The organism is Bacteroidota bacterium (assembly GCA_013696965.1).
In the GTDB taxonomy this organism is placed as follows: Bacteria; Bacteroidota; Bacteroidia; order JACCXN01; family JACCXN01; genus JACCXN01.
On sequence record JACCXN010000091.1, the window covers coordinates 1 to 57671 of the forward strand.

58 protein-coding genes (1 of these 58 running past the window's edge) are annotated in these 57671 nt (G+C 32.7%); 16 read left to right on the plus strand and 42 right to left on the minus strand.

What is annotated here, in order from left to right:
* Positions 1–337 (minus strand): ferritin-like domain-containing protein (locus H0V01_12880; protein MBA2584269.1); only part of this gene is annotated, 337 nt, incomplete at its 3' end.
* Positions 338–505: 168 nt separating this feature from the next.
* Positions 506–760 carry a T9SS type A sorting domain-containing protein gene (locus H0V01_12885; protein MBA2584270.1) on the minus strand — a complete coding sequence of 85 codons (255 nt, stop codon included), beginning with the start codon at positions 758–760 and terminating at the stop codon, positions 506–508.
* 424 nt (positions 761–1184) lie between these two features.
* Here H0V01_12885 and H0V01_12890 point away from each other — a divergent pair, with 424 nt between their 5' ends.
* The 3 genes from H0V01_12890 (at position 1185) to H0V01_12900 (ending at position 3594) form a co-directional block, all read left to right on the plus strand.
* Positions 1185–2489, plus strand: coding sequence for a serine hydrolase (locus H0V01_12890; GenBank protein ID MBA2584271.1), 1305 nt, complete (start codon positions 1185–1187; stop codon positions 2487–2489).
* Between the two features lie 380 nt (positions 2490–2869).
* Positions 2870–3379 carry a hypothetical protein gene (locus H0V01_12895; GenBank protein ID MBA2584272.1) on the plus strand — a complete coding sequence of 170 codons (510 nt, stop codon included), beginning with the start codon at positions 2870–2872 and terminating at the stop codon, positions 3377–3379.
* Positions 3380–3426: 47 nt separating this feature from the next.
* Positions 3427–3594 carry a hypothetical protein gene (locus H0V01_12900; GenBank protein ID MBA2584273.1) on the plus strand — a complete coding sequence of 56 codons (168 nt, stop codon included), beginning with the start codon at positions 3427–3429 and terminating at the stop codon, positions 3592–3594.
* Between the two features lie 104 nt (positions 3595–3698).
* On the opposite strand, the gene H0V01_12905 is transcribed toward H0V01_12900, so the two are convergent.
* Positions 3699–4442, minus strand: a complete 744-nt coding sequence (locus tag H0V01_12905) for a response regulator transcription factor (protein MBA2584274.1) — start codon at positions 4440–4442, stop codon at positions 3699–3701.
* Positions 4442–7345, minus strand: coding sequence for a histidine kinase (locus H0V01_12910; protein ID MBA2584275.1), 2904 nt, complete (start codon positions 7343–7345; stop codon positions 4442–4444). Before H0V01_12910 ends, H0V01_12905 begins: the two co-directional genes overlap by 1 nt.
* A gap of 572 nt (positions 7346–7917) precedes the next feature.
* Here H0V01_12910 and H0V01_12915 point away from each other — a divergent pair.
* Positions 7918–8088: a hypothetical protein gene (locus H0V01_12915; GenBank protein MBA2584276.1), complete on the plus strand. Its 171-nt coding sequence runs from the start codon at positions 7918–7920 to the stop codon at positions 8086–8088.
* A 125-nt stretch (positions 8089–8213) separates the two neighbouring features.
* Here the strand turns inward: H0V01_12915 and H0V01_12920 are convergent, their stop codons facing one another.
* The 18 genes from H0V01_12920 to H0V01_13005 all read right to left on the minus strand — a co-directional run bounded on the left by H0V01_12920 (position 8214) and on the right by H0V01_13005 (position 26677).
* Complete coding sequence (locus tag H0V01_12920) at positions 8214–8804, minus strand: sugar transferase (protein MBA2584277.1); 591 nt, start codon at positions 8802–8804, stop codon at positions 8214–8216.
* Positions 8805–8807: 3 nt separating this feature from the next.
* Positions 8808–10034, minus strand: a complete 1227-nt coding sequence (locus tag H0V01_12925; protein ID MBA2584278.1) for a DegT/DnrJ/EryC1/StrS aminotransferase family protein — start codon at positions 10032–10034, stop codon at positions 8808–8810.
* The gene (locus H0V01_12930; GenBank protein ID MBA2584279.1) at positions 10006–11301 is read right to left on the minus strand and encodes an O-antigen ligase family protein; all 1296 of its coding nucleotides are present in this window, start codon (positions 11299–11301) and stop codon (positions 10006–10008) included. Before H0V01_12930 ends, H0V01_12925 begins: the two co-directional genes overlap by 29 nt.
* Positions 11302–11303: 2 nt before the next feature.
* Positions 11304–11849, minus strand: a complete 546-nt coding sequence (locus tag H0V01_12935) for an acyltransferase (protein MBA2584280.1) — start codon at positions 11847–11849, stop codon at positions 11304–11306.
* Between the two features lie 76 nt (positions 11850–11925).
* Positions 11926–13098, minus strand: coding sequence for a glycosyltransferase family 4 protein (locus H0V01_12940; GenBank protein ID MBA2584281.1), 1173 nt, complete (start codon positions 13096–13098; stop codon positions 11926–11928).
* A gap of 24 nt (positions 13099–13122) precedes the next feature.
* Positions 13123–14130, minus strand: a complete 1008-nt coding sequence (locus H0V01_12945) for a glycosyl transferase (protein ID MBA2584282.1) — start codon at positions 14128–14130, stop codon at positions 13123–13125.
* Positions 14131–14232: 102 nt separating this feature from the next.
* Complete coding sequence (locus H0V01_12950) at positions 14233–14982, minus strand: glycosyltransferase family 2 protein (GenBank protein MBA2584283.1); 750 nt, start codon at positions 14980–14982, stop codon at positions 14233–14235.
* Between the two features lie 22 nt (positions 14983–15004).
* Positions 15005–16501, minus strand: coding sequence for a DUF190 domain-containing protein (locus tag H0V01_12955; protein ID MBA2584284.1), 1497 nt, complete (start codon positions 16499–16501; stop codon positions 15005–15007).
* Between the two features lie 161 nt (positions 16502–16662).
* A complete protein-coding gene (locus tag H0V01_12960) occupies positions 16663–18540 on the minus strand; it encodes a DUF190 domain-containing protein (protein MBA2584285.1) in 1878 nt (625 codons plus the stop codon).
* 100 nt (positions 18541–18640) lie between these two features.
* Entirely contained in the window at positions 18641–19396 is a 756-nt protein-coding gene (locus tag H0V01_12965; GenBank protein MBA2584286.1) for an FkbM family methyltransferase, read from the minus strand.
* An 8-nt stretch (positions 19397–19404) separates the two neighbouring features.
* A complete protein-coding gene (locus H0V01_12970; GenBank protein ID MBA2584287.1) occupies positions 19405–20469 on the minus strand; it encodes an NAD-dependent epimerase/dehydratase family protein in 1065 nt (354 codons plus the stop codon).
* A 2-nt stretch (positions 20470–20471) separates the two neighbouring features.
* Positions 20472–21536, minus strand: coding sequence for an NAD-dependent epimerase/dehydratase family protein (locus tag H0V01_12975; GenBank protein MBA2584288.1), 1065 nt, complete (start codon positions 21534–21536; stop codon positions 20472–20474).
* A 42-nt stretch (positions 21537–21578) separates the two neighbouring features.
* Positions 21579–22664: a DegT/DnrJ/EryC1/StrS family aminotransferase gene (locus H0V01_12980; GenBank protein MBA2584289.1), complete on the minus strand. Its 1086-nt coding sequence runs from the start codon at positions 22662–22664 to the stop codon at positions 21579–21581.
* The gene (locus H0V01_12985; protein ID MBA2584290.1) at positions 22657–23025 is read right to left on the minus strand and encodes an FdtA/QdtA family cupin domain-containing protein; all 369 of its coding nucleotides are present in this window, start codon (positions 23023–23025) and stop codon (positions 22657–22659) included. The genes H0V01_12980 and H0V01_12985 overlap by 8 nt, the downstream gene beginning before the upstream one ends.
* Positions 23026–23065: 40 nt before the next feature.
* Positions 23066–23863 (minus strand): methyltransferase, TIGR04325 family, encoded by a 798-nt coding sequence (locus H0V01_12990; protein MBA2584291.1) that lies wholly within the window; start codon positions 23861–23863, stop codon positions 23066–23068.
* Positions 23864–23899: 36 nt separating this feature from the next.
* Complete coding sequence (locus tag H0V01_12995; GenBank protein MBA2584292.1) at positions 23900–24460, minus strand: hypothetical protein; 561 nt, start codon at positions 24458–24460, stop codon at positions 23900–23902.
* Between the two features lie 51 nt (positions 24461–24511).
* A complete protein-coding gene (locus tag H0V01_13000; protein ID MBA2584293.1) occupies positions 24512–25732 on the minus strand; it encodes a glycosyltransferase in 1221 nt (406 codons plus the stop codon).
* Positions 25733–25747: 15 nt separating this feature from the next.
* On the minus strand, positions 25748–26677 hold the full coding sequence (locus H0V01_13005; protein ID MBA2584294.1) for an oligosaccharide repeat unit polymerase: 930 nt from the start codon (positions 26675–26677) through the stop codon (positions 25748–25750).
* A 10-nt stretch (positions 26678–26687) separates the two neighbouring features.
* On the opposite strand from H0V01_13005, the gene H0V01_13010 reads away from it, so the two are divergent.
* Positions 26688–26906, plus strand: coding sequence for a hypothetical protein (locus H0V01_13010; GenBank protein MBA2584295.1), 219 nt, complete (start codon positions 26688–26690; stop codon positions 26904–26906).
* Positions 26907–27022: 116 nt separating this feature from the next.
* On the opposite strand, the gene H0V01_13015 is transcribed toward H0V01_13010, so the two are convergent.
* The 5 genes from H0V01_13015 to H0V01_13035 form a co-directional block, all read right to left on the minus strand.
* Entirely contained in the window at positions 27023–28300 is a 1278-nt protein-coding gene (locus H0V01_13015) for a lipopolysaccharide biosynthesis protein (GenBank protein MBA2584296.1), read from the minus strand.
* Between the two features lie 73 nt (positions 28301–28373).
* Complete coding sequence (locus H0V01_13020; protein ID MBA2584297.1) at positions 28374–29204, minus strand: hypothetical protein; 831 nt, start codon at positions 29202–29204, stop codon at positions 28374–28376.
* 47 nt (positions 29205–29251) lie between these two features.
* Positions 29252–30793: a ribonuclease Y gene (gene rny, locus H0V01_13025; GenBank protein MBA2584298.1), complete on the minus strand. Its 1542-nt coding sequence runs from the start codon at positions 30791–30793 to the stop codon at positions 29252–29254.
* Positions 30794–31012: 219 nt separating this feature from the next.
* Positions 31013–31300, minus strand: a complete 288-nt coding sequence (locus H0V01_13030; protein MBA2584299.1) for a cell division protein ZapA — start codon at positions 31298–31300, stop codon at positions 31013–31015.
* Between the two features lie 43 nt (positions 31301–31343).
* Entirely contained in the window at positions 31344–31634 is a 291-nt protein-coding gene (locus H0V01_13035; protein MBA2584300.1) for a hypothetical protein, read from the minus strand.
* A gap of 155 nt (positions 31635–31789) precedes the next feature.
* Between H0V01_13035 and H0V01_13040 the strand changes: the two genes are divergently transcribed.
* The 3 genes from H0V01_13040 (at position 31790) to H0V01_13050 (ending at position 36926) form a co-directional block, all read left to right on the plus strand.
* The gene (locus H0V01_13040) at positions 31790–33514 is read left to right on the plus strand and encodes a M23 family metallopeptidase (protein ID MBA2584301.1); all 1725 of its coding nucleotides are present in this window, start codon (positions 31790–31792) and stop codon (positions 33512–33514) included.
* Between the two features lie 56 nt (positions 33515–33570).
* Entirely contained in the window at positions 33571–34191 is a 621-nt protein-coding gene (locus H0V01_13045) for a carboxypeptidase-like regulatory domain-containing protein (protein MBA2584302.1), read from the plus strand.
* A gap of 239 nt (positions 34192–34430) precedes the next feature.
* Positions 34431–36926 (plus strand): carboxypeptidase-like regulatory domain-containing protein, encoded by a 2496-nt coding sequence (locus H0V01_13050; GenBank protein MBA2584303.1) that lies wholly within the window; start codon positions 34431–34433, stop codon positions 36924–36926.
* Here H0V01_13050 and H0V01_13055 read toward each other — a convergent pair.
* Together H0V01_13055 and H0V01_13060 are read right to left on the minus strand one after the other, a co-directional pair.
* Positions 36923–37504 carry a tRNA-(ms[2]io[6]A)-hydroxylase gene (locus tag H0V01_13055; protein MBA2584304.1) on the minus strand — a complete coding sequence of 194 codons (582 nt, stop codon included), beginning with the start codon at positions 37502–37504 and terminating at the stop codon, positions 36923–36925. The genes H0V01_13050 and H0V01_13055 overlap by 4 nt on opposite strands.
* A 276-nt stretch (positions 37505–37780) precedes the next feature.
* Positions 37781–38095 carry an antibiotic biosynthesis monooxygenase gene (locus tag H0V01_13060; GenBank protein ID MBA2584305.1) on the minus strand — a complete coding sequence of 105 codons (315 nt, stop codon included), beginning with the start codon at positions 38093–38095 and terminating at the stop codon, positions 37781–37783.
* 272 nt (positions 38096–38367) lie between these two features.
* Here H0V01_13060 and H0V01_13065 point away from each other — a divergent pair, with 272 nt between their 5' ends.
* The 7 genes from H0V01_13065 to H0V01_13095 all read left to right on the plus strand — a co-directional run bounded on the left by H0V01_13065 (position 38368) and on the right by H0V01_13095 (position 43020).
* On the plus strand, positions 38368–38946 hold the full coding sequence (locus tag H0V01_13065; protein MBA2584306.1) for a hypothetical protein: 579 nt from the start codon (positions 38368–38370) through the stop codon (positions 38944–38946).
* Positions 38939–39229: a transcriptional regulator gene (locus tag H0V01_13070; GenBank protein ID MBA2584307.1), complete on the plus strand. Its 291-nt coding sequence runs from the start codon at positions 38939–38941 to the stop codon at positions 39227–39229. Before H0V01_13065 ends, H0V01_13070 begins: the two co-directional genes overlap by 8 nt.
* A gap of 55 nt (positions 39230–39284) precedes the next feature.
* Complete coding sequence (locus tag H0V01_13075; protein ID MBA2584308.1) at positions 39285–39464, plus strand: hypothetical protein; 180 nt, start codon at positions 39285–39287, stop codon at positions 39462–39464.
* A 208-nt stretch (positions 39465–39672) separates the two neighbouring features.
* Positions 39673–40968 carry an ergothioneine biosynthesis protein EgtB gene (locus H0V01_13080; GenBank protein ID MBA2584309.1) on the plus strand — a complete coding sequence of 432 codons (1296 nt, stop codon included), beginning with the start codon at positions 39673–39675 and terminating at the stop codon, positions 40966–40968.
* 5 nt (positions 40969–40973) lie between these two features.
* A complete protein-coding gene (locus H0V01_13085; protein ID MBA2584310.1) occupies positions 40974–41942 on the plus strand; it encodes an L-histidine N(alpha)-methyltransferase in 969 nt (322 codons plus the stop codon).
* Positions 41943–42025: 83 nt separating this feature from the next.
* Positions 42026–42232 carry a hypothetical protein gene (locus H0V01_13090; GenBank protein ID MBA2584311.1) on the plus strand — a complete coding sequence of 69 codons (207 nt, stop codon included), beginning with the start codon at positions 42026–42028 and terminating at the stop codon, positions 42230–42232.
* 26 nt (positions 42233–42258) lie between these two features.
* Positions 42259–43020 (plus strand): hypothetical protein, encoded by a 762-nt coding sequence (locus tag H0V01_13095; protein ID MBA2584312.1) that lies wholly within the window; start codon positions 42259–42261, stop codon positions 43018–43020.
* Positions 43021–43057: 37 nt separating this feature from the next.
* Here the strand turns inward: H0V01_13095 and H0V01_13100 are convergent, their stop codons facing one another.
* From H0V01_13100 to H0V01_13145, 10 genes are all read right to left on the minus strand, one after another.
* Entirely contained in the window at positions 43058–43519 is a 462-nt protein-coding gene (locus tag H0V01_13100) for a DUF1801 domain-containing protein (protein MBA2584313.1), read from the minus strand.
* Positions 43520–43734: 215 nt separating this feature from the next.
* Positions 43735–46320 carry a T9SS type A sorting domain-containing protein gene (locus H0V01_13105; protein ID MBA2584314.1) on the minus strand — a complete coding sequence of 862 codons (2586 nt, stop codon included), beginning with the start codon at positions 46318–46320 and terminating at the stop codon, positions 43735–43737.
* 117 nt (positions 46321–46437) lie between these two features.
* Positions 46438–47667, minus strand: a complete 1230-nt coding sequence (locus H0V01_13110) for a PorV/PorQ family protein (protein MBA2584315.1) — start codon at positions 47665–47667, stop codon at positions 46438–46440.
* 641 nt (positions 47668–48308) lie between these two features.
* Complete coding sequence (locus H0V01_13115) at positions 48309–49310, minus strand: endonuclease/exonuclease/phosphatase family protein (protein MBA2584316.1); 1002 nt, start codon at positions 49308–49310, stop codon at positions 48309–48311.
* A 246-nt stretch (positions 49311–49556) separates the two neighbouring features.
* Complete coding sequence (locus tag H0V01_13120) at positions 49557–50597, minus strand: AI-2E family transporter (protein MBA2584317.1); 1041 nt, start codon at positions 50595–50597, stop codon at positions 49557–49559.
* A 27-nt stretch (positions 50598–50624) separates the two neighbouring features.
* Positions 50625–50804, minus strand: coding sequence for a hypothetical protein (locus H0V01_13125; protein ID MBA2584318.1), 180 nt, complete (start codon positions 50802–50804; stop codon positions 50625–50627).
* A gap of 134 nt (positions 50805–50938) precedes the next feature.
* Complete coding sequence (locus tag H0V01_13130) at positions 50939–51829, minus strand: mechanosensitive ion channel family protein (protein ID MBA2584319.1); 891 nt, start codon at positions 51827–51829, stop codon at positions 50939–50941.
* 320 nt (positions 51830–52149) lie between these two features.
* Entirely contained in the window at positions 52150–52830 is a 681-nt protein-coding gene (locus H0V01_13135; protein MBA2584320.1) for a BON domain-containing protein, read from the minus strand.
* Between the two features lie 80 nt (positions 52831–52910).
* Positions 52911–53579: a BON domain-containing protein gene (locus tag H0V01_13140; GenBank protein MBA2584321.1), complete on the minus strand. Its 669-nt coding sequence runs from the start codon at positions 53577–53579 to the stop codon at positions 52911–52913.
* A 55-nt stretch (positions 53580–53634) separates the two neighbouring features.
* Positions 53635–54303: a BON domain-containing protein gene (locus tag H0V01_13145; GenBank protein MBA2584322.1), complete on the minus strand. Its 669-nt coding sequence runs from the start codon at positions 54301–54303 to the stop codon at positions 53635–53637.
* Positions 54304–54740: 437 nt separating this feature from the next.
* On the opposite strand from H0V01_13145, the gene H0V01_13150 reads away from it, so the two are divergent.
* Positions 54741–54926 carry a hypothetical protein gene (locus tag H0V01_13150; protein MBA2584323.1) on the plus strand — a complete coding sequence of 62 codons (186 nt, stop codon included), beginning with the start codon at positions 54741–54743 and terminating at the stop codon, positions 54924–54926.
* Positions 54927–54979: 53 nt separating this feature from the next.
* On the opposite strand, the gene H0V01_13155 is transcribed toward H0V01_13150, so the two are convergent.
* From H0V01_13155 to H0V01_13165, 3 genes are all read right to left on the minus strand, one after another.
* On the minus strand, positions 54980–56014 hold the full coding sequence (locus tag H0V01_13155; protein ID MBA2584324.1) for a YeiH family putative sulfate export transporter: 1035 nt from the start codon (positions 56012–56014) through the stop codon (positions 54980–54982).
* Between the two features lie 128 nt (positions 56015–56142).
* On the minus strand, positions 56143–56769 hold the full coding sequence (locus tag H0V01_13160; GenBank protein ID MBA2584325.1) for a dienelactone hydrolase family protein: 627 nt from the start codon (positions 56767–56769) through the stop codon (positions 56143–56145).
* Positions 56762–57671: the 3' portion of a ring-cleaving dioxygenase gene (locus tag H0V01_13165; GenBank protein MBA2584326.1), read on the minus strand. Its footprint extends 47 nt past the window's final position; the window shows 910 of its 957 coding nt (coding positions 48–957); its start codon lies beyond the right edge, outside the window — the gene reads right to left on this strand; it ends in the stop codon at positions 56762–56764. Before H0V01_13165 ends, H0V01_13160 begins: the two co-directional genes overlap by 8 nt.

A 57671-nucleotide genomic window follows, 5' to 3' on the forward strand; every position in this document is an offset into this window, starting at 1 on the left:
AATCCCTATGGGCCACTTCATGCCTTCTCAAGTCTTCCATAATTTTTCCTTCTTCTGATGACATGCCACTATATGGTGTAGCAATAATCTGAGTATAAAAGGCCGCTTCCAATTGCTCAAGCGCATATGCATAATTAAGGACTCCTATGTCACCGCTTCCTAGGTCTACACCTTTATTTGCCCCAGGCAACTCTGGCTGATCCTTTCTACAGCCGGGAAAAAGTATGGAAGAAAAGAGTACTCCTGCACCTATGGCTGAGTATTTTAAAAACTCCCTCCTGTGATTATCTGGGATTTCTTCCAAAGCCTCACTATTTTTAGTCGTGTTTGTTTTCATAATTTAACTGGTTTATATTTGATTTTATATTAAGTTTCCCAAGGGGGTTTATGATTTTTGTTTTACTATTCTATTAAAGTTAAGACTTTATTTTTTAAATTCAAAATTCAAACTTTTAAAACAATAACCCATTCATCTTCTACACGTTATCACCTTTGCCATTGCTCATTATTTTAGAATTAATTGCTTAGTTATTTTTCCTTTTTCAGTTTCAATTTCAAGAATATAATGGCCAGCTGCAAGCCCTTGTAAATCAATATTGATAACAGCGCCAATTCCGAATGTTTTTTCCGCTTCCAAAACTACCTGGCCATTAAATGAAATGATTTTTAATTTGCCTTTTAAAGCCTCATCTGCTAAATATGTTAGGCTAAATAATCCATCAGAAGGGTTTGGAAAAACCTTGAATGCAGAGTCCAGCATTCGTAAATAATCTTCAGTGCAACGGCCCCCCCCCGTCAAACAGCGGGGCAGGCATTGCGACTTGCTAATGTTTCCCCGCTTTTCAACGGGCGCATAAGGGACTTCCACCCTCTGAAAAAAAAAGATCGCATCTTTTGATTGGTTTCGATAAATAAATTTGTATTTTTTGATTTTTTATTGACCTTTCAAATGTGTGTGCACTTGCAACATGCAGGGCACACACATTGGCTTATAGTAAAGCGGGCAGACGAGCAAGGCTTGTCTGTTTTTTCAGCAGCAGACAATTAATTTTAGGCAAGCCTCATGCAAGTTCATCACTTTTAATTTACATTTGTTCGTGCAGAAAGGAAAGTGCTGTTAATCCAGTTCTACTTTCCCTTTGCAGAAAAATAATGTCTATCTATAACAGGACAAAATGAACAATATGAAAAGAAATTTTCTAATACTATTGCTTGGACTTATGACCATAGCGACAAAAGCCCAAAATACTTATTTCCCGCCAATGACCGGTTCCGATTGGGATACCATCAGTCCTGCCTCTTTAGGTTGGTGTGAGGATAAAATAGATACACTTTATGGTTTTTTAAACCAAAGAGAAACAAAAGCTTTTATTGTTTTAAAAGATGGTAAAATTGCTCTTGAAAAATATTTCGGGACTTTTACTCAAGACAGCTTATGGCACTGGGCCTCGGCAAGTAAAAGCTTTACAGCTTTTCTTGCAGGTATAGCCCAACAGGAGGGTTATTTTTCCATAGATGATACAACTTCTGATTATTTGGATACAGGATGGACTGCCTGTGCTCCTGAAAAAGAAGAAAAAATAACCATTCGCCATCAGCTTACTATGACCACAGGATTAGACCAGGGTGTACCTGTTGAAGGCTGCACAATAGATACCTGCTTACAGTATCTGACTGACGCAGGTACAAATTGGGCATACCACAATGCACCTTATTACCTGATTCAAAAAATCATTGATACTACTACTGGAAACTTTAATGCATACGCTAATGCTAAAATCAGAAGCCAAATTGGCATGAATGGAGGCTTTTTTTCTTTTGGTGATGGCAAGATTAATTATAGCAATGCGAGGAGTATGGCTCGCTTTGGTTTGCTTGTTTTAAATAAAGGAAATTGGAATAGCAATCAAATTATGACTGATAGCGTTTATTTCAATCAGATGGTAAATGCCTCTACTTCTCTGAATCCATTTTACGGTTATTTATGGTGGTTAAATGATATGAATCCTGCCATAGCCCCTCCCGTTCCGCTTACTCAGCCTTTTTTTCCAAACGCCCCTACAGATGCAATTGTTGCACTGGGTAAAAATGGCCAGTTAATAAATATAGCCCCAAGCCAGAATTTAGTTTTTATTAGAATGGGAGAACTTCCCACAGATTTGAGCAATACTCCCGGGTCCTTTAATGACAGTATTTGGATTAAATTAAATGATATAATGTGTAACACTATATCCATTAACTATACTTCTTTTGATACTTTTAAGATGACTGTTTATCCAAATCCTGCAAATTCTATCATAAGTATAAAAACAAACCAAAAAATAGAAAGCATACGTATTTACAATATGACGGGAAACTTAGTAGCGATAGACCAAACGCCCGACCAAACACAATTTACTTTGCCAGACACTTTAACCAGTGGAATTTACTTGCTTAAAATTGACACAGAATCAGGAATTATTACACGAAAAATAATAATTGGAAAGTAGTGCAGCCACTAAACATTTTGTCCACCTGACCCAAAAATCAGAAGGCGAAGAAATTTATGGCAAAGCAACTTGAAACGCTAATATTTTCCATGCATCAAAAACCGCTGGATCAACAAAAAGAAATTCTTTAAACATAGGGATGAACTTATGGTAGAAAAATGATGTTACAATCCCATAATATCAACCATAATCTAAAATGGATGGCCTTAGGTTGATATTATTTCTAAAATTCAAAGATATCTATCATTAAAAGGGAAAGAAAATCAGTCCTCATTTAAATTTGCTAAAGCAAATTTATAATACCATTTTTGCTTTTATATTCTGTTCAGGATCCACTCTAACAGTGTTTTAGTAAAAAATGAGGATATAATAATAGATCAATGAAAAAATATAACCATGGCAACACTGGAAAAAAAATAAGTAAATCTATAATGATTGTTTTTCTTTTATTCATTTCATTAACTTTCTATGGATGTAAAAAGGAACCGGAGGAAACAAAATTTTTAATGCAAGGTACTTGGGAATTTTCCCATGCAAGAGATGAAAATGATGATTACATAAAATCTGAGATTAACTTTCCCGCTTCAGCGATACAAATAACTGAATACAATACAATAACAGGACCTCAGGGACCATTTTTAATGTACATTGCCAATGGTGATAAAAACTGGGAAGATGCAATGTTAAAATTTGAAGAAGTGTTTGATTATAAAAACTTCCAATACAATACCAGCAATCTTAATATTGAAAGTGGAACTCCTGATAGGTTTACTTTAGAACTTAAATTAAAGGCAGCAAATGCAAACGGAAGCCTTACTGATTTACTTTCAATTTTAGGTATAACTAATGAATGGCTGCAACCGGTGATATATCTAAATTTATTGATGTAAAAGTTGAATTCCCGAGGGAAAACCAAGGTAAAAATCAAAAAAACATCATGTTATGGACAGTCGATAATGCAACTACTGCTGCCTACACTTATCAAAACAGTCAGGGAGAATTTAAAACATGGCAAGGTTGGCCGGCTCATCAACTAACCAAAAGCAAATTCATTTTTTTTAAGCGCACGGAGGAAATTAATGAAATAGTAGAAGAAAAGATGTGACCAATATGAGAGGGAAGAAACTCTTAATATTCTGGCTTCTTTGAAATACATTTGACTTATAAAAAGCCAAAGCAATAGCATTTTATCCCCCAATCCATTTCAAGTTAATTAATTTTTAATTTCTTCAAAAAATCTCCCTTTCTCCTGGTTGATACCTCTATTTGAGAACCATCGATCATTTGTGCAAAGCCTCCATCAATTTTCAGAAACTTTTTTACATGTTTTAAATTAATGAGATTGGCGTGGTGAATCCTGTAAAAATTATAATTGCTGAGCACTTGTTCCAATTCTTTTAGGGGCTTAGTTGATAAAATTGAGCTTCCATTTGTCAGAAAAATCTCTGCATTGTTAGCCCTCGCTTTACAATAAATGATTTCAGCTACATTTACAAACTCGATTTCTTTATTGCCCCAAATAGCTATTCTATGATCATCTTCGGGTAGGTTTAAATTTTCAATAAAATTATTTATCCTGTTTCCGAAATTAACTGTGTTTTTTAATTTGCTTACTGCATCAATGAGTTCTTCCTTGTTAATTGGTTTTAAAAGAAAATCAATAGCCGAACTTTTTGCCGCCTGAAGTGCATAGCGTTCATGAGCTGTGGTAAATATCACTTTAAAATTAATTTTATCAAGATCTTTCAAGAGTGAAAAGGAATTACCTCCTGGCAATTCGACATCAATAAACACCACCTCCGGCGCCTCCTTTATTATAACTCTTTTTCCATCACTAATTGAATTGGCAGTACCCACAATTTCAATTTCGGGACAAAATTTTCCAATTAAAAGTTCTAATGTTTCAAGACATTGCAATTCATCTTCAATAATTACTGTTTTGAATCTTCTCATTATTCCGGTATTAATAGTTTTACAAGGGTTCCTAAAGGTCTGTTTTGTTCATCTTTTAAATCTATAATGGATAAATTTATTTTTCTTTCCGAGTAAATATTTGAGCTTATAATCCGATCATGAATTAGATTTATTCCATATGATTTAAACTTCTTCAGATCCTGATTTAATTGTTGAGACTTTTCCCTTCCTATTCCATTATCAGCAATGGTTAAGCAAACATTAGAATCTGGATTTTTTGATACAATAATCTCTAGGTTTTTATCTCCTTCTTTGTGACTTAAACCATGCCATATTGCGTTTTCTATAAATGGCTGAATTAGCATAGGAGGAATATCTATTTCAGCAACATTTATACCTGTTTGAATTTCGATTGTGTATTTAAATCCTTGTGCAAATCTAAGGGTCTCCAGTTCTATATAAAACCGTGCTGTTTCCAATTCCTGTTCCAGGGAAATTACATTTTCTGAGGAACTAGCCAGCACTGTTCTTAACAATTTTGAAAACCTTGTAATATATGCCTCAGCTGCATCATTTTTATTCTTCAAAATAAGATTTTGAACAGTTCCCAAACAGTTGAAAATAAAGTGTGGGTTTAACTGTGCACGCAAAGCTCTTAATTCTATTTCCGCCAACTTTTTTTCATATTCATATTTTCTTTTAATCTTATATCTGTAACGTTTATTCTGATATCTGAAAACATAAAAGGTAAGGCCAGCAATTATGAGAGCTATTAATACTTTAAACCACCATAAATCCCAAAAAGGAGGCATTACATAAAAGGGAAATTTTGCTGAAGAATTAAGGGCATTGGTTCCAATGGACAAAACAGCAACTTCAAATAAATACTTTCCGGGGGGTAAATGGGAAAACTGAAGTGAACTGTTGTTTGTTGTTCTCCATTTTGAATTTAATCCCAGAAGTCTATATAGATATTTTGTATTGTTGGGATCAATATAAGTGAGTGCTTCGAATTCGATTTCAATAAAATTTTCCTTATAACTTAATTCCAATGGAATTTCACCTGGAATATACGTGGAATCAACGGTAAATATTTTTTTTATAAATATGGGCGCAACAATTTTTTTTTTAAAAAGCTCCTGTGGGTTATGATAAGAAAGGCCTTCATTTGTGGCAACCCATAACTTATCATTGCAAAAAGCAATAGAGTTTATTTCATTATCAATTAATCCATGCCTTTTGGTAAAACTATTAACGGTGTATTTTCCCTTCTCAATAACTATTCGGCTTAATCCCCTGTTTGTTCCCACCCAAACATTTCCGTCATTATCAATTGCAAGCGATTTGCAAATACTGCTCTGCAGACCTGTTGAGATTTTTATATTTTTAATATCTCCGTTTTTCCATATGCCTAATCCCGCGCCTTTTGTTGCCAGACAAACACTTCCATCTTTTAGTATTAAAATATCATCAATGCGATTTTTAAAAAAAGGGTGTTTATTTCCCAGATAAATTAAGCTATCCTTTTCATATTTCCATAGTCCATCGAGTGAACCAATAAATATTTCATTGTTTATACCCGTTTTCAACACCAGTGGTCTTTTAACCAACCGAATTGTGTCGCAAATTTTCAATTCCGAACTACAAATTTTATATAAACAACCGTGCGAGCTCATCCATATATCACCATGATTATCCTCTGTTACGCCAGTCCATGAGAAGCTTCCGAAAGGATTTTTTATTATTTTTTTCGATTCTGGATTGTAAATAAAGGAGTTTAAAGATATACCAAACCAAACATTGGTTTTAGAATCTACAAATATTGATGTTGCCGTATTGCCTACTTTATTGGGTAAAAAATTTATTTCTTCAAAATAGTTCTGTTTAGCCCCGAATCCTCCCACTTCTGTTGCTACTCCAAAAATCAGGGAATCCTTGAAAGATGCTATTTTTACATTTTTCAAAGGCTTATCATTTTCAGAAATATTTGAAATCTGAGATTCTGAAATATAATAAACTCCTTGTTCGAGTGTTGAAAACCAATAACCTCCTTCATTATCTTGGAAAACCATTGTTACGGACTTCCCCTTTAAAAATTGCTTTACAAACTTAGAATTTACATGATTTCCTTCATACAAATAAACCCCATTAAGAAAAGTACCGAACCAACACCTGTCTTTTTTATCAGTATAAACACTAATAGGTTCGTATGGTAATGTTCCTTGATCTAGTTCTCCAGATTCCAGATTAAAAAAAATGCGCTTATTGAAATTATAAAACACCCCTTGTTTTTTGGAATCTATTGCAAAACCCATATTGGACCTGGTGAAATTAGTGTTAGGCAATTCTTTACTAATCACTTTTCCTTTCCAATCAATGTTGAATTTTATTTGCGTTGTATCAAAATCAGCTCCAAGTCTCCTGCCACAAATAAAAGAATTTTCAATTTCCTTTATGTAATACCCTTGTGGAGTATACATTATCTTACAATCAAAAATTTTACTTTTCAGATTTAGTTTAAACAGGTTATGGTTTGTACCGAGCCAGATATTATCAAGACTATCAATAACTATGTGTTTTAAAAACTGGTTCTGAATAAATAGGCTAAGTTCTCCATTTGGAAATATCTTTTTTATTTCACCTTTTTCATAATAGGATAAATTGCCCGAATAACTTAGAAACCAAATCCTGCCCTTTTTATCTTCATATAAATTAAAAATGGTATTGTCAGCCAGGCCATCTGAGGTTGTATAATTTTCAAACTGATGGCCATTGTATTTACTTACTCCGGCATCTCCTGCAATCCAAATATATCCTTTTGAATCCTGTAACACAGCATAGGTTTCAGAACTGGGCAGGCCATTTCTTACACTGAAATTCCTGTAATTAAGTTCTTGGGCATACAATCCCCCATTGTACAAGACATGGAATGATAATAACAATATTAAACTTAATCTGGACAATAAAATACGGAATTTGGTCGACAAAAGTAATCTTTAATTGCACTTATTCTAATTTTTGCAGCACTTGTGAATCAAACATTGGCAGTTATGCTTTTTTTAATCTTTCTGAAAGTTATACAGATACTTTTGTTTTCAGTACAATCGAGAACTTATTTAAGATATTCTTGCACGGACAATAATAAATTGTGTAAAAAATGTGCATTCTTCTAAAATTCCGACTCGTTGTTTTTTTGTTACACAAATTCAAGTTAAAAAGCAACAATGAACACCAATTTCCTGGCATTATTAATATCTAAAACAGAAAAATAATTATCGATTTTAAGCAAAGAATCTAAAAATATTATTTTCAATAATTGATTTAATAGTGAAGGGAATTATTGTCATAAAGTAGGATTAGGTCCAATTTTAATAAATGAATTTGTTAGAAAAACTGTATTAAAAAAAGGTTTAAACCACATTTATAATAGGTATATTATATTTTACTCTTCCAAATAATTAAAAGTCAAAAATGCACTACGAGAATTACACTAACTTATTATCTTGGTTTTTAGATGGACGAATTTAAAAAAGAGATGGACGAATTTAAAAAAGAAATTATAACGTACATTAAAGAAAATGTTAAAACTTTGGAAGAAGAACATTTAATTAAATTACCAATCGTGCAACTGGTAATTATAAAAACAGGAATCGAATTAGAAATAGAATTGAAAAATATAAAGTAGGGTTAATCAAGCTTTATATATTTTTGTACTTTACTTTATCTAACTAACTGCTTCTGAAAATCCATTGATTGCAAATTTTTGTCATTACTTCCATAAAACCTTCCTCTTGTATAAATAAGCATAAGTTATTTAAGTATTTTAAGGGCTGTTTTTAAAATAATTTTAATATCTGTAATTAAACCTGGAGAATTTATGTATTTAAGGTTTAAAGAAAGCTTTTCGGGCATTATTTTATTGATGTAATATTCATCCGGATTTTCTACCGCTGCTAGAAGCTCATTTTCATTTGAAAATTCAATGGAAGCATAATCAGTAATCCCTGGCTTTACTAAGAGTACACGTAACTGATCCTGAGAATATAAATCAACATATTTCCTTACTTCCGGCCTGGGGCCTACCAGGCTCATTTGGCCTAAAAACACATTTAATAACTGGGGAAACTCATCTAACTTATATTTTCTCAGCCAATATCCAGCATTAGTTATTCTACTGTCTTTTGCTCCTACTGTTAAAAGTCCCTTTTTATCCGCTCCAGTAGACATTGTCCGAAATTTGAATAATTTAAAATCCTTACCGTTTTTACCCACTCTTGTCTGTAAATAAAAGATCCCTCCTTTTGAATCAAAAACAATCCAGAGAGAAATAATGAGGAATGCAGGCAAAAGAAAAATCAAGCCTAACAAAGATAAAACAATATCAAATAATCTTTTTTGCATTGCTTAAGCCTCAACTATTTCCATAACAGATTCAACAGCTCCTATAACCGCATTGATAACAGTATTTATATTATCATCTGACAAATCATAATAAACAGGTAAAGAAATTTCTCTTGAGTAATTGTTCAGGGAAACAGGGTAATTACTCATGTCATAGCCGAGGGAGGCATAAAAACTCATTTTGGGAACAGGAATAAAGTGAACGTTCACAGAAACATCTTTATCAAATATTTTTTGAATAATTAAATCCCGTTGTTCCTCTGAAACACCTTTTATTCGAAGTGGAAAAAGATGAAAGCTGGAAGTTTTTTCATTTGTTTGAAAAACCGGAAGCTCAGCCCAACTATGCATAGCTAGCTTTGCAGCATATTTATTAAATATTTGCTTTCGTTTTACTAGCGTGTCATCTTTATACCTATCTATTTCAATGAGCCCAATAGCAGCACAAATATCAGTCATGTTGCATTTATAACCGGCAGTAACAACATCATAGCGCCAGTTTCCTTTTTGGGTTTTGGCAAGGGCATCCTTGTTTTGTCCGTGAAGGGAAACAATACATAACTCCTTGTAAATTTCTTCATTATCAAATGGAGCTGGGAAGTTTAAGGCAATTGCACCTCCTTCTGCAGTGGTAAGGTTTTTAACAGCATGAAATGAAAAAGCAGAAACATCGGTTAAATTTCCAGCTACTTTTCCCTTATAAATAGCACCAAAGGAATGGGCAGCATCGGAAAGAACCATAATTCTACCTAATTTCTGTTGATTTTCACCTTTTGGAGCAAATATTTTTTGGATTTCATTCTCTTGAACAAGTTGATTTATTTGTTCATAATCACAAGGTAATCCGGCAAAATCAACAGGCATAATTACTTTTGTTTTTTCATTGATGGCTTGTCTTATCTCATTAACAGAAATATTAAAATCATCTTTATTTACATCCACAAATACAGGTTTAGCACCACAATGAATTACAACGTTTGCAGTAGCGCAATAAGTGTATGCAGGAAGAATAACCTCATCACCCTCTCCTACTCCATACCATCTGAGCATTAATTCAAGCCCTGCCGTTGCTGAATTAAGGGCAACTGTAGCTTTATGACCACAATATGCAGTTATGGATTTTTCAAACTGCTTGGTTCTTGGCCCGGTAGTAATCCAACCTGATTTAAGGGCGGCTGTTACTTCGTCAATTATTTTCTGGTCAATTCTTGGAGGCGAGAATGGGATCATTGTTACTTTGATTTAGGGAAAAAATGAAAATGCTGTTAAAGAAAGTGAAAAATATAACTCCAGCTTGCCTTTCAAGCATAGATTCGAATAAAAAATTAACGGCTACAAAAATAATAAATGCGCCATAAAGAATAAATTGATTTTTGTACGAAAAATAAAATGGAAAAATAAAACATAAAATAAGCACAGAAAATCCAAAGATCCCTAATGCAATAAAAGTATTCAAATATTGATTGTGAGAATTCAGCTTATGCTCATATTCAGTAGTCATTTCCATTTCTTTATACTTCTCAAGCATTTTATCTTTGGCATCACCAGTTCCAACACCTATCCAAAAATTGTTTTTTATAATTTCAATGGCAGCTTTCCATACTAATATTCTGCTACCTGTTCCATCAGTGCTTGTTTTTACTATTTCATTCTCACTGTTTCTTCCCTTTAATGCATCTGTTATTACAGATAATTGGGGTATCCTTACTGTAAAAAGTGGAGTGAAATAAATATTTAATGTAAAAAACAAACCAATTAAAAATCCAAACATCAAAACAACATGCTTAATTCCCTTTTTTTTAAGCAGGTTTCTTGAAAAATAAACCAAAAATAAAAGTAAACCAATCCAGCCGGCTTTAGAACTTAATAAAAGAATAAATACAATTAATAGAACAATTAATGCATACCAATTCCAATTTAATTTCAAGGCATTTGTGTTTACTAAATGAAATAGTGCTGCCAATGCAAAAACACTATACATTGCAATATAACTGGGATGAAAGAACACAGATAATTGTTCATAATAAAAATAACTTGCTCCCAAATCATAAGGAACTCCATATAAATCAACATAAACTGGTTTTAAAAAACGGTAAGCAGCCCAGGCAAAACAAGCAAAAGCATTTACAGCGCAACCATATATAAAAAATTTCAAATACCTATTCATGTTGTTCTTAAATGTATTAGAATAGGGAGAAAAAATAAGCGGAAATGCTAAAAAGGACAATTTAGTTTCAATTGTTTCGAACCCAAACTGCAAATTATCTGAGTAAAGCATACCTATGAGATATAAAACAAAAAACAAAACCATCATTAATAAGGGAATGTTTTGTATGTTATGTTTAAAACCTTGGATAATTAATTTAGGATTGCTTAACCAATTAATAGCTAATAAAATTACAACGGGAACAACGATATAGGGATTAGCAGGGATTAAAAAAGCCAATAATCCTGTAAGAAACAGATGTGTTTTTTCATTGAATTTTGGAGAAATCATTTTCAATGGCCTATTGCCTGGCTGGCAGGAATAAATGATTTATCATAATAATTTTCAAAACTTACTCCTTCCAGAAGTAATTTTTTATCTATGTTTTTGGTATCACCTACAATTTTTCCAGGATTGCCTACTATAACAGAATAGTCTGGAAAGTTACCTCTTACAATACTACCTGCGCCAATAATGCATCCTTTTCCAATTGTTGTTCCAGCCAATATTACACAAGAAGTCCCAATAAAAGTATAGGCGCCAATTTCAACTGGTCCGCTTATATATCCGGGTCTATCATTGGCAGGAACCTCAATGTATTTTTCTCCTAGCAATCGAATGGAATTCTCACTACTGTGTGTATAAATACAGGAATGAGATGCTATGTGAACTCCTTGCCCGATATTAATTCCCCCAATTCCATCAAGCAAACAAAAGTGCCCAATCCAAACATTATTATTTATGCTGATATTACCTTTATTGATGAGTTTAACAGAGGAGCTGATACGGGTTTTATTGAAGAACTTTTTTTCCTTAGTATTAAAAAAACCATAGACCATAAACGGTTTTTTAAAAAAAGCCAATGCATTTAAAACTAATGAAATAAAAATACCAAGAGGTGATAAATAAATCTTCCTAAACATGTTTCAAATTTATTTTATTGCAAATATACTTATAATAAAGCTTAGCATTTTCGGGAGTATAATTAAAAGAGGCTTTGCGAGAATTGTCTTTAAATCTGATTAAATCATCCTTATTCAAAGAAAGGTGAAGAACAAAGTTTGCAATTGCCTGGGGATTATTTCCGTTGAATATTTCACCACATTTATGCATAGCTATTAAAGTCCCCAATTCAGAATCAGCTGAGGCAAGGGCTAAAATTGCAGAACCTGCTGCCAGCATATAATATGTTTTACTAGGAACTGAAATATTTTCTGCCCCCTGGCTAAGGGTTACTACTCCAATATCAGCACAGCCTAAAGAAAAAGGCAGCACTTCTTTTTCCTGGTAGGGTAAAAGCAAAACATTTTCTAGTTTTTTTTCTTTAACAATCTGGCTTATTTTGACTTTTTTTACTCCATCGCCAATTATTACAAAGTGAATATTGGCATTGTTTTTTAAAATTTCAGCTGAATCAATTATTGATTCAATGTTATGGGTTAAACCTAAATTACCTGAATACATTATTACCAATTTTTCAGTTAATTTATGCTCTATGGCAAAAGGATTATCTTTTTTTGGAATAGGTTTTAGAAAATCAGATTTTACCCAGTTTGGAATAATAACTATTTCCTTTTTTGTGTATTTTTGAATAGCATCAGCTATATGTTGCCCTAGTGTAAAAATGGTTTCCGCATTATTAAAACACTTTATATTCATATTTTTCCATATCCTGATCAATAGGGAAGATTCTTTCGATACGCCAAAATTCACCAATACATCCGGGTAAAGATCCCATATTACCAAATGATATTTTTGATTTCGTATTTTTTTAAAAAAAAGACCGATAAAAACAATAAAAGGTGGTGTTGTAACCAAAATCAATTCATTTTTCCTGCTTGAAAAAAGTACGTAAAAAAAAGAATAAACTGTAAAAACTGACCAGGTAAACAAACGCTTGAAGCTGGAAGTACTGTTGTATTTTATTAAAGAAGTAAGTTTTACCTTTTGATCTAAAGCATCGTAATTGCTTTCTACAACGCCAGTTATTAAATGTACATCTGCCCCTTGCCGGGAAAAATTATTTACAATGTCAATTGATAATTGTCTGGTAACCTGAACAATATATATGTATTTTGCCGAACTCATATATTTACTATCAATAGCACTAAATTATTTATCCGCATTATTTGCAATCAGTTTTTTTGTATTAAAAACATTGTAGCGGTAAACCATTTTTATTAAATATTTAATTTTGTTTTTTAATCCTTTGCTTTTAATTAAAGCAAACTCTTGTAATGGTATGTTAAAACCAGGATCCATCAGTTTAACAACATTTTCATTGTCGCTCAACTCTTTAATATAAGGAACATACAGATTGTTAACTACAGGCATTGTAGGATGCCTCCAGCCCAGATCAACGATATCGTTTTTAAAAAAACGAACATGGTGAAAATGGTAAAAAACAGCTTCAAATTTTGAATTATCTTTCTTATGAATAAAGGTAATAATATTTGCTTTTCTTGAAACAAACGGGTATTGCTCAACATTCCATGATGCCAGGCCTCCGCCTAGATGTTGCAACACATGAACTCCTTTAAATCGTGTTGTCCAGTCATCCAAGTATTTCTGATCTCCGAATTTTCCATCTTCATATCTATCGTAACACCATTCAATACAAGCATTGCTCCACCATCTTAGGGCTTCCATGCCATATTCATCATTCAAAAAAGTAATAAACTGTACACAGTAAATTCCTGAAGTGGAAATTCTGTTAAACTTAGGTGGATAACGGTGTTCTGTTATCAATATAGAATTATTCCCCATTTCTTGAATTAAAATTTTGGGGTCCTGATAAAAATAAAGATCAGCATCAAGGTATGTACAGTGCGATACATTATACTTTTCAATAACATATAGAATTGTTGAAGAAGTACATGTCCAGCAGTATTCTGCTTTTGTTCTTGTAGGTTTTACTGCAAGTAATCTGTCATTTTCAAAATCTGCAAGAGGAATAATTGTTGCCTTTTCAAGTTTTAATTTGTTTAAAATATTAAAACTATTATCATCAAAAGCGAAAATATATAAATGAAAATCACCACATGATTTTTCCAATGATCTATACATTGTTAAACCACGCGTGAGGTAAAAAGAATCGAATAATGTACAGAAATTAAGCATGGATGTTATGTATAATATAAGTCAGAAACAAAATAATGGTTTTTTTTACTAAAATACTTAATGCAACATTTCTATAACAATTTAGCTTTCCAATCTTTAATACTAAATTGGCATCTTTTGTTTTTTAAAATCACCTTTTGAAAAAAACTTTTCTATAAAACAATAAAGAAGAATAAAAAAATATCTGCTTCCCATTTCCTTAATTTTAAGTTTTGACTGACCATATTTTCTGTTAGTCCAGGAATTTGCCATAATTTCATAAGAATAACCTCTAATAATCGCCTTAAGGGGTAATTCAACTGTTAAATTAAAATGAGGAGACAAAATAGGTTTAATCCCCAGAATAACTTCTTTTTTATAAAGTTTAAATGCATTTGTGGTATCATTGTAACTAATATTCATAACAATACCAATAATTCTATTCGCTATCCGATTAATTATTTTTTTTACTAAAGGATAATCAATAACCTTTCCCCCCCTGCTCCATCTGGTGCCAAAAACACAATCCACATCTTTCTCTAACATGGTGGTGTAAAATTTAATCAAATCATATGGAGAATCAGATAAGTCAGCCATCATTATAGCAACACAATCTCCATTAAACCTTTCTAAGCCATATTTGATTGCATTTCCAAAACCGTTAGGTCCAGGATTGGTAAAATACTTAACAGTTAATGGATACTTAAAGCATAATTCTTCCAATTTTTTTTCCGTGCAGTCTTTTGAATTATCATTTACAATTAAGATTTCGTGATCAATTTTGATATTAATTAAAGCTGCTTCAATAGCATCAATTGTTTCTGTAATTGATTCTTCTTCATTATAAGCTGGAATAATAATACTTAACTTCATTGAATTAATTTTTATATAATAATTAAAAATACTTATGATCTAAATTTTCAATTGTAGATGAACCGTTAATTTCTTCTAACAATTTATTGATGTTAGAAGAAAAATTTAATATTTTTTCTTCAGAATCAATAATTTCAATAATTACTTGCGAATTAAGAGACGAATCTAAAGTATTACCGGCTTTTGTAACAGAATTAGTTTCAAAATTCTCAACATTTTTACGAATGAAAATCTTATCAATTTTATGTTCATTGGCAATATTAATAATCATTTCCAACAAAGGTTTATTATTATATTTATCTGTTTCTTTAATAAAAATCTGAAGTAATTTACTTTTTAACTCCATTCTCATATTCACGTAAAATTCTGAATAGAACAATGGATATAAACTAAACAATATTAAGTATCCTAAAACATAAAAAGCATCGTGGTTTTCATTGTAAGACGAGCCTTCAAGCGAAAAAAAATGAAAACTACCTGCAATTATTGAATACCAACCTAATATTCTTGCAAAATGAGGATTCACAAAACCAAAAACGACAATGGAAACAATAATTCCGATATTCATTCTATCTAAGCTACCAGCCAAAAGTAAAATGTCAACAAACAGAACTAACAAAAACAATGACATTGCTACAATATTTATTTTTTTATATATAAATTGAAAACTCCACAATAAAATAGCTGCATAAACAAGAATATTTTTAAATACTAGCCATTTTACAGGAAATAAATTTTTAGCAAAAATCCAAACTGATGCATGCGAAGGATCTACTCCGATGTTAGAATCCATTCTTGTTAACATCATATAAAGCACATTAGGTAAAAATGGAATGAACCAAATAATCGAAAAAAACAAGGTTAATAATGAAAAATAACAACCTTTAATTATTAAAGGACGATTAATTTTGAAAATGTTTCCGGGCTCTTCTAATAGAAAAAAGAGACAAACCGGAAAAACAAATACTCCCAAACCTTTATATGCAATTGAACATCCCATAAAAATAGCACTCAAAAATATTTTTTTATCTTTTGCAAAATAAATTGCAAGCAACATAAATAATATTTGCAGTCCTTTATCTTCAGGTAATATAGTACCCCAAAATAAAAGCGTTGGAGAAAGAGCACCAATTCCTAACATAAGAATCATATTTAACAATGATTTTTTAAGGTGCCAAAACTTAAGTAAAAAAAGTACAATTAAAGATGATAGTATAGAATCGAAAAATGCAAAAACAATTCGATAAGCAACCGGATCTCCATTGAATATTTTTTCAATTGCGCCAAAAAACAATAAAGAAAGGGGCAAATTACCACTTGAATAAAAATCCCACACCTCCTGTGATTGAGAAACATATTCAACAAAAGCTACATCATCCAGTCGCAATAAATTACGTAACTCCTTTCCATCATTAAAATCGTATGGATTAATTCCGTGACTTATTAGCTGGCCGCCATCTCTGTATATACTCAGATCAATAAAGTTGTTTTGTTCAGGAAATGAGTATATAAAATGCAATCTGATCAAAAATGCAGCAATAAAGGTAAATAAGAGGAAAACTTTCCTATTAGAATATAATTGTCGAACTATCAGCATAATTATTTAAAAAATTCAATAATTTTATCAATTAATAAATCAACTTTTTTTCCTTTTTTATTTGAACCCAATTTTAAAAAAAATCAAGATGATCTGCTAAAATATATTACTGTTTCAAAAATTCCTCCGTGATTTTCATTCTTTTTAAATTCATAGAATTGATTTTTATTTAATAATTCTTTAAACTTATTAATTATGCTTTTATCAGGATCCATATTACCTTTATTTATTTGCAGCTGTATTTGTTGAATATTATTTAACAAATTATCCGAAAATAATCCAAGCAAGCTATAATATTCATTCATATCAAGATTAACTTTTAATCCAATCAAATTTTCAGAAAGATTCTTTTGTCTTATAAAACCTTCAAGACTGGCAACATTTTTAACAATAGGATTACTTTCATTAAACAAAACAAATTCAAACTTTTTCCTTTGTAAAAAATGTTTAATATTATAATAAAATTTATTTAATTTTTCCTTTTCATCAGCTATTTCAACTATCATAATTTTGTCAAAAGCCAGATCGACTGCGTTGCTTTTATAAATTTCAGAATTAGTTATCAATTTATTCACTTCCTTATGAATGGTTATCTCATTGAATTTTCCTTTTTTTGCCATCTCGGCAATCACTTCATGTAATGGGAAGCCCTTATATTTATCAGATTCTCTAATAAAAATCCGAAATAACTTTTCTTTAAGATTAGATTGTATCCATTTATAAAATCCAGAATAAAATAAGGGATATGAACTGAATAATAAAAGATAAGATAAAGCATACATCGCATCGTGCTCTTCATTATAAACAGAAGGATCAGCAAACAAAAGCAAACTTCCAGCAATAATTGAATACCATCCGAGTATTTGTGCAAAATGAGAATTCACAAGCCCGAAAGCAATTATAGAAATTATAATTCCAATATTCATTTCAGCAAGATCATAGTGCAACGGCAAAATAGCTGAGCCAAGAATCAGAACAAAAATTGACATCATCATAATATCAATTTTTTTATAAATAAATTGATAAGACCAAATTAGTGCAATACAAACAATTATCAGATCTTTTAAAATAATCCAAGAGTTTGGAAATAATTGTTTCATAAAAATCCATATTGATGCATGTTCCGGTTCTGTGACATGGTTTGAAACTAATCCTGATTGGATAATATACATAACATCCGGATAAAAAGGAACAAACCAAATGCAAGAAATTAATAAGGTTAGTATAGTATATTTGTACCCTTGGATAAGATCATGCCTGTCAGTCCTAAAAATATTGTTCGGAGTATTGATAATTAAATAAAAGCAAATTGGAAAAATAAACATTCCGACTTTCATGAATGCGATGGAACATCCAAGAAAAATTGCACTATTAATCCATTTTTTACCTCTTGCAAAATAAATAGCTAAGATCATTAATAATATTCCAAGCCCTGCATCAGCAGGAATAATAGTTCCCCACAACAAGAGTGTTGGAGAAAAGACACCCATCCCTAATATTAAAAGGAGGTTTAAAAATGTCTGTTTTATTAGCCAAAATTGCAATAGAAACAGCACGATGAGTGCTGATAATATAGCATCAACAAATGCAAAAATAATTCTATAAGATTCTAAATCTCCGGTTGTTATTTTACTTATTACACTATAGTAGATTAAGGTAAGAGGAGATCTTTTTGTGACATGAAAGTTCCATTTTTCAATATATCCATCAATTATAGCGTTATAAGAACTAAGATCAAGACGAATTTTGTCTCGCATTTCACTTCCTTCATTATAATTATATGGGTTTATTCTATATTTTACAAGCTGTCCGCCATCGATATTAAAATTCAGATCAATTGATCTTGTTTCACTTACAGGAGTATCTAAATAAAATAGTCTAACAGAGAAAGCAACAATAAATGAGAAAATAACAAGAAATAATTTTTTTCTTTTCAAAAACGAATTTAATAATTTATTCATAATTATTATTTTAAATCTTGATATCCATCTTCCATAATGCAATGAGAATTATGGAAAGTTATAATACAAAATATAAACTAAGCTGTTCCTGGTCGCATTTTTAATCTTTTTTCAAAAAATTTTTTGGTGAAGTTTTACAAGAAAATATCACTTCATCAAAATCACCGTAGCCATGTTTAATTTTCTTACATTCAAAAAAATAATTCTTGTTTAACAATTCGTTAATTTGACTGAATTTAATCCTATTAAAATACATGTCATCATTATGATTTTCCAGTTGAATATACTTAATTTTGGCTTCTGACTTATCTAAAAAAAGTCCTTCCAAACAATAATATTCATGCCCTTCTGTGTCAATTTTTAAAACATCTATATTTTCATTGAATCCGCACATCTTAATAAATTCAGACAAAGTGGTTACATTTACTGAATAACTCTTTGTAATAATTGCATCTTTATCAACACCTAATATTTTAGCTTTTTTCTTCAGGTATTCCGAATTCATGTTTAGTTCTTCAAACGAGGAAGTATAATCCAGTACATTTTCAAAAAACAACTTATCACCTACTTTATCTGATATTCCAAAATTGAAAATTTTAATATTTGCATTACCAGAATATTTTTTAACTAGTAATGAAAAAAGTTCGGGATTTGGTTCAATAGCATAAATCTTACATTCTGGATTTATTGTCAAAAAGAAATCAATACTTTGCCCCTTATTTGCACCAACATCTATTACAATATTTATTTTTTCACTCTTTTTATAGAAATCCCTCATTAGCCTTTCGAAAAATAATTTTTCGTTTAAATCAATGAGTATTTTTATCAACCCAATTCTTACATCTTTAAATTTCATTTTATTTTTTATTTTACTCGCTGCTGCATGTTGTTGAACATTTCTATTAAGGTTGTTTCTAAATTAAACTTGTAATTCCAATTCGGATAGTGTTCTTTAAATTTAGTTACATCGCTAATATACCAAATATGATCCCCAATGCGATTTTCATTGGCATAACTATATTTCATTTTATTCCCACTGATTTTTTCACACAACTCAATACCCTCTAACATACTGCAATTTGAAAATCTTCCTCCTCCAGCATTATAAACCTCTCCCGCTCTTGGATTTTGATAAAATTCCAAAAACATACTTACTAAGTCATAACTATGTATATTATCTCTTACCTGTTTACCTTCATATCCAAAAATAGTATAATGGTTTTCGGATATAGCGCATTTCATGAGATAAGACAAAAAGCCATGTAATTGTGCACCTGAATGGTTAGGGCCTGTCAAGCATCCTCCTCTGAAAACACCAGTTTTTATTCCAAAGTATTTACCGTACTCTTGCACCATTATATCAGCAGCAACCTTGCTTGCCCCAAAAACAGAGTGTTTTGTATTGTCAATGCTCATATTTTCATCAATTCCATGCTTAAAATAAATGTGATCCTGCGCTATTTCCCATCTTTTATCTAATTCAATTAAGGGTAAATAATTGGGAGTATCACCGTAAACTTTATTTGTTGATGTAAATATAAAAACTGCATCAGGACAATTTATTCTGCACAATTCCAGCATATTAAGTGTTCCCGTGGCATTCACCCCAAAATCAGTAAGAGGTTCTTTTGCTGCCCAATCATGACTTGGTTGAGCAGCAGTATGAATAATAAGTTTAATCTCATTACTATATTCTTTAAATATTTTTTCCAATGATATATAATCACGTATATCAATATTATGTGTAATGAAATTTGAAAATTTTTCCTTTAATCTCAATTTATTCCACTCTGTGGAACTTTCTGTTCCGAAAAAATAAGAACGAAGATTATTGTCAATTCCAATAATTAAGTCGAATTTATTCGCAAAAAACTCAACTGATTCTCCACCAATGAGGCCAGAAGAGCCGGTAATTAAAGCTATCTTCATTGTTAATTTAGTATTTTTTTTAAGTTTGTTTCATTCGCATTAATCCATTCAAAAACGTCTATTAAAATTTCTTTTGCCGATATTTCAGGTTTCCATCCTGAAACAGAAGTTATTTTTGAATTGTCAGTTATATATAATGGAATATCAGCGATTCTATTTTCTGCTATACTTTTGATCTTAATATTATTTCCTGTTATTTCTTCACACAAAGATGTTAATTCTCTCAAGGACACGCTAATGTTTTCACCTCCTCCAACATTATAAATTTCTTTATTATATTTATCAATGTCATTCATTTGAATTTTAATTAACTTATATAAATCTGAAACATGAATAATATCGCGCAGTTGTTTACCTTCTCCACCAAATCCGATATAGGATAATTCCTTTTTCCAATAATGTTTTGCCAGCCAAAGCACCACTACTCCCTGGTCAATTTTACCCATTTGCCATGGCCCCGTTATAACACCACACCGATTAATAACAGATTTGAGTCCATAAAATTCAGCATACTCCTGAATAAACTGTTCCGAAGATAATTTGCTTGTACCATAAAAGGATCTAAATCCATTTATTGGAAACTTTTCATTAATGCCATTTTTTGAAACCCCAGGAATATTTTGATTGTTTAATATATTAAATCTCGTTTCTCCGTTTTCATATAAAATCTCATTAAGACTTGATACTGGATAAATTCTACTGGTTGATAAAAAAATAAAATTTGCTTTATGTTTGACGGCAAAATTTAAACAGTTTATTGTTCCTAGTAAATTAGTATTAATTACATAGTCAGTTGTTGAATTAATTCCAGATAATACGGAAGGTTCCGCTGCAGCCTCAATCAAAGTCGAAATTTCACCTATTTCATTAAAATCCTCTTTATTTCGGATATCTCCATGCATAAACTCAACACCTATTTCCCTGAGCCTTGAAATATTTAATTCAGAACCCATTCTTTTAAGATTGTCAAAAGCAATTATTCGAGTATCCGGATAATCTCTTTTAAAATTAATGGCAAGGTTAGATCCAACAAAGCCGCACCCTCCTGTTATTAAAATAGTCTTCATATTTGTGTATTTAAGCTATGGATATTGCAAAATTAGTTCAAACTAAAACTTATTCATTACTTCCACTACTTTTTGAACATCTTCTTTACTATGAAAAAATGATATGGGCAAACTTAATGTTGTATTATGGATCTCTTCACTAATCGGAAATTTTTGCTCAGCAAACAGATTCTTCAATGCCACCTGGTTATTAGGAGAAACAGGATAATGAATTTCAGTTTTAATATTATTTTCCAATAAATATTCTTTCAATTCATTGCGCCTGGAATGCCGTATGCAGAAAATATGGTATACATCAAAATAATCCGTATGAACCACAGGTTTAATAAAATCCGATTTCAATTCATTTAAATAAATCGAGGCTAGTTGTCGCTTATGCTCGTTTATTTCATTCAGGCGTTTTAATTTAACTGAAAGAAAAGCAGCCTGAACTTCATCCAAACGAGAATTATAACCAACCAACTCGTTGTAATACTTCTTATCTGAGCCATAATTTCTCAATCTCCGTATAATTCCGGCTAATTTATTATCATTACAAACGATAGCACCTGCATCACCAAGAGCTCCTAAATTTTTTGTTGGATAAAAACTGAAAGCTCCAAATTCACCGAACGTACCGGTATGTTTATTTTTATATGTTGCACCATGAGATTGTGCACAATCTTCAATCAGCTTAAGGTCATATTTTTTACACAAAGCAATAATAGGATCCATATCGCATGATTTGCCATACAAATGAACTACAACAATTGCTTTTGTTTTTTTTGTAATACTTGCCTCTATTTTTGTTGGATCTATGTTATAAGTTTCAATAGAAGGCTCAACAAGCACAGGTTTCATATTGTTTTGCAGAACACTTATTATCGTTGCAATATAGGTGTTGGAGGGTACTATTATTTCACTCTGAGGTTCAAAATTAAATGCGGCAATGGACAGTGTAATAGCATCAAGGCCAGAGGCAACACCAATGCAATTTGAAATTGAATTATAGGCGGCAAATTCCTGTTCGAATTTTTTTACATTTTCGCCCAAAACATACCAGCCAGAATTTAATACAGTTGCAAAACTCGAAGCAAATTCCTTATGGAATGATGCGTTTAGCAATGCCAGGCTTTCATATTCAATCATTGTACTTGTCATATATATAATCGTTTTGTTCGAAATATTCTGATGCCAGAACCATTAGTATTGCATCAGCTGAAAAACTATGCATTTGATGCCAATCCTCTGGCTGAAGAATTAAACATTTATCCGGAGAGTCCAGCAAAAATTCTTCTTTCTTTTCATTATTATCGTTAAAAATGGTGCAGCTACCTTTAATGCAAACGGCAGCTTGTATTGTCTTTACATGGCGGTGGCCACCTCGTATTGACTCATCAACTCCATAAATGTAAAAAATACGTTTTATATCAAAAGGAATAACCCTTTCAATTACTGTAAGATTACCACGTTTATCTGTAAAAGTCTTTAAGTTTAATACAAAGGCCATAGAAAGAAAATGTTTAAAATTGTATGAATTTTATTCTCCTTTAAACTTCATTTTTAATTTTAAAAAAGAAAGTTTTAAATTCTGCATTGTTAATGTTTATTGTCTCTTCCGATTTATTGTCAAATATCAGATCATAATATTTTAAAAAATAATTCAAAAGCTTCTGCTCATTTAAAATCCAACATGCATATTTTGCCTGGTAGATATTTTTGGGAACAGTTTGAATTGTAATCCTGTCATTACCTTTAACAAGTAAAGGGGCACGGTTAATTACAATAAATTCTATTTTTTTTGAAACCAAATAATCAATAAACTCATAAGGTTTTTCTAAATATTGCAAAACGGATGAAAGTAATAAAACATCAATCTTATAACTAGCCATACAGTTTTCAACATCATAAAAAAAATGCAGTTGATCATCTGCAAAGGTTTTTTGACCCTCCTTAACAAAATGGGCTTGTTCAACTATGCACCAATTAAAATCAATACTGCCTTTAAAAAAATTTCTATTTTGATAATAACTGCTGCCTAATGAGCCACCAAAATCTAACACATTAATTTTGTTTTTATTTTTATTTTTTAAGGCAACATAAGATAAAGCGGATAAAAGGGGGAAGGAGTAATGAATTTTATCAAAAATAACTGAATCTCTCTCAAAAACTGCTTCGCCATTTTTCACTTTTAATAATGCATTTTTTACCTTAGTAAATATAATGTCAGTATCATAACCAGAGGATTTATCCTTTGCTTCTTTCCATGAGGAAAAATTGCCTGTCCATCCATAAAATAAACCTGTAATCTTTTTTAAAAAAAATGGTGGGATGAAATCCTTTAACATTGAGCTTTTTATTTAATCCTTTTTATAAATGAAAAACTATTCAGCAACTTTAAGCAATTTTGCAGGATTACCCACATATATACCATTTTCCTTTAGCACCGTTTTCTTTGTAACAACTGTTCCCATTCCAATCACACAATTTTCAGGCAGCGTTAATCTTGGGTGAACAATGGCACTTAGAAATACTTTAGAGCCCCTTAAAGCTGTTACATGACCTCCTAAAATCCCATTGCATCTAACTTGTACATTATCATTTACTATGCAATCATGTCCTGCATGTGCATTTTTTAACCACAATGTATCATTATTTATCGTGGTTGGATTAACTGTTCCGCTATCAATGGTAACTTGCTTTGTAAAACGATTGTTGTTTCCAATGATTACGCCTTTTTTTTCCTGATCAAAAAACTTAATGCTTTCACCTACATCTCCTATAATACAGTGGGAACCTATATGATTATTATTTCCCAAAACTACATTTTCTTCCAGTATTGAATATGCGCCAATAAAATTCCCTATCCCCATCTTTACTGAAGGATGAATTAAAGCTGATTGGTGTATTTGGTTTCCAGGAAAAGTCAGTTTTTCGGTTATCATATTCTTAAATCTTCAAATAATTAATTTTACTAATTGTTACAAACATCATCATTATAATTTACTTCTTAAAGCATTATCGATGATTTTTACCCTGTTTTCAATGGTATGGTCTCTTAATGTTCTCTGTTGTCCAGCTTTGGCTATCTTTTGGGCTTCCAGGGGATTATTTAACAACCATTTTACCTTATCTATACATTCTTCAACTGATTTGTAAGTAACAATTTCCTTATCTAAGTCGAATAAATCAGATAAATTTTCTTTCCAATCTGTAACCAGGCAAGTTCCAATTCCGGTAGCTTCAAACAATCTTACATTTCCTGCACATTTTTTTGCTATGTCTCCATGGATATTAAAACAGAGTTTTGAATTAGAAAGCATTTTATACATATCCATTCCAAAAACCGGTGGCCTGATAGCATGAATCAATTTCTTAGAATAATATTTTATTTGAGTATCACCGTGCTTTTTATATTTGTTCAAAACCGGGATACCATCTACCAGGAAGCTGCAATTAATATTGTTCAATAAATTTACTGTTAAATTCATTCCTTGTTTAAGGAGTATCCTGCTGCGCTTTTCTATATTACCATAAATAGTCATATCGATGCCTGAATCAATAATACTTTCGATATATTCGATCCTGGTTTTATGAAGGCCATACCCGGTCAAAAGTGAGCCTGTAAATACAAAATCTGTTTCAGGAAAATTGTTTGCGATTGTCCCTGTTTTGTCAAGAATTGAATGATCAAAAGAATGATATACAAGTTGGGTAGTTACACCCATTTCAGTAAGTTCATTTGCTGTACAAGGAGAACAGGTGAACATGATATCAAAAAAGGAGAATGAATCGGCAATTTCCTGATTATATGGAGCACAAATATGGCCTACAATCAATTTAAGCGAAGGAACTTCATTTCTTAGTTTTTGTATCCACTTTTTATTTAACAATTTAGTTGTATCTATCCATACAACCTGGGGCTGATAGCATTTTATTTGTTCAAATATCAATTCCTGAAAAGAAAAAATTTTACCCCCAGAATGTTCCTTTGCCCATGTTTGTTGAAGTGCTTCGGCATTAGAAACAATATCCATAGCGTCAATTCCTGCTTTTCTTAGATATTTACCATATGAACTAACCATTTCAATAGAATCATTTGTTAGATGATTATACTGTTCATCATAACTTAATTGATCAACATCCGGAAATCTATCATAATAATTCCTTAAATATTCGCCATAATAATCTGTGACTCTAATAAAACGGTAACTCATAATAATTAACCTAATCTAAATAATTTTTCTATTATTTAAAATTGTAAACGATATTAAAATAAATGGTAGAATTCCACCTGTGATAAAGCTTGTAAGTAAAGGCGCACTTAAAAAAATATAAATGTAGCTAAAAAAGACACCAAAATAAGCGGTATGTAAATTAAAGGAATTGAAAAGACTAAAAAGCAAAGAAAAAATCACTGAAAATAATAGTACTCCCAGATACCCAAGATTCATGAAACCATCTGATACTATTCCATTATTGGCATAAGCTTCTGAATCTCCCCAATAAATTTTTGTAATATGAAAACCAATAGGTGTATCATAAGGACTACTTACAAACAAATTAAAGAAACTGCTTTCAGCAAAATAAAAAGGATTTCCATCGAAAAAATCAAAATACCAATGGGTTAATAAAGCAGGAATAAAAAGAAACCTGTTAACGAAAGTTCCACCTAAAAAAGGGCTTTTAAAAACAAAAAGATCAATAAGAGGAAATAGTATAAATAAAATAACTGTAATGGAAAAAAAATTTGAGATTTTGGAAACATAGTCTTTACCGATGTAATAAAAATAAACAACTAATATAGTAGTAAAATAAACTGCCTTGTTTCCTGAAATAACAAAAAGATATAACAATATAATAACAAACAACCCGATAAACAAAGGCTTTTTATTGATCATGAAAAACACCAGGGCAATTGGTATAATTGTTTTTACCTCAAAATGGTATAAATAACTTAAATAGCCTGTTAAATTCTCAGAAAAAGCATCTCTGGTTTCATATATTTCCGACAGAAGTAAAGTATTCAAATTAATGTTTAACTTAAAAGTTGCTATAATTGGAACCAATAAAAGCAGTGATATACAAATTAATATAAATTCTTTATGTTTTAAAGAGGCAGTTACATAGGGCACAGAAAATTTAATATAAGGTGTAATCAAGAAAACAGAAATGAAAAAAACATTTGAAATAAAGGGACCGGGAGCAATATTGCTAAATGAAAAAAGTATTGCATTGGGTATGAAAAAAAAGAAAAGCAATAACAAGTATATGGAATATAAAAATTTGCTTTTTTTAAATAAATTATGGGAAAGTATTAATAATGCAACGAAAACTATTTTAGTAATTAAATACTTGAGCATATTCAGATCAGGAACAAAACCCAAATAAGCAAAATCTGAAGATATGAAAAAATAATAATAAAATTCCAAAACAATGTAAACTGCACACAACAATAGCTTTAGTCTAAAAAAATCTTTTGCAACAAATAATTTAAAAGAGGACATCTATCTAAAATTTTGTTTTAATTTATTTTCATAATTTTTCACAATGAAAAAAATCATCATAATGTTAATTAAATGCATTATTACTTCTATTGCTACATAGATTAATAAAAATTCATAAATCTCTAAGTTTCTAAAAAACAACAAAGAAAGAATAGCGAAAAAATAGGCTGACTGCCAGATACTATTAAGCCGGATTTTTTCAAATGTTAAAAAAACGGATGAAAATGTTGATCCAATAAAATTTAACATGAAACTGAATATTAAAATTTGAGAAAATGAGCCGGAAACTGTATACTTTTCTCCGAATACGAATCCAAAGATTTGTGGTCCTAAAAAAAGAATTACAAGTACCTCAACACAAATCACGGTTAAAAGCAAGTACATAATATTCATTACATCTTTTTTTATACTTAAGGAATTATGTTTTTTTTCTGTGATCTGTTGAAAAAACACCTGTGAAATTGTGGAGGCAATAAAAATAAGCGGGATGGACAAGACCATTCTTGAGAGATCTAAATATCCTACAATTTCTGTGGAATAAATTTTATTGATGAATAAAAAAGGCAGTATAGTGGCAGCACTACTAAGCAAGGTTGGAATTGCATTGAACTTTGGATAATCAATATATTTTTTAAAGACAAACGCTATTTTTTTGGGTGATACAAATCTGAGTTGATATTTATTCCTGAAAATTTGTCTTATTCCTGCAATTATATTTGCAGCGTTTCCTAATAAATCACCAATGAATAATCCGCCAGGAACTTTTAAAAAACCTAAAATTCCTTGAACAGCCCCTTCAACTGCCCGTCTGATTATTTTATTAGTGGTAGAAGCCTTAAATGCTTTTTGACGAATCAGCCAATAATTTATGCTTTGATATATTCCAAATAATGAACAGGCAAAGGGTAAAAAATATAAATAAATGGAATGTTTTTCGGGGAAATTAATGAATTGAGCGATTTCATTTTTAAAAAAAAATATAAAGAAAAATAAGATAGTGCTGAATAAAATATTAAGAATAAAGGTAAGAGAGAGGATATTTCCGGCCTCATTGTTGTTTTTGGGCAATACAATTGTGGCTTCATACCTTAGGGCAGATACAATTGTAATCATACTAAAAATACTTAGATAAACAGACATTGCTCCAAAATCCTCCGGAGTGTAAATCCTTCTTAAAACAGGATGCAATAATAAAGGAATGGCCTGTGCCAGGATAGTGCCACTAACTAAAGTCAATGAATTCTTTGTAAATTCAGATTTTAAAAGAAGTTGCTTCATGACTTAATCCGGTAGCCTTAGACTATTGCCTGTAATAAGTAAAATCAAAATAAACAAAGTACTATTGGATAAATTAAGCTATTAGCTTTTTCGCCTTTTGATATAAATTAAGAAACAGGCTAATTAAAACGCCCAAAAACATTCCTAAAAAACCAAACCCAATGGCCTTCTTAAACATGCCGGTATAAATATCAACTACTTCATAAGGATTACTAGTAATTACGAAGTCTAATTCTTTTGAAAAAGCAAGTTCTTTTTCAATTTTTTGTTTTTGTTCAAATAGTTCTATATAACTCCAGTTCCCAAACTTTCCATTGGTAAGTAATTTAATCAATGAAGCATTTGATTCGTAATAGCCTTTGCCTAAATTTTTCTTATCTATCGCTTCTTCAATTAAATTATCAACAACTTCCAGGAGTTTTTGTTTTTGTGATCGGGCAAAAATTTCACGTCTTTTTACGTATTCATTTATGATCACATAATGTTCAACTCCTTTTATTATACTATCCACAGCCTCTTTATTATTTGCCTCTATTCTGATTTCAATTAAATTTGAAGGTTTAATTTCTGCTTTTATTACCCTTAAATCGTTTAAAATATTCTGAGATAAACCAGGCTCATTAGGAAGAATTTCACTATTTAAAGAACTGGAAATATGCTTTAATTTCAAACCAACGGAATTGATGATTTCCACCATCATATCATTTGGAATTTGATTCGATTGTACAGTATATGTTTTTAAATAATAATACCTGGGCTGTTTAAAATTTTTAATTAAATCATAGGTTCCCAGTAATACCCCAATAAAAAAAAACGCAATTAATAATTTTTTTTTCTTTTTTAAAATGTAAATGGAATCTGCAAATAGTTTTAATAAATCTATTTCATTTTCAGTATTTGTCATAAAAAAAACAATATGTATTATTGGAGTTGAACTTAAATTATTTTCTTCTATTTGGCATAACTAACCGCCCTGGTTTCCCTTATCACAGTAACTTTCACCTGTCCAGGGTAGGTCATTTCAGTTTGTATTTTTTGAGAAATATCAAAAGCAAGTTTTCCTGCTTCAGCATCGGAAACTTTTTCGCTTTCAACTATCACTCTTAATTCTCTACCTGCTTGTATTGCATAGGTTTTCATTACACCAGGGTGTGAGAGTGCAAGGGATTCAAGGTCTTTAAGCCTTTTTATATACGATTCCACAACTTCTCTTCTTGCTCCTGGTCTTGCTCCTGAAATTGCATCACACACCTGAACAATTGGTGAGATCATACTTGTCATCTCAATTTCATCGTGATGGGCACCAATTGCATTACAGATTTCCGGCTTTTCTTTGTATTTTTCTGCCAGTTTCATCCCCAAAATAGCGTGCGGAAGTTCCGGTTCATCATCTGGCACTTTACCAATATCATGCAAAAGTCCGGCTCTTTTTGCAAGCTTAACGTTCAGCCCAAGCTCTGTGGCCATAATGGCGCAAAGGTTTGCAACCTCACGGGAATGCTGTAATAAATTTTGTCCATACGAAGAACGGTATTTCATACGTCCAACCATTCTTATTAATTCCGGATGAAGACCATGAATTCCTAAATCAATGGTTGTTCTTTTACCTGTTTCAATAATTTCCTCTTCTATTTGTTTTTGCACTTTAGCAACTACCTCCTCAATACGGGCAGGGTGAATACGACCATCCGAAACTAATTGATGCAAGGCAAGTCTTGCAACTTCCCTACGAATAGGGTCAAAACAGGAAAGAATGATTGCTTCGGGAGTATCATCAACGATTATTTCCACACCCGTTGCAGCTTCCAGGGCCCTGATATTTCTTCCTTCCCTTCCAATAATCCTACCTTTTATTTCGTCACTTTCGATATTAAAAACAGTAACCGAATTTTCGATGGCATGCTCAGTGGCAACACGTTGAATGGTTTGCAGTACAACTTTTTTCGCCTCTTTGTTAGCAGTTAACTTTGCTTCATCTACAATATCACGAATATAGGACATTGCATCTGTTTTTGCTTCTTCCTTTAGGGCTTCAACCAATTGTGATTTGGCATTTTCAACGGATAGCCCTGAAATACTCTCAAGTTGTTGCACCTGGTTTTTATGGATTCGCTCTGTTTCCTCCTGTTTTTTTCCTACCAGGACAAGCTGATTGTTAAGGTTTTCGCGTATAGCATCAATTTCCTGCTCTTTCTTTCGAAGCTCTTCATTTTTTTGAGCAAGATGGGTTTCTTTTTGTTTTATTTTATTTTCTGAAACAGTTATAACCTGATTCTTCTCATTAATGTGTTTTTCATGATCAGACTTAAGCTGTAGAAACTTTTCTTTAGCCTGCAAAATCTTTTCTTTTTTAATCACCTCAGCCTCTGCTTCGGCTTCCTTAAGAATTTGATTTGATTTTTTTTCATTGGCTTTTCTAATCAGGGTTGAACCTAAAACCACACCTGCAACCAATGAAAATAATGTTGCAAAAATAATTGGTATATATTCCATTTAATTATTAATTTTAAGTGTGCAGAATTGTTTTCTGCAAACATTGTTTATAAAAAAAACCGACATCAACTCTTAGTATGAACTGAAATTAAAAACAAATTTCAGTATCAACTTTACAATGGAGCGGTCCATTGAACAGAATCAAATGCGGGATAATTTTTGTTCCTTTATCAGTGGCTCTTCCACTTAACGGAAACAACAATGTTTTATTAAAGAACGTTAAACATTTTTGAGATAATTGTCAATAAGAGAATCTAATTCTTCCAGTTGTACTACCAGGTTTTCGGATTCATTTCTAGAGTTTGCTGCAACTGACTCATTTGCAAATTGCAAAGCGCTCATGGCTAAAAGGTCTTGTCTGTCCCTTACAGCATAATTCTGCTCAAAATCTTTTATTTTATCTTCTACTAGTTTAGCCGCTTTCCTTACATTCTCCTCTTCATTTTCCTTCACAGTAAGTGGATAAGAACGACCGGCAATTACAATTTTTATGGAAAGTTCTCTCATATTAATTCAGCAAAGGATTTCTCTTTCGCATCTTTCATTTTCATTATCTATTCAAAAAAGCTATACAGTTATCAATTTCCCGCACCAATTCATTTATTTTAAGCTTTGCCTTCTGCGAATTTTCATCCGTATCCGACAATGATTTTGCAAGTTTAATTATTTTAATCTTTTCCTCTAAATTATTTATTGTAGTTTTTAGTATTTCCTTTTGCTCTAACAGGTTAGAGTTTTCTCTTTTCAACTCTGTGTTCTGCTTCAATAGGGTACCATGCAAAGATATTAATGTTTCTATTTTTGCCCGAAACTCATTTATCCTATTTGATACATTACTCATGGCTAGAGCATTATGCTTGTTTAATTAATTGCCAAATCTAAGGTAATTCATACACTTAAACAAGTAAATTTTCGTTTATCTGTGCAATATTTCTGTGATTTCTCGGGTTGAAATTAGATTTTAAAATAAATTTGTAACTAAATTACCATTCCAATATGCCTTTTTTTTACAGATTTGTATGCTCTTGCCTTTCTATCTGTTCACTATCCATTTTTTCCTTTGCTCAACAAGAGTATCCAAAAGATTATTTCAGGTCTCCCCTTGATATTCCTATTCTTTTATCAGGAAATTTTGGTGAATTAAGATCAAACCATTTTCATGCTGGCCTGGATATGAAAACAGAAGGCGTGGAAGGAAAGAAAATTTATGCAGTTGCCGATGGATATGTTTCAAGAATAAAGATTTCACCCTGGGGTTATGGCAAAGTGCTTTATATTACCCATCCCAATGGGTTTGTAACTGTGTATGCCCATTTAAGAAATTTTAACGATATAATAGGATTGTTTATAAAGCAGGCCCAATATAAAGCTGAGGAGTTTGAGGTTGAACTGACATTACAACCTAATGAGTTAATTGTTAAAAAAGGGGATGTTGTCGCCTTTTCCGGAAATACAGGAGGTTCTGGCGGGCCCCATCTTCATTTTGAAATCAGGGATGAAAAATCTGAAAATCCCATTAATCCCCTGTTATTTGGTTTTGATATTAAAGATGATGTAAAACCAATAATTAAAGAAATTATCCTTTATCCCCTTAGTCCAACAAGCACTGTTAACAATTCCAACCAGTTTAAAAGGTTCACTCCTGCTTGCGGAAGTCCTGGAAATTATTCTGTAAATAATCCCGTGTTGGTAAATGGTAAAATTGGTTTTGGAATTGACACTTATGATCTAAATAGCCTTGTATCTAACAAAGTAGGGGTTTATACAATTGAATTAAAAGTTGATGGAAACAGAAAATACTTTTACCGCATGGATCGCTTTAGCTTCGATCATTCCAGGTGCCTTAACAGTCATGTGGATTTCTCTATGTATAAAAAACAAAAACATTGGTTTCAAAAGTTATTTGTTGCGCCCAATAACAAGTTAACTATTTATCATGACTTAACTGACCGTGGTGTATTAACCTTTACAAAAGACACATCTCATCGGGTTGAATTTTTGGTTTCCGATTACAATGGGAATGTTTCTAAGCTTTTGTTATCGGTGCAATCAAAACCTGAGGGTTTGAAAAACAATCAGGAGAAAATATCCAGCAAAGCCGTTGCATTTTTTAAATATGGAACAGTCAATGAATTTAAAAATGAAAACATTTCTCTTACATTTCCAGAAGGTGTTTTTTATGATGATCTAAACTTTGAATTTCATACTACTGATACCATTAAGGGTGCCATTACACCTACTTATCATGTTCAGAATGTGTATGTGCCTGTTAACATTCCCTACAATCTTTCAATACGGGTTGATACCTTACCTGTAAATGTGAAGCGCAAAGCTCTTATTGTAAATGTAGATGAATATGGGGGGAAATTTCCGGTAGGTGGTGATTTAAGAAATGACTGGCTAACAGCAAATCCTAAGTTTCTTGGATCCTTTACTGTAATGCTTGATACCACTCCACCTGTTATTAGCCCATTGACAATATTCAACGGCACATCGGGGATTCGGGAAATCAAAATTAAAATAAGCGATGATTTATCCGGTATTAAAACCTATAGGGGTAGTATTGATGGAAAATGGGTGGTTATGGAATATGAGTACAAACAATCTCTTTTATTCCATACTTTTGAAAAAGAACTTTCAAAGGGCAAACATGTTTTTCATCTGGAAGTAAAAGATACCAGGGGAAACATTTCTGAATTTACTACTGAATTCAATAAATAGCAGCAGGAATTAAATTTATTGAACTATTTTTGTACCTATAACCTTTAATTTTAAAGATGCGGCAACTGCTCCTGTTAATCATTTTATTTGTTTCAGTGCAGGTTTTCTCCCAAGAGGAAAATAAAATAATCCAGTTTTCAGGTGTAGTGGTTGATGGAAACGATTTACAACCAGTGCCATTTACCAGTATTCTTATTAAAAACACAAGACGAGGGACTGTTTGCGATTACTATGGATTTTTCTCCATTGTTGCTCAAAAAAACGATACCATTGAGTTTTCAGCCGTGGGTTATAAAAAAACATCTTACATTATACCTGATTCACTCCAAGAGAATAGGTATTCTTTAATCCAAATGCTTTTTAGCGATACCATACTTTTAAGAGAAACAATAATTTATCCCTGGCCAACAAAAGAACAGTTCAAGGAAGCTTTTTTAAACCTAAGGATTCCTGATGATGACCTTGAAAGGGCTGTAAAAAATTTATCTCTGGCTGAGCTAAAAGAAAGATATAATTCTATGCCTATGGATGGAAGCATGAATTTCAAAAATCAAATGCAACAATATCAAAGCAAATTATATTATGCGGGCCAGTATCCTCCTAACAATCTTCTTAATCCAATTGCATGGTCTAAATTTATTAAGGCATGGAAGGCAGGGGAATTAAAAAGGGAGTGATTATTATTTGAAGATGAATAATTAGCAATAGGAGAAAATAAACATAAATACACATTAAAAGAAATTTAAGTAATCAAAATAAATAATTTAATAAGAACAATAAATTTAACTTATCTTTATTAGTATTAATAAAATCTCGCCTCTGATATAGCTCTACCTTTCAGAATCACCCAAATTAAATTATTAAATAATATAAATAAAAAGATGCTAAAGGCATATTTTTCTATTTTTGCGGCTCTATGACTCCGGCAAGGCTGATATTTATTTGCTTATTATTTATTTTTTCTAGAGTAAATGCTCAAGATAAAGCCACTGTATTTGGAAAAATTCAGGATTCAAACAAAAAGCCACTTGAAGCTGTTACAGTGGCAATGTTAGGAGAAACAACAGGTACCTATACGGATGAAAACGGAAAATTCGAACTTGAAATTCCATCAAACACTCCAGTAACCATTATTTGTTCATATGTTGGATATAAATCCGAAAGTGCAGTAATAACTCTGTCCAAAGGAGAATTTTATGAACTCAATTTTAAAATGAAACCTAGCTCATCCACTATTAATGAATTTACAATTGAGGACAAAGGAACTCGTTCAAAACCTCTTATAAGGATTGATCCTAAAACCGTAACTGTGCTTCCATCAGCAGCAGGAGGTGTTGAAGCAGTAATTAAAACACTTCCCGGAGTTTCTTCAAACAATGAATTAAGTTCCCAATACAATGTACGTGGAGGGAATTTTGATGAAAACCTTGTTTATGTTAATGACATAGAAATTTACAGGCCATTATTATTACGTTCCGGGCAGCAGGAAGGTTTAAGCTTTATTAATGCTGATATGGTTTCTTCCATTTTATTTTCCGCAGGAGGATTTGATGCCAAATACGGTGATAAATCAGCTTCGGTTCTTGATATTAAATACAGGAAACCTGTTGAATTTGGAGGTAATGCAAGTGCCAGTTTACTAGGGGCATCAGTTCATTTTGAAGGTGTAAGTAAAGGATACCGCTTAACCTATCAAATTGGAGCAAGGCAAAAATCCAATCAGTATTTGTTAGGTGCTATGGAAACAAAGGGCGATTACCGTCCATCCTTTACTGATGTCCAAACTTTTATTACTTATGATATTTCAGACAAATTCGAATTGAATTTTTTAGGAAACATCTCAAGAAACAAATTTAAGTTGGTTCCCCAAAACAGGGAGACTGATTTTGGGCATGTAAATGAAGCCCTTAGATTAACCATTTATTTTGACGGGCAGGAAATAGATGAATTCAATACCATGATGGGAGCAGTTTCTGGTATTTGGAAACCTGACAAAAACCTGACTCTAAAATTAATTTCATCTGTATTCAACACGCGTGAATCAGAAAATTTTGATATCCAGGGGCAATATTGGCTTGATGAACTCGAACGCGATTTAGGAAAGGATGAATTTGGCGAAGTTGCCTTTAATCGTGGAATAGGCACTTATCTAACACATTCCAGAAACGAATTAAAGGCAACAGTAATGAATCTGGAACATAAGGGATACTTCAACACTAGTGAACGGGAAATGAACTGGGGTGCCAGAATTCAATCAGAAAATATTAACGATAAGCTGAACGAATGGAAAATGATAGATTCTGCTTTTTATAGCATTCCAACTCCACCCGGGGACAATATTTACTTGCAGGACGTACTGCGAACCACTATCAAATTAAACTCTTTCCGCTACAATGCATTTATTCAAAATAGTTGGTATTGGGGCAAAACAACAGATTATGCCTTTACAGCTGGTATAAGGGGAAATTACTGGACATTGAACAAACAGATAATTGTTAGCCCCAGGTTAAACCTGTCTATAAAGCCCGATTGGAAAAAAGATTTTTTATTCAGAATTGCAGCTGGTGTTTATTCCCAACCCCCTTTTTACCGTGAATTACGTGACTTGCAAGGCAATATTAATATGGAAGTCCGAGCACAAAATTCATATCATTTTATTTTGGGCAGCGATAATAATTTTTCCATGTGGAACAGGCCCTTTAAATTCGTTTCAGAAATTTATTACAAGCACTACACAAACTTAATTCCCTATGAGGTTGATAACGTAAGACTTCGTTACTATGCCCGCAACAATGCAAAAGGATATGGAACAGGTGTGGATTTGAAAATAAACGGTGAGTTTGTGAAAGGGGTTGAATCCTGGGCTTCGCTTTCTTTTATGCAAACCAGGGAAGATATTTCCGATGATTTTTATTATGATTATTTTGATGAGGAGGGTAAAAAAGTACATCCTATTTACCGCAATACCCCGCAAGTTGTGGATAGCATGCGCATGGAACCAGGCTATATCCCCCGCCCCACTGATCAAAAAGTATTTTTTGGTATGTTTTTTCAGGATTATTTACCCCGTCTTCCTGATTTTAAAATGCACCTGAATTTTTTATTTGGCTCAAGATTGCCATTTGGACCACCATCCCATGAAAGATATAAAGATACCTTAAGAATGCCTCCTTACCGAAGAGTTGATATTGGTTTTTCCTATCAGATATATAGTGAATCAAAAAGGCCAAGAGATGGGAACCCTATGAGGCATATAAAAGATTTATGGATAAGTGCAGAAGTATTTAACCTTTTGCAAGTGAATAACATCATTTCCTACTTATGGGTAAAGGATGATCAGAATATTTATTACGCAGTACCAAATTATCTTACACCCCGCCTTATTAATGTAAAATTGGTTGCTAAATTCTAGCCGTGAATAGTTTCCTTTTTCCCGTAATTATTAATAATACCAGCCTCAAAGGCCAACCATTCTTTCCACCTGCTATCCACATTCTCGCCATTTGCATATTGTTTGGCGAATTTAAGGAACATGGTATAGTGCGTGGCCTCAGAAATCATTAATTGATGGTAAAAATCTGACAAGCTTTTATCTTGTATATTTTCAGAAAGCACTTTAAAACGTTCACAACTGCGGGCTTCAATAAGGGCAGAAAAAAGGAGCCGATCCACTAATACAATATTTCTGTTGTACCCTTTTCGGATAAACTTATACAATTCATTTACATACTCATCTTTTCTTTCCCTTCCAAGTACACCTCCCCTTGCAACAATACGGTCATGTACCATTTTAAAATGATCCAGTTCCTCCCTTGCAAGTTCAACTAAGGCATCAACCAAATCAGGATATTCAGGATAATTTACAATTATACTAATTGCGTTAGTTGCTGCTTTTTGTTCACAAAAGGCATGGTCAGTTAGGATTTCATCAATGTTTTTTTCAACAATATTTACCCATCTTGGGTCGGTTGGAAGTTTCAGGCCTAACATCTTGTTTGTTTTATTTGATGCAAATTTAAATATTCTCTAATTAGCAAGCTGCCTTAATCAAAATTAAAATAAAAGCATTTTTAAAAATGCTCTTTTATTAAACTTTGATTTTACCCTGTTTAATTAAATCAGCAAGAAAGCCAAAATAAGAAGTTGATTGTTTGCATTAATCTCTCGTAAAATTGCAAAGAAAATAAGCGCAAAGACCGCTAAGAATGATGCTTTGAGGCCTTTTCGATTCCTTTTGCACTTTTTAATGAAATCAACTCGTCATAATTATTTTTCAAACTCATAATCTCTTTCAACTTTGGCAATCCTGGTTTTAAAAGATTTATACCATTTCAACCTTCCTTTTTTTTGAGCAAGAATATGTTGGGAATTTGCTTTCCAGTTTTTTATGGCTTGAAGATCCCTCCAATAAGAAACAGTTATGCCAAGTTCCTCTTTTGCCGATTCCATGCCCAAAAAGCCGTCTTGTTCAGATGCAAGTCTTACCATTTTGTTTGCCATTTCAGAATAGCCGTCTGTATTTGCCATTTCTGAACTAAAGATTACTGCAAAATAAGGCGGTTCTGGTGTTTTGGCTATCATGTTTTTTTACTTTTTTAGTTACAGTTTCAATTATATGCTATCAACTATTATTAGTATATCTTTTAGTGATTTGTTGTAATAATGTGCATTTTCTAACAGCTAAGGTAAATGAAATTAAAAAAGTTCCCAATTAATTCAGTTTGGCAAAAGTATCTGTAGTTAAGCATTAACCCGCTTTAAAAAAGATTTTTTATTGAAAAAATAAATTTAAATTTGGTTTATATTATAAACTAATTTATATTTGAAACATATTTACAATACATCTAAAAAAAATGGAAGATCAACTCACACAGGAAGAAAGCCTTCAAATCATAAAAAGGATGATAAGCACATCAAGGCATAATATAAAAAAAACTGATAGTTTTATGTTTTTGCTTTGGGGCTATGTTGTGTTCGGGGCAAGTGCTGTAAATATCATCTTATTTCATACTCCATACGCAGATTACGCCTTTGCAGGCTGGTTACTTATACTTGTTGGAATTATAGGTTCCATTTATTTTGGAATTAAAGAAGGAAAACAACAAACAGTAAAAACGTATGTGGATACAATGCTTAGTTATACATGGATTGCTTTTGGCGTTTGCATGGCAATAGTCCTGGTATTTGGTTTTAAACTCAAATTAAATCTTTATCCTGTGATTTTATTGTTTTACGGAATTGGTTTATTCATTTCGGGAGGAGCTTATAAATTCAAACCCTTAATTGTTGGAGGCATTATTTGTTGGCTTTGCTCGGTAATTGCTTTTAATGTGGAATTTTATTATCAGCTAATTATCCTGGCTTTTGCAGTATTAGCAGGATATATCATTCCTGGTCATTTATTAAATTCCAAAGCCGCAGAAAATGTTTAAGGATTTAAATCCACTGTTGCATTCACAATTGAGGCTTGCTGTAATATCGATTCTTATTAGTGTAGAAGAAGCGGACTTCACTTATTTAAAAGAAAAGACCAATTCAACAGCAGGAAATTTAAGTGTGCAGCTTGAAAAATTAAATGAGGCCAATTATATCAGCATAAAAAAAGCATTTGTGGGAAAAAGACCTAAAACAACTTGTAAAATCACAAAAAAAGGCCAAAAAGCATTTGATGAGTATATAATCATCTTGCAACAATATATTAACAAGCCACAATAAAAAACGTTCAAATTAGTGGATCATTGGTTCTTATTAAAAACAAAAACTAAATACAATGGAAAATAAGAAAAAAGCAGGTTCCTCTATTGGAGGTATTGCATTAGTAGGTTTTATGTTTCTTGGAGCCGGCATCGGCATGATTTTCAATAAAGTTCAAATTGGAGGAGCAATTGGAATGGGCATAGGATTTATAGCCATGGCTTCTATCATTTTTTATTACAACCGAGAAAGATAATGACCAAGTTTATTAATTATTAAGGGAATTCCGAAAAGGAAATTTCTGTTATTGCCCTTTTGGATTAATAGAGAATATTGCCTTTATTTTAACAGGATAAAGATGCATCTGCATTTAAACCTGTTATTTTTTTAACAATAAAGCAAATTATTACGCTAGTTTTTCTTATTCCTTTTTTTTCATTAAATTTAATTAAAAGGAATAAGAAATGAAAACAGGAACACAAATACAGGAAAATATAAAGACAAATATTTCTGAAATAATAAATTTATTCCTGAAAGTCAGAAAACAAACCAATGATATCTGCCACCCATTATTGATCGAGGATTATACAATTCAACCTATTATTGATGTGAGTCCCCCAAAATGGCACCTGGCACATACAACCTGGTTTTTTGAAAATTTCGTTCTCATCCCCAGTAAAAAGAATTATCGTGCTTTTAATCCTGGTTATAATTATCTTTTTAACAGTTACTATGAATCAGTAGGAGAAAGAATACTAAGAGCAAACAGGGGGTATTTATCCAGGCCAACTATTGAAGATATTTATAATTACAGGATGTATGTTAATGAGAACCTGCTTGATTTTTTGAATTCAAATGGCCTGATTACAACAAAAATTTTGAAAATAATTGAATTGGGAATTAACCATGAGCAACAACACCAGGAACTGCTATTAATGGATATAAAATACATTTTAGGTACAAATCCATTATTTCCAGCATTTTTAAATTCCGAAAACACAAATGAGCATCCTCCTGAAAAACCAATTGAAAATTATCTGGATATGGCTGAAGGCATTTATGAAATAGGATACAGTGGAAATGAATTTTCATATGATAATGAAAAAGAAAAACATAAAGTATACTTAAATTCTTTCCGCTATCTGGACAGGCTAATTACCAATCAGGAATATTTAGAATTCATTGAAGCCAAAGGATACGAAGATTTCAGTTTTTGGCTTCAGGAGGGCTGGGAATGGATAAAACTCAATAATATCACTTCACCTCTATATTGGCATTATTCTCAAAAACAGTGGCATTATTACACTTTAAGAGGGTTAAAACCACTTGGCTATCACGATCCTGTAACCCATGTGAGTTATTATGAGGCTGATGCTTTTGCCAAATGGAAAAATAAAAGACTGCTTACTGAATTTGAATGGGAAGTAGTTGCAAAGGAATTATATAAAGTAATACCTGAAAATGCCAATTTTCTAGAAGAAGGGCATTATGCCCCTGTTCCAAGAAAAAATTATTCAACCCAGTTATTTGGGGATGTCTGGGAATGGACCAGTAGTGCTTACCTTCCTTATCCTGGCTTTAAAATAGCACAAGGTGCTTTAGGTGAATACAATGGAAAGTTTATGATTAACCAAATGATTTTAAGGGGGGGATCCTGCGCAACACCAAAAAACCATATAAGATTTTCATACCGCAATTTTTTTCATCCTGATAAGAGATGGCAATTCTCAGGAATAAGATTAGCGGAAAACCTAAAATAAATAAAATGGAAGATATATTAATAAAAGCAAATGTCACCAAATTTGCATCAGAGGTAATGGAAGGACTTTCTGCCTTTCCCAAGTATTTGCACTCAAAACACCTTTATGACGAATGCGGTGATCGTTTATTTAAAGCAATCATGCTTATGCCTGAGTATTATTTAACGGATAGCGAATATGAAATTTTTTCTAGCCATAAAGATGAACTCATTAAAACTTTTACTGAAACTAAAAATGAATTTATTCTTATTGAATTAGGAGCTGGAGATGCACTAAAAACAAAATTACTTTTAAAACAGCTGTCTGATGAGCAAGTAAAATTCAAATATATGCCAATTGATATATCAGCAAATGCAATTGAAAAACTTGAAGAAGATCTGGCATCAAATATTCCTGCAGTTACTGTACAGGGAATTAATGATGAGTTTTTACCTGCAATCGAAAAATTAAAGAACATTGAAACGCGTAAAGTTATTTTATTTTTAGGTTCCAGTATCGGAAACTTCGAATCTACAGAGGCATTGGAATTTCTAAGTGATCTCGCAAAAACACTTAGTCCTGATGACTTGTTTTTAATTGGCTTTGATTTAAAAAAGGACCCTTCAGTAATATTAGACGCATATAATGACAAACAAGGAATTACAGGAGCATTTAATTTCAACATCCTGGAGCGGATAAATAAGGAACTAGGAGGAAATTTTGACATTTCTAAATTTAAACACTACCCCACATATGATCCTATTAATGGGGAGGCAAGGAGTTATCTTATTAGTAAACAAAAACAAGATGTATACATTGAAGCCATTAACAAAGTTATTTTCTTTGACCAGTGGGAACCCATAAAAATTGAGGTTTCAAAAAAATACGATCTTGAATCAATAGAAAAACTTGCAAAAAATGCAGGTTTTACAATTAAATATAATTTTTATGATTGCAGGAATTATTTTGTTGATTCAGTTTGGAATTTGAGTTGAAAAGGGTTACCATCTTTAAAAAAGAAGGGCATTCTTGTATTTTGTATATTATTCCCTTTTATTAAAAGACAAATTATAAAAGTATGAAAACAATTCTTGGAGTAATTCTGTTAACCAGTGGTTTGATCGCCACTATTATAACAACCATTAACGTGATTCAACAAACCGAAGCTTTTAGTTTTTTAGGCATGGAAATAGTAATTTCAAAGGGAGATTATGTTCCGGTTATTATTAGTGCAGTTGTTATGCTTTTTGGTATTGTATTACTCATTTCCTCGAAGGGAAAATAGTATTAAAATTAATCCTTTTTTGATTCATGGAAAATGAAAGGGCTATCCTTAATTTTATTAATAAACAACCATTCAAGGAGGATTACTTGTGGCGGTATGTTGATTTAAAAAAATTTCTTTCTTTTCTCATTGACAAAAAACTGCACCTTAAACGACTTGATCATTTTGAGGATAAAGATGATGGGATTTTCGGGAATTTATTGCTTTTGAAACACAAATTTGGGGACAAGAAAAAATTAAATAAGATAATTGTAGATACAGAAGAATTTAAACTTCGGGAACTTCAAAAGAAGTTGTTTGCCAGTTGCTGGTTTGTAGGAAACAGAGAATCTATGGCGATGTGGAAATTGTTTTCAAATCCGGATAGCGTTGCTGTTCGTATTAAATATAAGGACCTGAAGAATTTGTTCAAAAACAATAACTACTCTTGCAACGGGCATAATATTGAAAGCATTACACTGGGTAAGGTTCAATATTATGATTATCAAAAAACAAGAAGGAATTCCATACTTTATAAAACCGAATCATTGTTTGCCTTTAGCAAGGATGAGAGTTTTTCAAACGAAAGAGAATTCAGGATTGTAGTTAAAACAAAACCAGAAAGCAAGGAATCTTCAAATGGAATTGATTTAATATTAACCCATTTTATTACCTTACCATTCGAAATAGTTTTTCATCCAAAAGCAGAGAATTGGGGAGTTAAAAACCTATCTGATATCATGAATAAATTTAATATTCCATTTAAAAAATATCATTCCGAACTAAATTTAAGGAATCGCATTGATTAAAAGATTGTGAAACCTCAAACCAATGTTAATAAAGAACTTATTTACCTTTTTTGAACTGTTCTTCATAAATCAGTATCCACTGATCAGGAGTAATTTTTACAGCTAATTCGCCTATAAGATTATAAGGAATTTGATCCGCTTTTTTAAAACGTATACAGCTTTTCCCCATGTCTAATTTTGCTTTACAGTGTTTTGGATATTCACTAAGAAACCATTCCAATAATTTCTTGTCGGCATATATTCCCATATGGTAAACAGCGATAAAATTTTTTTGTGATGCAATACCAATAAAAGGCAAGGGTAGTTTAGGATCACAATGATATCCTTTAGGATAAAGTGTATGAGGAACCACATAACCTATCATTCCATAATTTATTTCCTCTGAAAATCCTTGAGGAATATTTTGCAAAATTGCTCCTCTTAGTTTGAGCATTGCAGCTTTTCGCTCCTCCGGCAAACTTTCCAGGTAGGCCTTCACTGTTGTTTCTTTTGACTGCATAAAATATATTTATTTTTAATGAACTCTGACCCCATGAACAATGAAAAGACTAAATCAAACAGGAAACAAAATCAAGGGCAGTAAATAGTGCTTTTTTCCTGGATAATTTTATCCGCATTATTTATTTTAACCCCCATAGAAAATAATAAAAAACCAAAAGTATTATTTTTGAATATTAAGCCTCTGAATACCCTTTTGTTGATAGTAAAACCTCTTTATCGTGAAGTTTTAACAAATCGATTAATAAACGTTTTACCTCCTACATCTGATTTGATAATATATGCTCCTGGATTTAAATCTCCAATATTAATAACCGTTTTACTACTGTATTGAGAATTTATAGTTTTAAGTGGTCTTCCATCCATAGAAAAAATAGAAATGCTTACAGATTCACCTGACTGAATACCTTTTATTTCAAGAACAAGCGTAGCAATTGCTGGCGAGGGGTATACGGAAGAACTAACCGGAGAATTAGAATTAACCTCATTAACCGTAATTAAACCTTGGCTAATAATGGAATCCATAGGAAAAGTCATTAATGAACGGGCGAAAGTTCCAGCTATGATTTTTTTTGTGGTGCTATTATAATCAATGTCGTATACAGGAAATATTGGCATATTACTTCCAATTCGATCCCAATTAATTCCATTGTTAAGCGTTGCGTATACTCCACCATCAGTTGCAACAAACACTACAGAATCATTGTGCCCGGGTAAAATTAAAATATCATTTACTGCCAATTGAGGAAGATCACCTGATATATCTGTCCAGGAGGTTCCATTATTTGATGATTTATGAATGTGTGGAATATAATCATTGGATTTATAACCGGAATGTGCCACAAAAACGGTATTCAGATTATTTGGCGAACTTTTTATATCAGTAACATACCTATCCGGAAGTGATCCTGTAATATTTACCCAACTACCTCCACCATTTAATGTTCTCCAAACATTACCATCACTTGTTCCTGTATATAAATGCTGATTGTTTACTGCTGATTCATCAACAGTTGTGATCACATGAAAACGAGAACCAAAAATAATACCATCAGTAAGATCATTGCTTATTGGAATCCATTCACCATAAGGAGCCCCTGTCATTTTATAAATGCGGTAAGTACCAGTGTATAATATGGAAGAGTTTGATTTACTCATAATATAAGGCATATCCCATGATCGCCTGTCACTAGAATTCAATCCATAATCTAAATTATCATAAAAATTCCCATTGTTATCAGTATAATAGATTCCTCCATTTTGAGTTTCCACATACCAGGTATAAGAATCATTTGGATCAAACAGAGCCTGAAATCCATCTCCTCCAAACATTCTATTCCAGGAATTAATTGCTGCCCCATTCCCACTCATTGTTCCTTGATCTTGAGCTCCTCCATAGTACATTGCATTGTCATGAGGATTAACTGCCACCCTGTAAAATTGTGTATTGGGAATATTTTCAATATCCGTAAAATTCATTCCCCCATCTGTACTTTTGTATAAGCCTCCATCAGTGGCAAGTATAAATGTTGAAGAATTAATATAAACCAGGTCATGTTTGTCAGCATGAACAGTATAATCCCACCATGGTGGACCTGCCATATACCAATTGTTACCTCCATCATTGGTTTTATAAAGATCTACACTTAACAGAAAAAGTTCATTGTCATTTGTTGGGTTAACTCTTATTTGTCCAAAATACCATCCAAAACCACTGTAAACCCCTGAAGGTAAACTTGAATTTGGTAAAGCAGTCCATGTAACACCCCCATTTGTTGTTTTATAAATTCCTTGTAAATCAAGGGTTGAAGCATCAACATAAACAGCAAATAAGGTATTGGGGTTAACCTGCGAATGACACATGCCTATCCTTGACATATTATCAGTTGGGAGGCCACCTTCCAGAATATTCCAGTTTACCCCTCCATCCATGCTTTTGTATATTTTAGCTGCCTGACCCGAAACTATACTTTGTTGATTGTTCCTTATCCTGTTCCAACCAGCAGCATAGATTGTTTGAGAATTAAAAGGATCCATTATTAAATCAATAATCCCTGCATCACTGGAGATGAATAAAATTTGATTCCATGTTATCCCACCATCATTCGATTTATATAATCCTCTATCGGAATTAGGTGCAAAAGGCAGCCCCATTGTGGCAGCATAGATTGTATTGCTGTTTGAAGGATCAATAATAATTTTGGAAACAATCCGCTGGTCAGTTAATCCAATATGATTCCAGGAGGCACCTGCATCTGTTGATTTATATATTCCATCGCCAATGGCAGGGTAACCTGAAATATTAGGATCTCCTGTACCTGCATATATAGTATTAGGATCATTGGGATCAATGGTTAGGCAACCAATGGAAAGATAGGCCTGGTCATCAAAGATTGGAAACCAAGTTGTACCGCCATTAGTAGTCTTAAAAATACCGCCACCGGCATTTCCAGCATAAATTATGTTCGAATTTGTGGGATGAACCGCAACTGAATTTATTCTGCCACCGATATTGCCTGGTCCTTCCAAAGTCCATTCAGAATTAATGCTTCTGGATGATGAACGTGAAGTTGCGTATCTTATCTGTTCCTGTTTCAATACTACCTCATAGGCTTTGATATCAAAAAAAGTATCCGGATAACTTCTTTGTAAAAAGAAATGTTCAGCAGGTCGGCTAAACTTTTCGATTTTAGCTTTAGCATTTTGTTGTGGTTGATAAAAGGAAGTATAATAATAGGAGATACTTGTTAATATAACTGCCATCGAGAAGATGGATAAGTAAAGGAATAATTTATTTTTCATACGAATCTTTGAATAATTGTTCACTTAAATTATACAAAGATATTGTTTTTTGGATATGAAGTTTTTTTTGTTTGTAATGACTTAAAACAAACAATTTACCAATTTTTATTTGCTTAGTTATTGCCTGAAAAGCTGATAAGAAAAGGCAAAAACAGTTGTGTTGCCCATTGGGTGTCGTGCAATAACAGAAATATAATAAGCAAGGTCAATGCAATAAGCTTTCCTTTGAATTCCAACTCCGGTAGTAATATACTTTCTATTTCCTTTGCTTGCATATTCATGAAAATAGCCTGCACGATAAGCAAGGGCTAAATCTATATCGGAAAAAGAATATCTTGATTCTATTCCAAACTGGTGAATGATTTCATGGAGTTCTTCTTTCAATACACTGCCCTTTTCAATTTGAATACTGTTATCCGGATTATAAATGAAATTCCCGTTAGCATCCCGAATAGGAATTCCAGGAGCATCTGAAAAAGAACCTAAAATTCCTGCAACAACTCCTATATCAGGGTCTGTGCCTGCTACTATTCCATTTTGATCTCTTATTGGAGGAGTGGGAACCAATAACTTTTGTGCTTGATAAGAAAATGAAAGGGTAATAAGGTCTTTGTTCACTAAATAAAGGTTTATGTTTACCATAGCAGCAATTTTTAAAACTGAGGGAACAAAATCATACCTTCCAAAACCATAAGTTAATTTTGGTCCTAAATTTAAAGCCGATGCGCCAATATTCAGTCTGATGTCTTTTTTTTCATCTACTGGCATTATCGATGTATAGTTAAACCCAATATCGGCAGCATGAGACATTCCTTTGTAATCATTCCCCATAAAATCAGGACCGAGTTTTGAATATATACTTTTGTATCCTAATCCAAGAGAAAAATTAGTGGAAAACATTCTTGCATATCTTAGGGAATTGTATATTTCAAATGGTCTATATTCTCCCAATGGTGTTCCTGTTGGACTTGTAAAAGTTATTTTGCCTAAAGAAGAGTAACTCATTGCATAAGAAAACCCATTTTTGCCATCAGGGGAAAACAACAAGCCTATGTTAACCAAGTTTATATCGGGAACAAGCGATCTAAACAACGGTGTATAGTTAATAAAACCAGCAATAACCTTTTTGTTTCTTGCTAAAAGAGCCGGATTTTGCAAATATGCCGCATTGAAATTAAATTCAGTAGCCACGGTTCCAATTTCTCCCATGCCCCCTGTTTGTGCATTTTCATTGATTAACAATCCAGGAACTGCAGTTAAAATTGCATTTGTTTGAGCTTTAGTAATAACAGGAAACAACAAAATAAATATGGCTGAAAAAAAAATAAATCTAAACTTAAAGATCATAACATATAAGCGATTAAAACTTGCACTAAGATATTAATTAATTTATTTCGATTTTTAAAATCGTTTATGTTTTCAATGAATGCCCTAGAAATTTTTAATGCTGAATATGCAATTAATGCAGCATGATTCTCACTTTTTTGCCAAGCCCATGTTTTACGTTCGCCCTTATGTGTCCACCGTAGTTGGGTGTATTCCAAGAAGCGTGTGAACAAGGCAGGCTCTTTTGCAAGGTTCGCTTTTGTATGAAAGAAATTAAAATTCTCAATTGTCTTTTAGATTTTATTCCGTTAAAGTAGTCTGTTTTCTTGCCCCAATTCCATGTGTCCCATTGTGCCTTGCTTTGCCTGAAATAATTACTAAACTTCTTGGCTCAAACATAGCTTCGATTTTTTCCTTCGTTTTTAGATTGAAAAAAATAACGAAATTATACCCTAAACTCAGCTACGCGTCACACGATGCGGTGGACGGACTATCTCCAAAAAGAAATCATGAACCTCTTGGGCTTAGCTGCGGCTAAGCATTCGCTCCGCTCTGCCCAAGAGGTTCATTCAACAAAACTAAAACAAACTACATACTCACCTAATGCGGCTTATCCTGTACCCTTACGTCTTTACCCTGCCATTGGTATAGCCTTTTGAAGGTTATTCCAAAACCAACTTTACCATAAAAGGGAAGTGGTCGCTTCCGAAATCGTCTAACCGCTCCACTTCCGTCACTTTCCATTGGTGGGAGACAAACACATAATCAAGCGGCCAACGGAAAATCCAAGAATTTGCATTGTAGGTATTATACATCCCCCTGCCTCTCCTGGTATCCTTCATTTTACTCCGTTTTTCAAACTCTTTCAAGTTGTGGCTCCACCCCACATCATTAAAATCCCCGGCCAAGACGGTAGGCAAGCTGTCTTTGGAGAGCATATTCCCCGCCAGTTTTAAGGATTCTTCATCCACAGTTCCAATATTGGTGGGATGACCGCTGGGTACAGGGGCTACGGGGTGCAGCGCCATCAACCTGAAGGTGTTGCCGTCCCTTAACCGGATGGTTGCAACTATGCTTGGCACGCTATCCTGGTTGAGGAAATATATTTTATGTTGGGGTAAAGGCAATTTTGAGTACAGTGCCATTCCGTATGTGTTTGAAGCAGGGTAAGCAACGCGGTAAGGATAGTCGCTGTGGAGCACGGCTAATTTCTCCATCCACCATTTGTCAGGTTCAAGCGTTACTAGGATATCCGGTGAGGCTTCGTGCACTATTTCTAAAAATTCTGCCGTTTCCCGGTTAGTCATCAACACATTTGCTACCATAATGCTCATGTCCGCAGGCTGGTCCCTAAATGACCTATCCGCTTCAGGAACCGCATTTGGTGCAAGAAAAGTATAGGGGAATATTATGTAAGCCTGTATAGAAATTACGGCTACAAGGGTGGCAATAAATAGCTTATTCCCTATAGGATGCCATTTCTTTAGTGCCAAGGCTGAAACGAGGCAAAAAGCAAGGGCAATAAAAAAGCCCAGCCGCGGAAAGTTTAGCACTTGCAAAAACCAAAGGCCGGTATCATAAAAAAGGCTCGCTGCGGTTAGCAGGCTTAGTAGTATGCCTCCAACAAGGACGGTTTTGTAGGCTATCTTTTTGAATTTACCCATATCAGCTTGTTAAATTAACGAAAATAAATGAGAAGTGCCGAAAATTTAATCAACCAAGTGGTTCATGGGGCTTGGAGCAGTGTTTTTTAGCTCACCCGGAAGCTGGGAGCGGAAGTTTATAACCTGAAGAAATGGTGGCGGTTTACAATTAACCTCCTCCCGAATTCCTTGTACGTTGATTTTTTCATGACAAATACTTCATGTTTTAAGTTATGAATAATTGCCCGGTTCTCGACTTTAAATATGTCAACAGCTTCTGTTTTTAAGATACAACTCCTGAACTAAAATAATTACACTAACGGTTAGAGGTGTTGCCAAAACTAGTCCCCATCCGCCTGTCAGCGTAGCCATTAACAACTGTGCAATTATTAAGAGTGCAGGAGGCATGTTAATTAATTTTTGCTGAACAAGTGGTGTAATAAAATTACTTTCGATAAATTGGATTAAAATATAAAGTCCGACAACCAAAGCCGCGGATTCAGGACTTTGCATTAGAGCCACTAGTACGGCAGGTATCAACGCAAGCAAAGGCCCAAAGTTGGGAATGAAGCTAATCAATCCTGCCAAAAGAGCTAACACAAGCCAAAGCGGCATTCCAATAATAGCTAAACCTATAGCTGTTAAAACAAAGACAACAAACATTGAAAACAATTTTCCTTTGAGCCAATTGCGTAAATGCTCACCTAGTTTATCCAACACCTGATTTGCCTTTTTTTGTCCTTTTACAGGTATCAGTTGCACCATACCTTTGGTGTACGTTTGGGGCGAAATGGTGAAGAAAATTCCAACAAATAAAATCACATAAATATCACCGAACACCCCGAATGTGGACTGAAAAAATTGTCCCGCAAACACTTGCGCTTTATCCAATGAATTTTTTGAGGATAGCTTATCAATGATTTTTTCGCCTATTGAACTATTATTCAATTTCACCTTTGCATTATCAATAGTTTTAGGCAGTGTTTCCATTAGTTCAGCTATTTGTGCCTGCACTTTTGCTCCAATCAACCAAAATAACCCTGCAACTATTAACAAGGTGCCTATAATGGAAATAGCTACACATACGCCTTCTTTCCATTTTGTTTTACGTTGAATGAAATTGCTCAACCCTCTAAAAAATATAGCTATGAGCGTTCCTGCCAATACTAATAAAAAAACGCCAAACGTGGCTTTAAAAACCAGTAAGACAATTATTGTAAAAGCAAGTATTCCGGTTGTTATCCATACTTTTTTTTGAAAAGAGGGAGTGTTTTCTGAATTTATTTGAGGTTCATTCTCTTGCTGCATAGTAAAATAATTACTGAATTTACAAATTTACATTTTATTTTTTTTTACCCATTTCAGTAGCCTTCTGTTGAGCTGATTCCAAACATACCGCATATGTCCGTCCCAAAATTTGTGGTAATAATTTATATTACCTCTTATTATGGGATTGATTTCCTTGGCCACTTCCTCCAATGGCTTGCGCCTTTCAATACTTTTTCCACCAAACATTTTGACAGTTGCGTGTTGAATAATAAAACATAAGCCCAATGTTTTTCCGTCTTCAAACAGGTACGTTCTGGTCGATACACAGTGCCTGTTATTGTTATTGCAATCTTCCGCTGTTACTTCTTTTTTAATTCTTCTTATACGGTATCGCTTATACTCTTGATAACAACATTAACAGGAAAGCTCTTTGATGCTTCGTAAAACTTTAGTTCAGTAATATCAGCTGGCAGATTAAATCCATTTGCCTCTAATTTTACTTTAATTTGTTGTATCAACAATCCTTTGGTTTGCAGGAAGCCTTTTCGGAAATCCTCTGTGGTTATCCAAAAGTACACTTTAAGGTTTACCGTACTTGGGGCCAATTCATCTTCAGCAACAAAGTTAACATGTTGGGAATCCTTAACGATTCTGTCATTTTCTTCAAAACACGTTGCAATAATTTCTTTTGCCTTTTCAATATTATTTTCATAAGCGATCCCAACGATAAAATCGGAACGATAATAACCGTCTTCAGTATAATTAAACACCGGTTTTTTTAGAATATCCGAATTGGGAATATAAACATTTTTACCATCAAATGTAGTGATCTTGGTATATCGGAACTCCATAGATTTTATTTTTCCAAATACATCTTCTATCTGCACCGTGTCATTCATATGAAAAGGACGATTGAAAGCAAGTATGATTCCCGCCAAAAAATTTTCAGCAATGTCTTTAAACGCAAAGCCAAGCAAAATTGCCGAAGCTCCGGCCATAGTTATTATAGCACCTGCAATACGGCTTAAGCCCGCTGAGTGAAGCGCAAGAAAGAAAATACAAATAATTAGAACTAATTTTATAGCCTTGGCCAAAAAGGAAGTCATAAGTGGGTCATATGATTTTCCCTTTATGCGATTTTTGAAAATAGATGTAAGCCAGCCAGCTATAAGAATACCAATAATTAAGATTAAAACAGCTAGGCCAATACGGGGTATTGTTTTTAAAAAACTATAATAATAGACTTCTAAGGTTTTTATAATTTCATTCATGTTTTTTTAAATTTTATAAATGTAATCTTGTCCGTGAAAAACGTTTTAAAAGCTTGTCGAGAACTTAAGTTTACAGCATTTCCCCAAAAAAAAAATAATTCACCTATCCATTAAAAGAATGTTTAAATGCATACGAAAAGAGTATCTAGTTTTTTCTAAGGCTGCCTGTTTGCACGCACGTGTTTGATTCTGTGGCAAAAACACCCTAGCAAACATAGCAAATGCAGATATCTGATTTTACAGCCTTAGATTTCTATTTAATTTCTACCCTTTAATTTGGAACTTACTGCTGTAATCCACCTTCGATTAAATGAGTCTAGTTACATGTTACCATAAGAGGCTTGTTTTTCAATACTAAGATTATCTACAATTTCACATACCCCAGAGGTGTAATTCACTATTTCATTTACTCTCATCCTGGCAAGGTGTGAAGGGACTTTTCCTGATAAAGTCACTATTCTGTTTTTAACATCCACTTTTATATTTCTTGTATTATGATAATCGTTTCTTTCAAAGGCTTTTTTAATGTCTGAAACTATTTCCTGATCTGAATAAATTCTGTTTCTGCTAACTATAATAGAATCAATTACTTCTTTTATTCCAGTAATTCTAAATGCATATCCCTTAATTACATTTTTTTTCCAGTAAGCATCAACCGTCCCTTTCACAGTAGCAACTCCATCATTTACTGAAACGGAAATCGAATCAGCATCAATCCCATCATCAAGGCTCAATAGTTCATTTAAGATATCCATTACCTGTTCATCAGTGGGAACAACAACAGATTCAGGATAAGTTACTTCAATATTATTTTCCACGCGATTAACTCCTGATATTGAAAGGGCATCTTCCTCTGCTGCCTTTCGGCTAGAAAAATCAGGAACCTCTCCACTTAACCTTACGGTTCCATCCAGAATTTCTACATTAATATTTGCAGACAAAATTCTATCGTCCCAGATAAATTGATCCTTAATAGCCTTTTTAACCTCAGATTGCTCCATGAAATAAATATTTAACTTTAATAAATTATGCAAAAAATCTTCAAAAGTAATTTAGCAATAAAAATCTGCTAAATTAAATACTACCACAATTCAAGATGGTTTATGACATTTGTAACCCCGAAGGTATAACTTGCAATCTGCCTTGCCTTAATTTTGGCGGTATAAGAGGGTACAAAACCAGTCAATATAACCTGGCCATTTTTAACATCAACCCGGATATCTTCTGCCTGCATTAGGGTATTTCTTTTCACCGCATTTATAATTTCTTCTTTAATTTGCTGATCAGAAAGTTCAACATTAATGCGAACCTCTATATTATTGATTACATTATTAACGCCAGTTACGCGATGAGCGTAGTTTTCGGTTTGCTCCTTTTTCCAATGGGCATTTACTGTACCGTTTAAGGTTACAACTCCCCCTTCTACATTAACATTAATTGTTTCATTATCAATCCTTGGATCAATTCTTACCATGTTTTTTATAAAAGATTTTATTTTATTGTCATCAGGAATAATGACTGATTGAGGATTTTTTACACGTAAATTATTTTCAACATTTCTTACCCCTGAAATTGAAAATGCATCATCCTCAGCTGCTAATCTACTGGCATAAGTGGGAACCTCTCCCGAAAGCTTAACCGTACCATCAAATACCTCTATAAATATTTTTACAGATAAAACCCTGTCATCCCATTCAAGTTGTTCTTTTACTTTATCTGCTATCGCTTGTTTTTCACTATAAACTGCCATAAATCAATAATTTTATTTAAAAAAACAATACTTTAAATATTCTGATTTTTTTATTTTATCTTAGAATTAACTTGTCAATTACATTAACAACTCCTGTGGTAAATTGTGCAAGTTCATTGGCTCTAATTCTTGCCACATAGGAAGGAACTTTACCTGATAGAGTTACTTCTCCATCGCTAACCTGAATTTTAACCTCATCTGCATTTATATACCCGCTTCTTCTAAATGCTCTATCCAGATCAGAGGCTATATCCTGATCACTGTATTCACCCTGTGGGGTAACTGTGATTTTATCATTTACATCAACAACCCCTGCTATTCGATAGCAATAGCTTTCCACTACATCCTTTTTCCAAAAAAAATTCACATTTCCATTAATTGTTACAATACCATTATTTACACTAATATTAATATTTCTATGCTCTATGCGGTTATCAAATTTTAAATTGTTTTCAATAGCAAATTTTATTTCATCATCCGAGAGTACATTATACGTTTCGGGATACCTCACCTTTAAATTGTTTTCTACACCTACCACTCCATAAACCGAAAGAGCATCTTCCTCTGCTGCCATTCGGCTTGAATAGTTATAAACCTCCCCGGATAGCTTAACCGTTCCATCAGCTACATCAATGTTGATATTTTCTGCCTGTACCCTGTCATCCCAATTGAACTGATCTTGTATAGTTTCCTTAATTACTTGTTTTACATGGGTTGTTGCCATAGAATGAAAATTATAAGAATAAAAAACTCATACAAACATTTACAAAAATTTAATGCCAATAATTTTAATGTAAAATTTAATACCATTTGTGGGGATTTACAGTTGATATGATTATAAATAACTAAGAAAATTAGGGGAATTTTTTTTCCTGTTTTGAGGCTATTTTATTAGTAATATTATTTGAACTAAAATGCTTTTTTCATTCTCAAGGGCCCGTAATATTCAAAAGGACTAAGTTGAAAAAAACGGGGTTTTGGCAAAAAAACAGTACAGATTTTTACCAAAAAAATTCCCAAAAAAGGAATAAAAGTAAAAAAGGGAATATTTTTAAAACACAAGGAATTCAAAATTGAAGGTTTTGTAGGTAAAAACACTTATAAGAAGCTTATGGCAAGATTTTTCATGTATAAAATGATAACTAAAACATTATTTTAAAAATGGAAGCTTTATTAAAAACTTATTTTTTGATTTTAAAAATCAATATATTGATATATGCACTTACACCTTTACTTTTTCTTATGATGACAGGAGGAATACCCTTAGTGCTTTCTGTACTTGTTAAATCCTATACTGAAATAAAAAGAAAAAACATTGAATTTGAAAAGCATCCCCACCTCTCATAAGAAATTCTTAGAAGACAAAATATTAAGCAACAAAAAATGATTTTCGATCTAATTCAATTGAAAACACTTGTGAATTTATCAACTAAAATTGTAATTCCATATCCCCCCAGGATCAACCACAGGAAAAGAATAAATCCCAATACAACGGGTTTGCCACCTGTTGCTTTCATTTTTTTTATGTTTGTTTCTACCCCAAGTGCGGTCATTGCCATTGTAAGTAAAAAATTATCAATACTAACAATAGCAGCTACCATTTCGGATGCAAGCAAATGAAAGGAATTAAAACCGGCTACTGCCACAAATCCAACTGCAAACCAAGGAATATGGATGCTTTTACTATTAAATGTATCTCCATTTTTCCTTGAAAGATAAATACTAAGTAAAATCAATAATGGCACAAGAAGCATAACCCTTGTCATTTTTACGATAACGGCTGTATCGGAAGTAATATCTGACACTGCATTTCCTGCACCTACTACATGGGCAACTTCATGTACAGTTGAACCTACATAAATGCCAAATAGTTTAAAATCCATTTGCAGGATTCCTGATTTATACAAAAGGGGGTATAAAAACATTGATATTGTTCCGAATAAAACAACTGTGGCAACTGCAATTGCAGCTTTATGAGTTTCTGCCTTTACAACAGGCTCGGTTGCTAATACCGCAGCAGCTCCGCAAATGGAAGCGCCCGAAGCGGTTAAAAAAGCTGTTTCCTTATCTAACTTTAAAAATTTTATTCCTACATAAGCACCCAGAAGAAAAGTTGTTGCAACCATTATTATATCTGCTGTTAGTCCGGTTAATCCAACCTGGGCAATTTGTTGGAAGGTAATTTTAAAGCCATATAAAATAATTGCAAGGCGCAATATTTTTTTTGCAGAAAACAGTATTCCCGGTCCCCATTCAAGTGGAATGGACCCACGAAATAAATTTCCTGTAATTATTCCAAGCAAAATCCCAATAATTAAAGGACTTATTGCTAAGTTAGTGAAAAAAGAAAAAGATGCGATCCATGTTGCTAAAAGGGAAATAAGGGCAATAAACAGGACTCCCTTTATTAAATTCAAATTTATGTTTTTAATCATTTTATTTATTGCCTTTTTTAATATTCCAATAAGGCAGCAAACATAAACAATTATTCATTCAGGACCAGCAATATTTACAAATCCTTTTATGTATTAAAGTACCATGAAAAAAACCAAAAATAAATGGTTTAGCTAGTGAAAAACAATTTATTTACATCGGAGATTTCCTGCTCAGAAATCCCGTGGGGTAAATTAGGATAAATTTTTTCCGTAACCTTAGCGTTCATGGATTTCAAAATGGCTGTTGTCTGCTGTACTCTTATTAACGGAACATGGGGATCATGATCTCCTGCTCCGATAAAAACTTTGGTGCCTTTAAAATTGCCTTTGTAATTTTCTTTTTTTACTTCTTCTCCAATCAAACCACCTGTAAGGGCAATAATACCAGCATATTTTTCAGCATTCAAGGCTGCATATTCCAAAGCTAAACATGCGCCTTGTGAAAACCCCAGCAAAAAAATGTTATTTGTTGGAATACCTGCCTGGTTAATTTCAGCAATTGCATGCTTAATAATTGATAATGCTGATGAAAGCGCTGGCTGATTTTGTTCTCGAGAGGCCAAAAAACTCTTTGGATACCAAATATTATAGGTTGCCTCCGGGGCAATTAATGCAAACTCCTTAACATTTAGGTGCGTTACAATTTCAAGAATATCATTTGAGGATGAACCTCTGCCATGTAATAGTAGCATCGCACATTTGGCCTCATCAAGGGGCATTCCCGACAATAATATCTGCTTTTCATGTTCAAACATATTCTTGTGTATTAACCCTTACCGGCTTTAAATGCCCTTCAATGCTTTCCCTCTTAGGTTCAAGCCAATAAGGAAGTTTTAAAGAAGAACCAAAATTTTCTATGCATTCATCAATTAAAAATCCAGGACCATTGGTAGCTATCTCAAATAAAATCCGTCCTGGCTCACGAAAATAAATAGATTGAAAATAATATCGGTCAATTACAGGTGTTACATAATTAATACGGGTTAAAAGCTCTTCTCGTATTGATTGTTGAGATTCCAGGTTTGCGGTTTGAAAGGCAATGTGATGAACCGAACCAATACCTTGAATTGCTGTATCAGTTTCGGAATTTACAATTATATCAATAAAGCTTCCTGGCAGGTTGGTGGAAGTGTACCGAAATCTCTGGTCGTTTTTTAATATTAACTGATGGTTCATAACATCAATTAATATTGATGCTGTTTCTTGCTGATTTTCTACCAAAAGGGTTGCGCCATAAAAACCTTTTATGGAATTATTCAATCTAATGCCGGGAACTTCAAATCCTGTTCGTTTATCTTTGTTATTTGCCACCAATTCTAAACTTAATCCTTCATGGTCTTCAAAACACACAACAGTTTCATTCCATCTTGAGAAAGGCTCTTTATAGGAAACATTGAATTTTTCAAGCCTTTGGATCCAAAACTCCAAAGCATTTTCATCAATTGAAAAAGAAATTGTACTTACTTCCCCATGACCTTTCACTGCTTTTGAAAAATTATCAAATGAAAAAAAGGTAAGAACACTTCCGGGAGTTCCAGTTTCATCTCCAAAATAAAGGTGATAAACCTCAGGTGCATCAAAATTTACAGTTTTTTTTATAAGCAGAAGTCCTAAAATTCCTGTATAAAAATCAACATTGGTTTGAGGATCTCCAGTA

Excerpts from the sequence above, each read along its gene's own strand:
- H0V01_12965 (MBA2584286.1), bottom strand. The coding sequence starts at position 19,396 with ATGAAATTTAAAGATGTAAGAATTGGGTTGATAAAAATACTCATTGAT.
- H0V01_13095 (MBA2584312.1), top strand. The coding sequence starts at position 42,259 with ATGGAAAATGAAAGGGCTATCCTTAATTTTATTAATAAACAACCATTC.
- H0V01_12935 (MBA2584280.1), bottom strand. The coding sequence starts at position 11,849 with ATGGTCTATGGTTTTTTTAATACTAAGGAAAAAAAGTTCTTCAATAAA.
- H0V01_12950 (MBA2584283.1), bottom strand. The coding sequence starts at position 14,982 with ATGAAGTTAAGTATTATTATTCCAGCTTATAATGAAGAAGAATCAATT.
- H0V01_13105 (MBA2584314.1), bottom strand. The coding sequence starts at position 46,320 with ATGAAAAATAAATTATTCCTTTACTTATCCATCTTCTCGATGGCAGTT.
- H0V01_12885 (MBA2584270.1), bottom strand. The coding sequence starts at position 760 with ATGCTGGACTCTGCATTCAAGGTTTTTCCAAACCCTTCTGATGGATTA.
- H0V01_12940 (MBA2584281.1), bottom strand. The coding sequence starts at position 13,098 with ATGAGTTCGGCAAAATACATATATATTGTTCAGGTTACCAGACAATTA.
- H0V01_13140 (MBA2584321.1), bottom strand. The coding sequence starts at position 53,579 with ATGGCAGTTTATAGTGAAAAACAAGCGATAGCAGATAAAGTAAAAGAA.
- H0V01_13145 (MBA2584322.1), bottom strand. The coding sequence starts at position 54,303 with ATGGCAACAACCCATGTAAAACAAGTAATTAAGGAAACTATACAAGAT.
- H0V01_13050 (MBA2584303.1), top strand. The coding sequence starts at position 34,431 with ATGACTCCGGCAAGGCTGATATTTATTTGCTTATTATTTATTTTTTCT.
- H0V01_13110 (MBA2584315.1), bottom strand. The coding sequence starts at position 47,667 with ATGATCTTTAAGTTTAGATTTATTTTTTTTTCAGCCATATTTATTTTG.
- H0V01_13045 (MBA2584302.1), top strand. The coding sequence starts at position 33,571 with ATGCGGCAACTGCTCCTGTTAATCATTTTATTTGTTTCAGTGCAGGTT.
- H0V01_13030 (MBA2584299.1), bottom strand. The coding sequence starts at position 31,300 with ATGAGAGAACTTTCCATAAAAATTGTAATTGCCGGTCGTTCTTATCCA.
- H0V01_12945 (MBA2584282.1), bottom strand. The coding sequence starts at position 14,130 with ATGCTTAATTTCTGTACATTATTCGATTCTTTTTACCTCACGCGTGGT.
- H0V01_12900 (MBA2584273.1), top strand. The coding sequence starts at position 3,427 with ATGTTATGGACAGTCGATAATGCAACTACTGCTGCCTACACTTATCAA.
- H0V01_13100 (MBA2584313.1), bottom strand. The coding sequence starts at position 43,519 with ATGCAGTCAAAAGAAACAACAGTGAAGGCCTACCTGGAAAGTTTGCCG.
- H0V01_12925 (MBA2584278.1), bottom strand. The coding sequence starts at position 10,034 with ATGATCCCATTCTCGCCTCCAAGAATTGACCAGAAAATAATTGACGAA.
- H0V01_12990 (MBA2584291.1), bottom strand. The coding sequence starts at position 23,863 with ATGTTAAAGGATTTCATCCCACCATTTTTTTTAAAAAAGATTACAGGT.
- H0V01_13150 (MBA2584323.1), top strand. The coding sequence starts at position 54,741 with ATGGAAGCTTTATTAAAAACTTATTTTTTGATTTTAAAAATCAATATA.
- H0V01_13060 (MBA2584305.1), bottom strand. The coding sequence starts at position 38,095 with ATGATAGCCAAAACACCAGAACCGCCTTATTTTGCAGTAATCTTTAGT.
- H0V01_12895 (MBA2584272.1), top strand. The coding sequence starts at position 2,870 with ATGAAAAAATATAACCATGGCAACACTGGAAAAAAAATAAGTAAATCT.
- H0V01_13075 (MBA2584308.1), top strand. The coding sequence starts at position 39,285 with ATGGAAAATAAGAAAAAAGCAGGTTCCTCTATTGGAGGTATTGCATTA.
- H0V01_13115 (MBA2584316.1), bottom strand. The coding sequence starts at position 49,310 with ATGGGTAAATTCAAAAAGATAGCCTACAAAACCGTCCTTGTTGGAGGC.
- H0V01_12930 (MBA2584279.1), bottom strand. The coding sequence starts at position 11,301 with ATGATTTCTCCAAAATTCAATGAAAAAACACATCTGTTTCTTACAGGA.
- H0V01_13055 (MBA2584304.1), bottom strand. The coding sequence starts at position 37,504 with ATGTTAGGCCTGAAACTTCCAACCGACCCAAGATGGGTAAATATTGTT.
- H0V01_12980 (MBA2584289.1), bottom strand. The coding sequence starts at position 22,664 with ATGATTGAATATGAAAGCCTGGCATTGCTAAACGCATCATTCCATAAG.
- H0V01_12905 (MBA2584274.1), bottom strand. The coding sequence starts at position 4,442 with ATGAGAAGATTCAAAACAGTAATTATTGAAGATGAATTGCAATGTCTT.
- H0V01_13035 (MBA2584300.1), bottom strand. The coding sequence starts at position 31,634 with ATGAGTAATGTATCAAATAGGATAAATGAGTTTCGGGCAAAAATAGAA.
- H0V01_12975 (MBA2584288.1), bottom strand. The coding sequence starts at position 21,536 with ATGAAGACTATTTTAATAACAGGAGGGTGCGGCTTTGTTGGATCTAAC.
- H0V01_12915 (MBA2584276.1), top strand. The coding sequence starts at position 7,918 with ATGGACGAATTTAAAAAAGAGATGGACGAATTTAAAAAAGAAATTATA.
- H0V01_13155 (MBA2584324.1), bottom strand. The coding sequence starts at position 56,014 with ATGATTAAAAACATAAATTTGAATTTAATAAAGGGAGTCCTGTTTATT.
- H0V01_13065 (MBA2584306.1), top strand. The coding sequence starts at position 38,368 with ATGGAAGATCAACTCACACAGGAAGAAAGCCTTCAAATCATAAAAAGG.
- H0V01_13015 (MBA2584296.1), bottom strand. The coding sequence starts at position 28,300 with ATGAAGCAACTTCTTTTAAAATCTGAATTTACAAAGAATTCATTGACT.
- H0V01_13125 (MBA2584318.1), bottom strand. The coding sequence starts at position 50,804 with ATGTTTGGTGGAAAAAGTATTGAAAGGCGCAAGCCATTGGAGGAAGTG.
- H0V01_13130 (MBA2584319.1), bottom strand. The coding sequence starts at position 51,829 with ATGAATGAAATTATAAAAACCTTAGAAGTCTATTATTATAGTTTTTTA.
- rny (MBA2584298.1), bottom strand. The coding sequence starts at position 30,793 with ATGGAATATATACCAATTATTTTTGCAACATTATTTTCATTGGTTGCA.
- H0V01_13080 (MBA2584309.1), top strand. The coding sequence starts at position 39,673 with ATGAAAACAGGAACACAAATACAGGAAAATATAAAGACAAATATTTCT.
- H0V01_13020 (MBA2584297.1), bottom strand. The coding sequence starts at position 29,204 with ATGACAAATACTGAAAATGAAATAGATTTATTAAAACTATTTGCAGAT.
- H0V01_13000 (MBA2584293.1), bottom strand. The coding sequence starts at position 25,732 with ATGAGTTACCGTTTTATTAGAGTCACAGATTATTATGGCGAATATTTA.
- H0V01_12985 (MBA2584290.1), bottom strand. The coding sequence starts at position 23,025 with ATGGCCTTTGTATTAAACTTAAAGACTTTTACAGATAAACGTGGTAAT.
- H0V01_12890 (MBA2584271.1), top strand. The coding sequence starts at position 1,185 with ATGAAAAGAAATTTTCTAATACTATTGCTTGGACTTATGACCATAGCG.
- H0V01_12960 (MBA2584285.1), bottom strand. The coding sequence starts at position 18,540 with ATGAATAAATTATTAAATTCGTTTTTGAAAAGAAAAAAATTATTTCTT.
- H0V01_13120 (MBA2584317.1), bottom strand. The coding sequence starts at position 50,597 with ATGCAGCAAGAGAATGAACCTCAAATAAATTCAGAAAACACTCCCTCT.
- H0V01_12920 (MBA2584277.1), bottom strand. The coding sequence starts at position 8,804 with ATGCAAAAAAGATTATTTGATATTGTTTTATCTTTGTTAGGCTTGATT.
- H0V01_13090 (MBA2584311.1), top strand. The coding sequence starts at position 42,026 with ATGAAAACAATTCTTGGAGTAATTCTGTTAACCAGTGGTTTGATCGCC.
- H0V01_13085 (MBA2584310.1), top strand. The coding sequence starts at position 40,974 with ATGGAAGATATATTAATAAAAGCAAATGTCACCAAATTTGCATCAGAG.
- H0V01_13070 (MBA2584307.1), top strand. The coding sequence starts at position 38,939 with ATGTTTAAGGATTTAAATCCACTGTTGCATTCACAATTGAGGCTTGCT.
- H0V01_13135 (MBA2584320.1), bottom strand. The coding sequence starts at position 52,830 with ATGGAGCAATCTGAGGTTAAAAAGGCTATTAAGGATCAATTTATCTGG.
- H0V01_13160 (MBA2584325.1), bottom strand. The coding sequence starts at position 56,769 with ATGTTTGAACATGAAAAGCAGATATTATTGTCGGGAATGCCCCTTGAT.
- H0V01_12995 (MBA2584292.1), bottom strand. The coding sequence starts at position 24,460 with ATGATAACCGAAAAACTGACTTTTCCTGGAAACCAAATACACCAATCA.
- H0V01_13040 (MBA2584301.1), top strand. The coding sequence starts at position 31,790 with ATGCCTTTTTTTTACAGATTTGTATGCTCTTGCCTTTCTATCTGTTCA.
- H0V01_13010 (MBA2584295.1), top strand. The coding sequence starts at position 26,688 with ATGAAAAAAACATTTGAAATAAAGGGACCGGGAGCAATATTGCTAAAT.
- H0V01_12970 (MBA2584287.1), bottom strand. The coding sequence starts at position 20,469 with ATGAAGATAGCTTTAATTACCGGCTCTTCTGGCCTCATTGGTGGAGAA.